This is a genomic window from Saccharopolyspora hirsuta (assembly GCF_008630535.1).
GTDB classification, from domain to species: Bacteria; Actinomycetota; Actinomycetes; order Mycobacteriales; family Pseudonocardiaceae; genus Saccharopolyspora; species Saccharopolyspora hirsuta.
On the sequence record NZ_VWPH01000010.1, the window covers coordinates 227,626 to 285,296 of the forward strand.

38 protein-coding genes (2 of these 38 only partly in view) are annotated in these 57,671 nt (G+C 72.4%); 21 read left to right on the plus strand and 17 right to left on the minus strand.

Features of this window, described 5'->3' with window-relative positions; translation table 11 throughout:
* The 4 genes from F1721_RS22575 to F1721_RS22590 form a co-directional block, all read right to left on the minus strand.
* Positions 1-7,877: the 5' portion of a non-ribosomal peptide synthetase gene (locus F1721_RS22575; protein ID WP_150068741.1), read on the minus strand. The gene continues 3,832 nt to the left of window position 1, outside the view; 7,877 of the gene's 11,709 nt are visible here — the first part of the coding sequence; its start codon is at positions 7,875-7,877; the stop codon falls past the left edge of the window.
* A 56-nt stretch (positions 7,878-7,933) separates the two neighbouring features.
* Positions 7,934-8,212 carry an acyl carrier protein gene (locus F1721_RS22580; protein WP_150068742.1) on the minus strand — a complete coding sequence of 93 codons (279 nt, stop codon included), beginning with the start codon at positions 8,210-8,212 and terminating at the stop codon, positions 7,934-7,936.
* Positions 8,209-9,960 (minus strand): fatty acyl-AMP ligase, encoded by a 1,752-nt coding sequence (locus F1721_RS22585; protein ID WP_150068743.1) that lies wholly within the window; start codon positions 9,958-9,960, stop codon positions 8,209-8,211. The genes F1721_RS22580 and F1721_RS22585 overlap by 4 nt, the downstream gene beginning before the upstream one ends.
* Before the next feature lie 293 nt (positions 9,961-10,253).
* Positions 10,254-11,444 (minus strand): sensor histidine kinase, encoded by a 1,191-nt coding sequence (locus F1721_RS22590; RefSeq protein WP_170301573.1) that lies wholly within the window; start codon positions 11,442-11,444, stop codon positions 10,254-10,256.
* 133 nt (positions 11,445-11,577) lie between these two features.
* Between F1721_RS22590 and F1721_RS22595 the strand changes: the two genes are divergently transcribed.
* From F1721_RS22595 to F1721_RS35150, 13 genes are all read left to right on the plus strand, one after another.
* Positions 11,578-12,321, plus strand: coding sequence for an ABC transporter ATP-binding protein (locus F1721_RS22595; RefSeq protein WP_150068745.1), 744 nt, complete (start codon positions 11,578-11,580; stop codon positions 12,319-12,321).
* Positions 12,321-14,816 carry an ABC transporter permease gene (locus F1721_RS22600; RefSeq protein WP_150068746.1) on the plus strand — a complete coding sequence of 832 codons (2,496 nt, stop codon included), beginning with the start codon at positions 12,321-12,323 and terminating at the stop codon, positions 14,814-14,816. Before F1721_RS22595 ends, F1721_RS22600 begins: the two co-directional genes overlap by 1 nt.
* 242 nt (positions 14,817-15,058) lie before the next feature.
* On the plus strand, positions 15,059-16,318 hold the full coding sequence (locus F1721_RS22605; RefSeq protein ID WP_150068747.1) for a cytochrome P450: 1,260 nt from the start codon (positions 15,059-15,061) through the stop codon (positions 16,316-16,318).
* Entirely contained in the window at positions 16,315-19,056 is a 2,742-nt protein-coding gene (locus tag F1721_RS22610; protein WP_150068748.1) for a ferritin-like domain-containing protein, read from the plus strand. Before F1721_RS22605 ends, F1721_RS22610 begins: the two co-directional genes overlap by 4 nt.
* Position 19,057: 1 nt before the next feature.
* Positions 19,058-21,460 (plus strand): non-ribosomal peptide synthetase, encoded by a 2,403-nt coding sequence (locus tag F1721_RS22615; RefSeq protein ID WP_150068749.1) that lies wholly within the window; start codon positions 19,058-19,060, stop codon positions 21,458-21,460.
* Entirely contained in the window at positions 21,457-22,428 is a 972-nt protein-coding gene (locus F1721_RS22620; RefSeq protein ID WP_246155247.1) for a TauD/TfdA family dioxygenase, read from the plus strand. Before F1721_RS22615 ends, F1721_RS22620 begins: the two co-directional genes overlap by 4 nt.
* Positions 22,429-22,457: 29 nt before the next feature.
* Complete coding sequence (sbnB, locus tag F1721_RS22625; protein ID WP_150068750.1) at positions 22,458-23,492, plus strand: 2,3-diaminopropionate biosynthesis protein SbnB; 1,035 nt, start codon at positions 22,458-22,460, stop codon at positions 23,490-23,492.
* Positions 23,493-23,515: 23 nt separating this feature from the next.
* The gene (gene sbnA, locus F1721_RS22630) at positions 23,516-24,478 is read left to right on the plus strand and encodes a 2,3-diaminopropionate biosynthesis protein SbnA (RefSeq protein WP_150068751.1); all 963 of its coding nucleotides are present in this window, start codon (positions 23,516-23,518) and stop codon (positions 24,476-24,478) included.
* A gap of 174 nt (positions 24,479-24,652) precedes the next feature.
* On the plus strand, positions 24,653-26,788 hold the full coding sequence (locus F1721_RS22635) for an aminotransferase class I/II-fold pyridoxal phosphate-dependent enzyme (protein ID WP_150068752.1): 2,136 nt from the start codon (positions 24,653-24,655) through the stop codon (positions 26,786-26,788).
* Between the two features lie 160 nt (positions 26,789-26,948).
* Positions 26,949-29,615 (plus strand): sugar-binding protein, encoded by a 2,667-nt coding sequence (locus F1721_RS22640; protein WP_150068753.1) that lies wholly within the window; start codon positions 26,949-26,951, stop codon positions 29,613-29,615.
* Between the two features lie 247 nt (positions 29,616-29,862).
* A complete protein-coding gene (locus tag F1721_RS22645) occupies positions 29,863-31,041 on the plus strand; it encodes a Cmx/CmrA family chloramphenicol efflux MFS transporter (RefSeq protein ID WP_150068754.1) in 1,179 nt (392 codons plus the stop codon).
* Between the two features lie 177 nt (positions 31,042-31,218).
* Positions 31,219-31,668: a GMC family oxidoreductase N-terminal domain-containing protein gene (locus F1721_RS35145; RefSeq protein WP_246155248.1), complete on the plus strand. Its 450-nt coding sequence runs from the start codon at positions 31,219-31,221 to the stop codon at positions 31,666-31,668.
* Complete coding sequence (locus F1721_RS35150) at positions 31,665-31,940, plus strand: GMC family oxidoreductase (RefSeq protein WP_246155249.1); 276 nt, start codon at positions 31,665-31,667, stop codon at positions 31,938-31,940. The genes F1721_RS35145 and F1721_RS35150 overlap by 4 nt, the downstream gene beginning before the upstream one ends.
* 2 nt (positions 31,941-31,942) lie before the next feature.
* Here the strand turns inward: F1721_RS35150 and F1721_RS22655 are convergent, their stop codons facing one another.
* The 3 genes from F1721_RS22655 to F1721_RS22665 are packed head-to-tail and all read right to left on the minus strand — an operon-like array spanning position 31,943 to position 36,015.
* Complete coding sequence (locus tag F1721_RS22655; RefSeq protein ID WP_150068755.1) at positions 31,943-33,277, minus strand: MFS transporter; 1,335 nt, start codon at positions 33,275-33,277, stop codon at positions 31,943-31,945.
* A 17-nt stretch (positions 33,278-33,294) separates the two neighbouring features.
* Positions 33,295-34,470, minus strand: a complete 1,176-nt coding sequence (locus F1721_RS22660) for an acyl-CoA dehydrogenase family protein (protein ID WP_150068756.1) — start codon at positions 34,468-34,470, stop codon at positions 33,295-33,297.
* A 12-nt stretch (positions 34,471-34,482) separates the two neighbouring features.
* Entirely contained in the window at positions 34,483-36,015 is a 1,533-nt protein-coding gene (locus F1721_RS22665; protein ID WP_150068757.1) for an acyl-CoA synthetase, read from the minus strand.
* A gap of 118 nt (positions 36,016-36,133) precedes the next feature.
* Here F1721_RS22665 and F1721_RS22670 point away from each other — a divergent pair, with 118 nt between their 5' ends.
* Positions 36,134-36,766, plus strand: coding sequence for a TetR/AcrR family transcriptional regulator (locus F1721_RS22670; RefSeq protein ID WP_150068758.1), 633 nt, complete (start codon positions 36,134-36,136; stop codon positions 36,764-36,766).
* A 143-nt stretch (positions 36,767-36,909) separates the two neighbouring features.
* Here F1721_RS22670 and F1721_RS35400 read toward each other — a convergent pair whose 3' ends face one another.
* Positions 36,910-37,260 (minus strand): response regulator transcription factor, encoded by a 351-nt coding sequence (locus F1721_RS35400; protein WP_281288806.1) that lies wholly within the window; start codon positions 37,258-37,260, stop codon positions 36,910-36,912.
* A 304-nt stretch (positions 37,261-37,564) separates the two neighbouring features.
* On the opposite strand from F1721_RS35400, the gene gad reads away from it, so the two are divergent.
* Together gad and F1721_RS22685 are read left to right on the plus strand one after the other, a co-directional pair.
* Positions 37,565-38,851 (plus strand): glutamate decarboxylase, encoded by a 1,287-nt coding sequence (gene gad, locus F1721_RS22680; RefSeq protein ID WP_150068759.1) that lies wholly within the window; start codon positions 37,565-37,567, stop codon positions 38,849-38,851.
* A gap of 9 nt (positions 38,852-38,860) precedes the next feature.
* Positions 38,861-39,793 (plus strand): nitrilase-related carbon-nitrogen hydrolase, encoded by a 933-nt coding sequence (locus tag F1721_RS22685; RefSeq protein ID WP_150068760.1) that lies wholly within the window; start codon positions 38,861-38,863, stop codon positions 39,791-39,793.
* 1 nt (position 39,794) lies between these two features.
* Here F1721_RS22685 and F1721_RS22690 read toward each other — a convergent pair whose 3' ends face one another.
* The gene (locus tag F1721_RS22690) at positions 39,795-40,565 is read right to left on the minus strand and encodes a LamB/YcsF family protein (protein WP_150068761.1); all 771 of its coding nucleotides are present in this window, start codon (positions 40,563-40,565) and stop codon (positions 39,795-39,797) included.
* 185 nt (positions 40,566-40,750) lie between these two features.
* On the opposite strand from F1721_RS22690, the gene F1721_RS22695 reads away from it, so the two are divergent.
* Genes F1721_RS22695 through F1721_RS22710 form a run of 4 tightly spaced genes read left to right on the plus strand, consistent with a single transcriptional unit; the run spans position 40,751 to position 44,232 of the window.
* Complete coding sequence (locus F1721_RS22695; protein ID WP_150068762.1) at positions 40,751-41,653, plus strand: 5-oxoprolinase subunit B family protein; 903 nt, start codon at positions 40,751-40,753, stop codon at positions 41,651-41,653.
* Positions 41,650-42,636, plus strand: coding sequence for a 5-oxoprolinase subunit C family protein (locus tag F1721_RS22700; RefSeq protein WP_150068763.1), 987 nt, complete (start codon positions 41,650-41,652; stop codon positions 42,634-42,636). The genes F1721_RS22695 and F1721_RS22700 overlap by 4 nt, the downstream gene beginning before the upstream one ends.
* Before the next feature lie 13 nt (positions 42,637-42,649).
* Positions 42,650-42,889 carry an acetyl-CoA carboxylase gene (locus tag F1721_RS22705; protein ID WP_150068764.1) on the plus strand — a complete coding sequence of 80 codons (240 nt, stop codon included), beginning with the start codon at positions 42,650-42,652 and terminating at the stop codon, positions 42,887-42,889.
* Positions 42,886-44,232: an acetyl-CoA carboxylase biotin carboxylase subunit gene (locus F1721_RS22710; protein ID WP_150068765.1), complete on the plus strand. Its 1,347-nt coding sequence runs from the start codon at positions 42,886-42,888 to the stop codon at positions 44,230-44,232. Before F1721_RS22705 ends, F1721_RS22710 begins: the two co-directional genes overlap by 4 nt.
* Before the next feature lie 73 nt (positions 44,233-44,305).
* Here F1721_RS22710 and F1721_RS22715 read toward each other — a convergent pair whose 3' ends face one another.
* The 4 genes from F1721_RS22715 to F1721_RS22730 all read right to left on the minus strand — a co-directional run bounded on the left by F1721_RS22715 (position 44,306) and on the right by F1721_RS22730 (position 49,231).
* Positions 44,306-45,589 carry a sigma-70 family RNA polymerase sigma factor gene (locus F1721_RS22715; protein ID WP_150068766.1) on the minus strand — a complete coding sequence of 428 codons (1,284 nt, stop codon included), beginning with the start codon at positions 45,587-45,589 and terminating at the stop codon, positions 44,306-44,308.
* 184 nt (positions 45,590-45,773) lie between these two features.
* The gene (locus tag F1721_RS22720) at positions 45,774-47,168 is read right to left on the minus strand and encodes a uracil-xanthine permease family protein (protein ID WP_150068767.1); all 1,395 of its coding nucleotides are present in this window, start codon (positions 47,166-47,168) and stop codon (positions 45,774-45,776) included.
* A 431-nt stretch (positions 47,169-47,599) separates the two neighbouring features.
* Complete coding sequence (locus F1721_RS22725; RefSeq protein ID WP_150068768.1) at positions 47,600-48,367, minus strand: sulfite exporter TauE/SafE family protein; 768 nt, start codon at positions 48,365-48,367, stop codon at positions 47,600-47,602.
* Between the two features lie 66 nt (positions 48,368-48,433).
* Positions 48,434-49,231, minus strand: a complete 798-nt coding sequence (locus F1721_RS22730; protein ID WP_211840571.1) for a GntR family transcriptional regulator — start codon at positions 49,229-49,231, stop codon at positions 48,434-48,436.
* A 218-nt stretch (positions 49,232-49,449) separates the two neighbouring features.
* Between F1721_RS22730 and F1721_RS22735 the strand changes: the two genes are divergently transcribed.
* Positions 49,450-50,613: a L,D-transpeptidase gene (locus F1721_RS22735; protein ID WP_150068769.1), complete on the plus strand. Its 1,164-nt coding sequence runs from the start codon at positions 49,450-49,452 to the stop codon at positions 50,611-50,613.
* Between the two features lie 6 nt (positions 50,614-50,619).
* On the opposite strand, the gene F1721_RS22740 is transcribed toward F1721_RS22735, so the two are convergent.
* The 4 genes from F1721_RS22740 to F1721_RS22755 form a co-directional block, all read right to left on the minus strand.
* Positions 50,620-54,156: an AAA family ATPase gene (locus tag F1721_RS22740; protein WP_150068770.1), complete on the minus strand. Its 3,537-nt coding sequence runs from the start codon at positions 54,154-54,156 to the stop codon at positions 50,620-50,622.
* Between the two features lie 64 nt (positions 54,157-54,220).
* A complete protein-coding gene (locus tag F1721_RS22745) occupies positions 54,221-55,207 on the minus strand; it encodes a quinone oxidoreductase family protein (protein WP_150068771.1) in 987 nt (328 codons plus the stop codon).
* A gap of 141 nt (positions 55,208-55,348) precedes the next feature.
* Complete coding sequence (gene katG, locus F1721_RS22750) at positions 55,349-57,574, minus strand: catalase/peroxidase HPI (RefSeq protein WP_150068772.1); 2,226 nt, start codon at positions 57,572-57,574, stop codon at positions 55,349-55,351.
* Positions 57,575-57,593: 19 nt separating this feature from the next.
* Positions 57,594-57,671, minus strand: the 3' portion of a protein-coding gene (locus tag F1721_RS22755) for a Fur family transcriptional regulator (RefSeq protein WP_150068828.1). It continues 333 nt past the right edge of the window; the window shows 78 of its 411 coding nt (coding positions 334-411); the start codon falls outside the window, past its right edge — the gene reads right to left on this strand; the stop codon is at positions 57,594-57,596.

Sequence of the window (57,671 nt, forward strand, 5' to 3'; positions counted from 1 at the left end):
GGCTCGACACCGATGTGCAGCGTGCCGGCAACCCCGACCGGTTGCGGTCGCAGCTGGTCGTCGAGCACCAGCAGGCGCGTGCCGCGCGCGGGCCGGATCGCGCCGGACCGGGTGCGGAAGTAGGCCCGCGGCGCCGCTTCGGGCCCGTCGAGCGACTCGGCGGGGGGCTGCTCACCGGTGGTGTCGTTGAACTCCTCCAGCACCCGCCGACGCTCGCCGGGCAGGAGGACGTCGACCTCGGAGACCGCGCGCTCGGGTTCGGCGGTCACCGCGGCCAGCACCGCCAGCATCCGCGCGACCAGCCCGTCGGCGGTCTCGTCGTCGAACAGGTCGGCGCTGAACTGGAGCATGCCCCGCAACCCGGCCGGTGCGCCGTCGGGGGCCCGCTGCTCGCCGAACCCGAACATCAAGTCGAACTTGGCCACGCCGGTGTCGACCACCACCGGGTCCACGGTCAGGCCCCGCAGCTGCTCGACGGCCCCCAGGGCGCCTTCCCGGGCGGTGTTGTCGAAGGTGAGCATCACCTGGAACAACGGATGCCGGGACAACGACCGCTGCGGGTTCAACACCTCCACCAACCGCTCGAACGGCACATCCTGATGCCCAAAAGCACCCAGATCCACCTCACGAACCCGCCCCACCAACTCCACGAAGGACGGATCACCCGACACATCCCCCCGCAACACCACCGTATTCACGAAGAACCCGACCAAACCCTCCAACACCTCATCCGACCGACCCGCCACCGGCGACCCGACCGGAACATCCACACCCCCACCCAACCGCGACAACAACACCACCAACGCCGCCTGCACCACCATGAACAAGCTCGCGTCGTTGGCGCGGGCGAGCTCCACCAGGCGGGCGTGCACGTCGGCGGGCACCTCGAAGTCCAGGCGCCGCCCGGTGTAGGAGGCCTCAGCGGGCCGCTGCCGGTCGACCGGCAGCGGCAGCTCCTCGGGCAACCCGGCCAACGCGGTGCGCCAGTACTCCAGCTGACCCGCCACCACACTCCCCGGATCCTCCTCCGAACCCAGGAAATCCCGCTGCCACAACGCGAAATCCGCGTACTGCACGGCGATCTCCGACCACCCCGGGGCACCGCCCGACAGCCGCGCCTCGTAGGCCACGGCCAGATCGCGGGTGAGCACGGGCAGCGACCAGCCGTCGGCAGCGATGTGGTGCAGCACGATCAGCAGCACGTGCTCGTCCGACTCCCCGGCAGCACCACCGACGGCGAAGAGCGCGGCGCGCAACGGCGGATCGGTGGCCAGGTCGAACCCGCGCCGCGCGGCCTCGACGACGCTGGCCCGCACCCGGTCCGCCGACACCGCCACGACCTCCAGGTCCACCTCGGCGGGCGGGCGCACGACCTGGTACGGCCCTGCTTCGTCCTCCAAGTACGCGGTGCGCAGCGTTTCGTGCCTGCCGACCACATCGGACAGCGCCGCCCGCAGCGCCGCGATGTCCAGCCCGCCCCGCAACCGCAGCGCCAGCGGCACGTTGTAGCTGGCGCTCGGGCCCTCCAGCTTGTTCAGGAACCACATCCGCTGCTGGGCGAACGACAGCGGCAGCCGCTCGGGGCGCTCCGCCGCCCGGACGGGGGTGCGGTCCCGGCCGCTGAACTCGTCCAGGACCGCCGACAACCCGGCCACGGTCGGCGTGGTGAACAGCTGCCGGATGGTGATCTCGGCGCCGAACACCGAGCGGATCCGGGAGGCCAGCAGCGTGCCGAGCAGCGAGTGCCCGCCCAGGTGGAAGAAGTTGTCGTCGATGCTGACCACCGTCGTGCCCAGCACGTCGGCGAACAGCTCGCACAGGATCTCCTCCTGGGGACCGCGCGGTGCCCGCCCGGTCCCGGCCCGCGCCCCGTCGGGCTCGGGCAGCGCCTGCCGGTCCACCTTGCCGTTGAAGTTCACCGGCAGTTCGTCCAGCTGCACGAACGCCGTCGGCACCAGGTGCTCCGGCAGCCGCGCCGCGAGGTGCGCGCGCATCGTCTCCGCCGAGATCGCGCCGGTGGTGACCACGTAGGCGACCAACCGCCGGTCGCCGGGCCGGTCCTCGCGGACCACGACCGCGCACTGCTGGACCTCCGGGTGCTCGGACAGCGCGAACTCGATCTCCCCCGGCTCCACCCGGAAGCCGCGGATCTTGACCTGGTCGTCCGCGCGACCGGCGAACTCCAGCTCGCCGCGCCGGTTCCAGCGCACCAGGTCGCCGGTCCGGTACATGCGCTCGCCGTCACCGCTGAACGGGTTCGCGACGAACCGCTGCGCGGTGAGGTCCGGGCGCCCGAGGTAGCCGCGGGCCACTCCGCTCCCGGCCACGTGCAGCTCGCCGAGCACCCCGGCCGGGACCGGGCGCAGCAGCTCGTCCAGCACGTAGACCCGCGTGTTCACCGATGGCGTGCCGATCGGCACCGCGGCACCGATCCCGCTGCGGTGCGCCCAGCTGGTCGCGTCCACAGTGGTCTCGGTGGGGCCGTAGGCGTTGAACAGGGTGCACCGCTCGCCCCACTGCTCGACCAGGTCCGCGGGCGCCGCGTCACCGGCCACCACCACGGTCAGCCCCTCGGGCGACCGGGTGGGCGGGAGCACCGCGAGCGCGGCCGGTGGCAGCGTGATGTGGGTGATGCGGCGGTTCAGCAACGTCCGCGCCAGCGGTTCACCGGGCTCGCGCTCGTCGGCGTCGGGCAGCACCAGGCAGCCGCCCGCGAGCAGCGCCATGCAGATCTCCGAGATGGAGGCGTCGAAGCTGGGCGAGGCGAACTGCAGCACCCGGCTGTCCGGGCCGACCCCGAACCGCGGGATCTGCGTCGCCGCCAGGTCGCCGATGCCCGCGTGCGGCACGACCACGCCCTTCGGGCGGCCGGTGGAACCCGAGGTGTAGATCACGTACGCCGGGTGCTGGGCCCGCAGCGCCGCAGTGCGCTCGGCATCGGTGATCTCGCTGTCCGGGAACCCGTCCAGGTCGAGCCGGTCCAGTTCCACCGGCACGCCGGTGGGCAGGGCGGTGCCCGAGCTGGCTAGCACCACCGCAGGCCGGGCGTCGGTCAGCAGGTGCTCGACCCGCTCCGCCGGGTAGTCCGGGTCCACCGGGAGGTAGGCGGCTCCGGACTTGAGCACCGCCAGCAGCGACACGATCAGCTCGGGCGAGCGGGGCAGCGCCACCGCGACGATCGACTCCGGCCCTGCGCCTCGGCCGATCAGGTAGCGCGCCAGCCGGTTCGCCCGCGCGTCCAGCTCGGCGTAGCTGAGCACGCGCCCGCCCTGCTCGACGGCTGCTGCTGCGGGAGTGCTGCGCACCTGCCGCGCGAACAGCGCCGGGAGGAGTTCCGCCGCGTCGCGGGAGGTGTCGTTCCAGTCCACCAGCATCCGCTGCCGCTCGGCGGGTTCCAGGACGTCGACGGTGCTGACCGGCCGCCCCGGGTCGGCGACCGCCGACTCCAGCGTCCGCACCAGGCGGGCGGCGATCCGCAGTGCGGTGTCCGGGTCGAACAGGTCGGCGCTGTAGCGGATTCCGCCGGTGAGCCCGGCGGCGTCGCCACTCGCGGTGAGGTTCTCGCCGAGGTCCACGGACAGGTCGAACTCCGCGCCGCCCGCGTCCGCTTCGAGCAGCTCCACCTGCAGGCCCGGCATCTCGTTGATCGCCTCGATGCCGTCCTGCCGGAAGGTGTTCTGCCAGCTCAGCATGACCTGGAACAGCGGGTGCCGGGACAGCGAGCGGTCGGGTTGGAGCTCCTCGACCAACCGCTCGAACGGCACGTCCTGGTGCGCGTAGGCCGCCACGTTGGTGTCCCGCACGCGGGCGAGCAGTTCGACGAAGGTCGGGTCTCCCGCGGTGTCGGTGCGCAGCACGAGCGTGTTGACGAACACCCCGACCAGATCGGCGACCTCGGCCTCCTGGCGGCCCGCCACCGGGATCCCGATCGGCACGTCCGTTCCGGCACCCATCCGCGTGAGCAGGACCGCCATCGCCGCCTGCACCACCATGAACACGCTGGTCCGGGTGGATCGGGCCAGCTCGCGCAGCTGCTCGTGCAGGGCGGCCGGCACCTCGAACTCCAGGCGCTGGCCGCGGTGCGAGGCGACGGCCGGGCGCGGCCGGTCCGTCGGCAGCGCGAGCTCGTCGGGGATGCCCTCCAGCGCGCTGCGCCAGTACGCCAGGCCGCGGCCCAGCGGGCTGGCCGGATCGGTCTCCGAACCGAGTGCGCTGCGCTGCCACAACGCGTAGTCGGCGTACTGCAGCGGCAGTTCCGGCCAGTCCGGGGCCCGGCCGAAGCACCGGGCGCGGTACGCGGCGGCCACGTCGGCGGCCAGCTGCTGCATCGACCAGCCGTCCCCGGCCACGTGGTGCACCAACAGCAGCAGGACAGCTTCGTCCGGGGCGTCGTCGACGGTGAACAACCAGGTCCGCAACGGCGGGTCGGTGGCCAGGTCGAACTCGCACCGCGATGCCGCGACCAGCGCGGAGTCCAGCTCCGCGCGCACGGTCCGCACCTGGTCGAGGTCGGGGCGGGCCTGCTCCGGGGAGAGCACGACCTGGTGCAGGCCGATCTCGTCCTCGGCGAACACCGTGCGCAGCGTCTCGTGCCGGCGCACCACGTCGCACAGCGCCCCGCGCAGCGCGTCGCGGTCGAGCTGGCCGCGCAGGCGCAGCGGAACGGCGATGTTGTAGGTGGAGCTCGCGCTGTCGAGCCGGTTGAGGAACCACCAGCGGTGCTGGGCGTGCGAAGCGGGAATCCGCGCAGGCCGGTCCTGCGGGACCAGTGCGGGCGGCGCCGCAGCGGTGTCGGCCGCACCGGCGAGGAACTCCGAGATCCCGGCCACCGTGGGGGTGTCGAACACCTGCCGGACGGACATCTCGACCCCGGTCCGGGACCGGATCTCGGCGGCCACCCGGGTGGCCAGCAGCGAATGCCCGCCCAGCGCGAAGAAGTCGTCGTCGATGCCGACCCGCGGCACGCCGAGCGCCTCGGCGAACAGCGCGCACAGCGCCGCTTCCCGCGGATCGCGCGGCGCGCGGCCACCGACCCGGTAGACAGGTGCCGGGAGCGCCCCGCGGTCCACCTTGCCGTTGCGGGTCAGCGGCAGCGAGTCGAGCACCACCACCGCGGCGGGAACCATGTAGGGGGCGAGCTCGCGCTGCGCGTGCTCGCGCAGCGCGTCCTCGTCGAACGCCTCGTCATCGGTGGCGACGTAGGCCACCAGCCGCCGGTCGCCGGGCTGGTCCTCCCGCACCACCACCGCGGTGTGCGCCACCCCGGGATGCTCGGCCAGCACCGACTCGATCTCGCCGAGCTCGATGCGGTGGCCGCGCACCTTCACCTGCGAGTCGGTGCGCCCGGCGAACTCCAGCTGCCCGTCGGCGTTCCACCGGGCCAGGTCGCCGGTGCGGTACATCCGGGAGCCCGGTTCGCCGAACGGGTCGGCCACGAACCGCTCCGCGGTCAGGTCGGGTCGGCCCAGGTAGCCGCGCGCCAGTCCGGGCCCGGCGATGTGCAGCTCCCCCACCGCGCCCGGCGGCAGCGGCTGGAGCGCCGCGTCCAGCACGTACATCCGGGTGTTGCGGAACGGGCGCCCGATGGGCACCGGGCCGGACGGGGTCGGCTCGCCGGGCTCGAGGCGGAACTCCGCGCAGTTCACCGTCGCCTCGGTCGGCCCGTAGGCGTTGCGCACCGGCACGTCGGGGAACCGGGCCCGCCACTTCTCGAGCATCCCGCCGTAGAGGGCTTCGCCGCCCAGGATCAGGCACCCGCTGGGGGACGCCTCATCCGGCAGCGCCTCCAGCATCTCCAGGTGGCTGGGCGTGGCCTTGACCAGCGTCGAGCGCCCGAAGCGCCGCACCGCCTCCTCGGTCATCCCTCCGATGCGCACCCGACCGCCGCTGACCAGCGGGGTGAACAGCGCGGTGACCGTCAGGTCGAACGACAGCGGTGAGTGCACCAGGGCGGAGCCGGTGGCCGCCGGGTACGCCCGCGCCGCGTGCTCCAGGTAGTCGTCGAGGCTGCGGTGCTCGACGACCACGCCCTTCGGCCGCCCGGTCGACCCTGAGGTGTAGATGACGTACGCCGGGTGCTGCCGGGTCAGGGGCGCCAGGCGGTCGGCGTCGAGCAGGTCGGCGGCGGAGTGCTGCGCCAGCGGTGCGTTGTCGATGGCCACCGCCGCGATCCCGTCCAGCGGCAGCGCACCCAGCAGCTCGCCGGTGCTGATCACCAGGTGCGGCCTGCTGTCGGCGAGCAGGTGGCGGATCCGGTCGGCGGGGTGCTCGGGGTCCACCGGGACGTACCCGGCGCCCGACTTCAGCACCGCGAGCAGGGCGACCACGGCGTCGGTGGACTGCGGGAGCGCCACCGCCACGAGCGTCCCGGGACCGGCACCGCGCTCGACCAGGTGCCGGGCCAGCCGGTTGGCGGTCGCGTTGAGCTCGGCGTAGGACAGCGTTCCGGTCTCGGACTCCACGGCGGTGCGGTCCGGGCTGCGGTGGGCCTGCTCCTCGAAGCGCACCGGCAGCACCGGCTGCGCCGCCGCGCCCGTCTCGTGGCAGTCCTCCAGGATCTCGCGGCGCCGCGCCGGGCCCAGCAGCCCGCACCGGCCGACCGGCGCGTCCCCCGCGTCCAGCAGCCGCCCCAGGAAGTCCAGGAACCGGTCGCGGTGCGCCAGCACCTCGTCGTGGTCGTACAGCGCCGGGTTGGCGACGAAGTCGACCCTGATCCCGCTGGCCCCGTCCGGGGTGCCGTAGACGTGCACCGCGAGGTCGCGCACCCGGCCGGTGGACAGCTGGCGCGCCACCGACGGCCGCTCCCCGAACCGGACCGCCTGGTCGAAGGTGACCAGGTTGAGCACCGGCCCGGCCAGCAGGTCGGCGCCGGAACGGCCGAGCTCGGCGTGCAGGTCCTCGCCCCGGTAGCGCTGGTGCCGGACCGCGCTGATCAGTTCCCGCCCGGCCCGCTCGGCCAGGTCGGGCAGCCCCCGCCACGGCCGGACGGGCATCCGCAGGGGCAGCTCGTTGGTCATCATGGCCGGGGTGGCCAGCGCGGTGGCCGTGGTGCGCCCGGCCATCGGGATGCCGAGCACCAGGTCGTCGACCGAGGCGATCCGGTGCAGGTAGGTGGCCAGCGCCGCGGTGAACACCGACGGCCAGCGCGTGCGGGCGGAGCGGGTCAGCGCCAGCAACGAGTCGACGTGCTGCTCCGGGAGCCACTCGGTGCTGAGCAGCTCGGCGGGCTGCGCCTGCGCGGAGCTTCCGGCCAGCAGCAGCGGGCCCGGTGCGTCGGCGAACCGGTCGAGCCAGTACCGGCGGTCGCGCTCGTGCGCCGCCGAACCGCTGTAGGCGGCGTCCTCGGCGAGCAGGTCGGGCAGCGAGCCGAACGGCGACGGGCCGGGATCACCGCCAGCCACCAGGGCGCGGTAGATCTCCGCGACGCGGCGGGTGTGCAGGGCTTGCCCCCACCCGTCCAGGACGATGTGGTGGTAGCGGAAGTAGAACAGGTGCCGCGCCGGTGCCAGCCGCAGCAGGGCGTGGCCGAACAGCCGACCGCCCAGCAGATCCGCCGGGGCGGCCAGGTCGGCGCGCATCCAGCGCTGCGCCGCGGCCTCCGGGTCGGGTTCGGCGTCGAGCTCGACCAGCGGAAGCGGCGCGTCCACCTCGTCGTGCAGCAGCTGCCGCGGGCCGCCGGGTCCGTCCACGAAGGACACCCGCAGGGCTTGGGTCTCCGCCACCGCGCGCCGCACCGCCCGCGCCAGCAGCGCCGCGTCCAGCGCGCCGTCGATCTCGAAGCAGACACCGCAGTGGTAGAGCGGGCTGCCGGGTTGCAGCTCCTGCGCGACCCACACCCCCCGCTGGGCGGCCGACAGGGCGAACTCGACTCCGGACATCGTCAACCTGCGCTCCCTTGCCCCATTCCCGCTCGGACGACCGATCCGGCGCCCGTTCACCGATCCGGTGTGCTCGCTCCGCGGCCCAGGAACTCCGCCAGCGCCGCGACCGTGGGGTGCTCCCACACCAGGTCCGCGCCGAACTCCTGCTGGCTGCGCTGCTCGATGTCGGCGACCAGGGCCACAGCGCGCACCGAGTCCAGCCCGTAGTCGGCCAGCAGCACGTCCGGCTCGATGCGGGCGGCGTCCACCTCCAGGTGCCGGGCCAGGCGTTCGGTCAACCAGGTGCGCCACTCCGCCACCGGCACGCCGGTCGGACAGTCGTTCGCGGTCATCGCGACATCCCCTCCTGCTCGACGGCCGCCACCGGCACCCGCCGGTCGACGTCGGCGAACTGCGCGACCAGGTCCCCGGCGAGGAACAGCGACCGCATCTCGGCGCGCTGGACCTTCCCGCTCGTGGTGCGCCGCACCCCGCCGCGCGCCAGCAGCACGATGCCGCCGACGGACACACCGAACTCGTCGGCGACCTCGTGCTTCATCCGCCGCGCCAGGTCCCGCAGCACGTCCTCGGGCAGGTTCGGCCGGACCTCGTGGGTCAGCACCACGGCGTGCTCGCCGCCACCGCCGGTGAGGGGCACGGCGAACGCGGCTCCGACGCTGCCGAGCTCGGGGTGCCGCAGCCGCATCTCCTGCTCCAGGTCCTGCGGGTAGAGGTTGCGGCCGCGAATGATCAGCACCTCGCGCCGGCGGCCGGTGAGGTAGAGCTCGCCGTCGTGGACGGTGCCGAGGTCGCCGGTGCGCAGGAACTCCCCGTCACCGGGCCCGGCGCGGAAGGTGGCCTCCGTCTGGTCCGGCCGCTGCCAGTACCCGCGCGCGACGCTGTTGCCGCGCAACCAGATCTCGCCGATGCGCCCTCCGGGCAGCTCCGCACCCGTGACCGGGTCGGCGATCCGCACCTCGTAGTCGGCCGCCGGGCCGTGCGCGACGAGCCGCCGACCGCCCTCGGTGACGGGCACGAACTCGTGCTGCTCCAATCGGTCCGGGTCGACGCGCACCGCCACCGGCCCGCGGTCGGCCACCCCCGAGACGTACACGGTGGCCTCGGCGAGCCCGTAGCACGGGCTGAACGCTTCGGCCCGGAAGCCGTGCGCCGCGAACCGCTCGGCGAATTCCTCCATCGTGGACACCTGCACCGGCTCGGAACCGTTGACCGCGTAGCGCCAGCGCGACAGGTCCAACCCCGCCAGCTCCTCGTCCACCGCGCGCCGGGTGCACAGCTCGTAGCCGAAGTTCGGGGCCGGGGACCACGCGATGTCGTAGCGGTCGATCATCCACAGCCACTGGTGCGGGCGCTTGATGAACTCGGTGGGGGTCATCAGCGCGCAGCTGCCGCCGAGGAACAGCGCGGGCAGCGTCTGCGCCAACAGCCCCATGTCGTGGAACTGCGGGGCCCAGCCGCCGAAGCGGGTGCCCTCCGCGATGCCGAGACCACCGGCCAGCGCCGCGGCGTTGGCCAGCAGGTTGCCGTGGGTCACCATGACGCCCTTGGGGTCGCCGGTGGAGCCGGAGGTGTACTGCAGCATCGCCAGGTCGTCGCGGCCGATCGCGGGCGCCGACCAGGCGTCGCCGGGCAGGTCGGCACCGTCGGTGGCCAGCACCTCGACCCCGTCGAGGCGCAGTTCGCCGACGAGCTCCTCGACCTCGGCCCCGTGGCCCGGATCGGTGAGGACCGCCGAGATCCCGGCGTCCTCGGCGATGCCGCGCACCCGCCTGCGCTCGTGCCGGAAACGTCCCGGCAACGGCGCGGGCACTGCGACCATCCCGGCGTACAGGCAGCCCAGGAAGCTCGTGGTGAAGTCCACCGGCGGCTGCAGCAGCAGGATCCGCGAACCCGATCGGCAGCGACCGCTCAGCAGGTCGGCGATCGCGCGGGCCCGCCGGTCCAGCTCGGCGTAGGAAAGCCGCTCGTCCTGCCTGTCCCTGGCGTCGCGGACCCGGATGATCGCGTCCTGCTCCGGTCGCTGCGAAGCCCTGGCCCGGATCAGCTCCACCGCGTGCACGGCCTGCGTCAGGTCCGTCATCGGTGCTCTCGACTCCCTCCCGGAAGAACTCCTCGGCAAGCCGCCTTCGAACCGCGTGCGGCAGGTGGGGGGTGCTCGGGTGCGTCCGGCGGACGTCGAGCGCCCGGCCCACCCGCGGGGAAGTGCGGCCGCGTGACGCGGCCTCCTCGTGAGGTCGAAAGCTAGCCAGCGGCCGCGAAGGGGGTCAACCTCCGTAAGCCAGCGCGAAAAAACGCCCGGAACGAACCTCCGGGCGTTTTCAGCGTGGGGTTAAGGCCTCTTCGGACAGCACCGCCGTCCGACCACTGTGGACATCAGTCGGCCGCGTCCAGCGGTATCCGCGCGGACACCGTGAAACCGCCGTCGAAACCGGGCGCTGCGTGGAACCGCCCGCCGAGCAGTTCCACGCGCTCCCGCAAGCCGACCAGGCCGAGGCCGCTTCCCGGGATGGGCGCGGTGCGCTCGCGCGGGGCGGCGTTGTGCACCTCGACCAGCAGCTCCCCGTCGCGGCGCCGGAGCAGGACCTCGGTGCGGGCCGAACCGGCGTGCTTGTGCGCGTTGGTCAGCGCCTCCTGCACGACCCGGTACGCGGTGTGCTGGACCATGACCGGGAGGTCGGACAGCTCCCCCTCGTGCCGGATGCCGATGTCGAGCCCGGCCGAGCGCGACCGCCGCACCATGGCCTGCACCGCCTCCAGGTTGGGCTGGGCCACCGGTTCGGCGGGCGGTTGCGAGGCGCGCAGGACCCCGAGCACCTCGCGGAGCTGGGCCAGCGCCTCCCGGCCGGTGCTGCGGATCAGCGCCGCTTCCCGGACGACTTCGCCGTCCTGGGCGTTGACCTCGATGGCTCCGGCGTGCAGCACCATGAGCGTCACCCGGTGCGCGACCACGTCGTGCATCTCGCGGGCGATGCGGGAGCGCTCCTGCAACCGCGCCTGCTCCTGCTTGGCGGCCTGGGAGAGCTCCAGCTGCTCGGCCCGCTCGCGCAGCCCGCGCACCACCTGGCGTCGGGCGGCGCTCCAGAGGCCGACCATCAGCGGCAGCCCGACGAACAGCGCCGCCGCTCCGAGCGAGCTCTCCAACGACCAGTTGGCCCGGGGAAGGTCGGCGGCGATGGCCACGACCCCGGGCAGCGCGGCGGAGAGCGAGGCCACCACCACGTAGGCCAGCAACCGGCTGGTGCGCTGGAAGACCGCAGCCGCGGTGTAGGACGCGACGCACAGCGCGGGCCAGGCCGACACCGCCAACCAGCTGACCAGCGCGATCGCGAACAGCGGCCAGGTCCGCCGCGGCCGCATCCGCACCGCCAGCGCGGAGGCCACCCCGATCACCGCGCACACTGCGAGCTTCGGCGCGCCCATCGGCTCCCACCCCGGGAACGCGATGGACGGCCCCAGCGGCAGGAAGCTGCCCGCGAACACGGCCAGCTGCAGCGCCACCGGCCGCGCCTCGTGCACCAGCCGCCGCAACCGACCGCCGGCCACGTCCTCCCCGTTGCTCACCACGGGCGAAGAGCCTACCGATCGGGGGCGATCCGGCACCCGGCGCGATCGGCCGGGGGCGGCTGCAACTTTGGTGACACCGATCCGATTCCTTCGGCCGACGTGCGGCCGCGCGCGCGACCGGAAGATCTCCGGTATGACAACCTCCGCCGCTGCGGTCAGCGCCGCTGGCCTGAACAAGGTGTTCGGTTCGGGCGATGCCCGCATCACCGCGCTCGACGACGTCGACGTGAGCTTCGGACGCGAGCAGTTCACCGCCATCATGGGCCCGTCCGGCTCGGGCAAGTCCACCCTCATGCACTGCGTGGCGGGTCTGGACGCGCCGACCTCCGGGCAGGTCTGGATCGGCGACACCGAGCTCACCGGTCTCACCGACGCCCAGCTCACCGAGCTGCGCCGGGACCGCGTCGGATTCGTCTTCCAGGCCTTCAACCTGCTGCCCACCCTCACCGCCCGGGAGAACGTGCTGCTGCCGCTGGACCTGGCCGGCCGCCGCCCCGACCAGCAGCACGTGGACACCATCGTCGACGCGGTCGGGCTGCGCGACCGCCTCGAGCACCGCCCCAGCCAGCTCTCCGGCGGCCAGCAGCAGCGGGTCGCGCTGGCCCGCGCGCTGGTGACCAGCCCGGACGTGGTCTTCGCCGACGAGCCCACCGGCGCGCTGGACTCCAAGTCCTCCGCCGACATTCTGGAGTTCCTGAGGCGCTGCGTGGACGAGCTGGGCCAGACCGTGGTCATGGTGACCCACGAGCCGACCGCCGCCGCCCACGCCGACCGCGTGCTGTTCCTCTCCGACGGCAAGATCGTCGACGAGCTCTACGGCCCGTCCGCCGACGGCGTTCTGGACCGGATGAAGTCGCTGGAGAAGGGGGCCGTCTGATGCTGCGCGCGATGCTGCGCGACCTGTTCGGGCACCGGGCCCGGGTCGCCATGACGCTGGTGGCGATCGCCTCCGGTGTCGCCTTCGTGGTCGCCAGCTGGGTGGTGTCGGACTCGCTGGCCAAGACGCTGTCCAGCGGCGACGCCCGCGGCGACGTCGGGGTGGTGGCGCGCGGCAGCGGCGACGAGCCCGAGTTCACCCCCGCCGACCGGGACCGGCTCGGCGAGCTGCCCGGCGTGGTGTCCTCGACCGCCGTCGTCTCCGGGCGGGCGGGCCTGGTCTCCGCCGACGGCAAGCTGGTCCCGATCGGGCACGACCGCGCCGCGACGAACTGGGACGACACCGGCCGGTTCGTGCTGCGCGAAGGCCGCGCGCCGCAGAACGCCGGGGAGGTCGCCGTGGGCCGGGATCAGCTGCGCACCGCGCAGGTCCAGCTCGGCCAGCAGGCACGGGTGCTGCTGCCGGACGGCCGCGAGGATCACCCGGTGGTGGTCGGCACCTTCGACTACCGCCCGCTCGGGCAGCGCGAGGAGGGCCCTGCGGAGAACGTCCCGGCGGTCGCCTACGACCAGGCCACCGCGGTCCAGCTGTTCGGCGACCGGTTCACCCGGATCGAGCTCGGCACCGCCCCCGGCACCGATCCGGCGGCCGCCAAGACCGCTGCCGGGCAGCTGCTCGGCGACCGCGCCGAGGTGCTCACCGGCGCCGACGTGGTCGCCGAGTCCCAGCGGGCGGCGAACACCACGGCGCAGAACACGCTGGCCCAGCTGCTGCCGTTCGCCGCGGTCGCGCTGCTGGTGGCCAGCTTCGTCATCGCCAACACCTTCGGTCTGCTGGTCACCCAGCGGACCCGCCAGTTCGCGCTGCTGCGCGCGGTTGGGGCGCACCGCGGCCAGGTCCGCCGCAGCGTGGTCGTGGAGGCCACCGCGCTGGCACTGGCCGGTGGCACGCTCGGCGCGCTGCTGGGCGTCGGGCTCGGGCTGGTCGCCTTCCGCGCGTTGCAGCCCGACGACGCGGTGCAGTACAGCGTGCCGCCGATCGGGATCGTCGCCGGCTACGCGGCGGCGATCGTGGTGACCGTGCTGGCCGCGTCCGGTGCGGCGCGCCGGGCAGCGTCCGTTCCCCCGCTGGCCGCGCTGCGCATGGACGCGGTGCTGCCACCGGCCGCGCTGCGCCGCCGGACGACGGCTGGCCTGGGCTGCCTGTTCATCGGGGCGGGCGCGATCATCGCCACCTCGGACACCGCGCTGAGCACGGCCGAGCGGGTCATCGGCATGGCCGGTGCGGTCCTGTGCGCCCTGGCGGTGATCCTGCTCGCGCCGAAGCTGGCGCTGCTGGTGCTGCGCCCGGTGGCGGCCTGGACCGACCGCCGCGCGAGCCAGCCCGTCCGGCTCGGGGTGCGCAACGCGGCGCGCGACCCGCGGCGCAGTTCGGCCACCGCCACCACGCTGATGGTCAGCCTGGGTCTGGTGTGCGCGTTCGCGACGCTGAGCGCCAGCCTGACCAGCCTGGCGACCTCGTCGATCAAGGTGAACATCCCGGCCACCACCGCGATCCTGCAGCCCGCCGCGGGCGGCGCGGCCACACTGGCGCCAGGGGTGCTCGACGAGGTGCGGTCGCTGCCCGGGATCACCGACGTGATGGCCTCCCGGGACTCCTTCGCCGAGATCCGCCACGCGGGCGGCGCCAGCAAGCGGATCGTCTCGGCGATCGACCCGGAGGGCGTCGGCACCGTGCTGACGCCGAAGATCACCGCGGGCACCGCCGAGCTGTCCAGCGGCGCGATCGTGGCGCAGAACGAGGCGAACCTGCTCAAGATCGGCCCCGGGGACGACATCGAGGTGGTGCTCGACGACGGCACCGCGGTGCCCACCCGGGTGGCCGGGGTCTACGAGGCGACCGAGGCGCAGGCCAGCATCTTCTTGGACGAGGCGCTGGTCTCCCCCCGCCTGCGCGACCACATCAACTCGATCTACGCGGGCGGCCCGGACCCGGCCGCCGCCGAGGCCGCTCTGCGCACCGCGTTCGAGAACCGGCCCGACATCGCCATCACGGACCGGGACGGGCTCGTCGAGCAGCGCGTCGAGACCTTCCGCTACGCCCTGCTGGTCATGTACGCGATGTTCGCGGTGGCCGTCGTCATCGCGGTGTTCGGCGTGGTCAACACGCTGGGGCTGTCGGTGATCGAGCGGACCCGGGAGATCGGCATGCTCCGCGCGGTCGGCGCCAGCCGCCAGCTGGTCCGCCGGATGCTGCGGGCCGAGGGCGTCGTGATCTCCCTCTACGGCGGCGTTCTCGGCCTGGTGGTGGGCATCGGCGTGGGCACCGTCATGCAGCACACCATGCTCGGCCAAGAGCTGTGGCGGGTCAGCATCCCGATCCCGGCTGTGCTGCTGGCGCTCGTCGGCACCGTCGTGGTCGGCGTGGTCGCGGCCATCTGGCCCGCCAAGCGGGCGGCCGGGACGCCCATCCTGGACGCGATCGACGCGCAGTGAACCACCCGCGGGCGGAGCCGCGCACCGGAACCACCGGCGGCGGCTCCGCCCGTTTCTTCCACAGTAGACATATTTGCAAATGGCTAAAGCTCGCAGGAACCCGCTGATCTGCGCGAGGATCCGCTTGATTATGCCCGCGGGCTGATCCAGACTGCGGAACCAGCCAGTCCGCGGAATCCGATCGCGACGGCCGGACCCGCGCGGTATTTCCGATCCGCTTGCCGCAGGAAGGACAGCGCCGCATGCCAGCTGCGAGCACGCCGAGTCTGCTGGACCTCCACCACCCGGATTGGACCCGCGACCCCTACCCGCTCTACCACCGGATGCGGCAGCACGCACCGGTGCTCTGGGACGAGCTGATGCGCAGCTGGATCGTGCTGGGCCACCAGGAGATCGCCCGGCTCAGCAAGGACGAACGGCTCTCCGGTGCGCGCATCCGCGACTTCCACGCCCAGCTGCCACCGGCCGCCCGCGGCGACCTGGAACCGCTCGCGCGGGCGCTGTCGGACATGATGCTGTTCAACGAACCACCCCGGCACACCAGGCTGCGGCGGCTGATCCGCCCCGGCCTGACCCCGCGGTTCATCCGCGAGATGCGCCCGCTGATCGAATCCACAGTGGACTCCCTGCTGAGCGGGGTCGCCGACCGGGGCGAGATGGACGTCATCCGCGACTTCTCCGAACCCCTGTCCCGCGACGTGATCGCCCGGCTGGCCGGGGTGCCCGACCACGCCGCCGGGCTGCTGGAGAACTGGCAAGGTCTGCTGCACGAGTTCTTCTCCCAGTCCAGCGCGCAGGTCCCGCGGGTCAACGCGCTGCGCGCCGCCTTCGACGAGGTCGCAGAACAGCGCGAGCGCGGCCAGGCCGAGGACGTGTTCAGCCGGATCATCGCCGAGCAGCTCGCGGCCGAGGAGTTCACCGAGGACGAGGTCTTCGCGAACTTCCTGCTGCTCATCGACGCCGGGCAGGCGACGACCACGCACCTGATCGGCAACGCAGTCTTGGCGCTGCTGCGCAACCCGGACCAGCTGGCCCTGCTGCGCGAGGCCCCGGAGCTGACCCGCGACGCCACTCACGAGCTGATGCGCTACGACAGCTCGGTCCAGTTCACCTCCCGGGTCGCGCTGGCCGACCTGGAGATCGCCGGTCAGCACATCCGGCAGGGGCAGACGGTGATCCTGGTGCTGGGCGCGGGCAACCGCGATCCCCGCCGCTACCCCGATCCCGACCGGCTCGACGTCCGGCGCAAGGCCACCGACCACCTGTCCTTCGGCCACGGCATCCACTACTGCCTGGGGGCATCGCTGGCCCTGGCCGAGATCGAGATCGCCGTGCGGGAACTGCTCCGGCGCACCGAGGACCTACACCTGGCCGAACCCGAACCGTCCTGGATGGACAGCATCAACTTCCGCTTCGCCAAGGCGCTCCCGGTCCGGTTCCGCCCGGCGGGCCGCGGCCCGGCCACCGAGGCGGCGCAGTCGGCCACCGGAGGGCAGCGGTGAGCTACCTCGGGCATCCCAGGCTGAACTTCGCGGGCACCTTCCAGTCCGATGTGGCCACGGTGAACAACGCGGCACCCTACTTCGACAACAACGCGTTCGAGCCCCGCTACCGCTGGCGGATGAACCTGCCCGACATCAACGGGTTGTGGAACCCGGTCGGCACCAACGCCTTCCGGCTCACCGACGTGGCCATCACCAGCGGCTGCTACCCGGACGGACGGACCGAGACCTACCGCGGGGTCGACCCGGTGCTGGAGGGCCGCCTCGCCGACGACGACCTGCGTGCGCACGGCCGGTTCGTCGACCTGGACCCGCAGAACCAGCTCGTCTCGGAGCTGTGCGGGGTGCGGGTGCGCCTGCTGGACGCCACCGGCGCGCAGCTGCTCAAGGCGACGTTCCGAACCGCGGCGATGGACGACATGTGGATGCGCGCCGACCTGCCCTCCGGGCGCAAGGACCCGGCCGCCTGCTACCAGTCCGTGCTCACCGACCTGGAGTGGGCCGACCCGCTGCCCTCACCGCTGCTGCGGGCCCTGCGGGAGACCACCCGGGACGGGCGGCTGTCCATCAAGTTCAACGTCGACGGCGTCGAGGACGGCGTGGAGCAGTGGCCGGACAACATCACCTTCGGGCGCATCGTGGGCTCCATCGGCCCGCACCTCACCGGCGAACCCGAGCACGCCGCGGGCGGTCGGCGCCGCCTGCTGCGCGTCGGGGAGGGACCGCTGAACCACGCCCCCTGCCGGGTCGAGGAGTCCGGGATGGTCTTCGTCGACCTGGGCAACAGCATCCCGGCGACGCGGCGCGGCGGCCCGCTGGCCGACGTCGGTCCGCTGCGCCTGGCGGTGCTGCGAACCGACGCCACCCCGGAACCGCTGGCCCCGCTGGACGGCATCGACCCGCAGTTCTACGAGCGCTCCGCCGGGATCGCCACCGCCCGCCTCGGGCCGCAACAGCGGGCCGCTGCGGCGCAGCGACCGCTGGCGGTGATCGACGCGGCCGACCCGCCCGCGGTACTGCTCGCCGAGGCCCCCGACGGTCTGGCGGTGCACGCCGAGCGCTTCGTGTTCCGGCTCTACCCAGAACCGCCCGAGGACTCCGCGTCCGCGGTGCTCGTGGCCACCCGGTTCGGGCGGCCCGCCGCGCAGCTCCCGCTCTTCGTCGGCAACGACGAGCAGACCCCCGCGTTGAGCTTCCCGCGCGAGGTCACCACCGGTGCCGACGGGCGGGCCGAGGTGGTGCTGCACGCCACCGACCCCGGGCACCCCCGCCCGTTCATCGACGGAGTGGTGGCGCGGGTGCCCTTCGGGATCGCCGCGCGGCCGGACGCCCCGGCCGGGAACCTGTCGGTGCGGGTCTTCGACCGCCACCCGGTGCCCGAGCGGCCGACCTGGTTCCGCGACGTGCAGCCGATCTTCCAGCAGTACGCCAACCTCTTCCCCGTCATGCACGACGTCTTCGACCTGGGCAACTACAACCACGTGGTGCGGCACCGCACCTACATCCGGCGAACCATGCTGGCCCCGCTGGACTCGCCCAACCACATGCCCGTGACCAGGGACCTCTCAACAGGGAAACGAGACATGATCGTGAAATGGCTGGAGTCCGGACCGCAGCCGCCGGTGCTGGAGATCAACACGCCCGAGGAGCTCCGCACCGTGCTCCAGCACGCGGTCTGGTTGGAGCAGGCGACCATCCCGCCGTACCTGACCGCGCTGCTGTCCATCAGACCGGGCTTCAACGTCCGGATCGCCGAGCTGATCCGCGGCGTGGTGCTGGAGGAGATGCAGCACATGGCGCAGGTCTGCAACATCCTCAACGCGATCGGCGGGAAACCGCAGATCGGGCGCCCGGGGCTGGTGCCGACCTATCCCGGTCGGCTGCCCGGCCCGGTGCTGCCGGACCTGGTGGTGCGGCTGCGCAAGCTGTCCCTGGAGCACGTGCGGGACGTGTTCATGGCCATCGAGCAACCCGAGCACCCGGTGGTCGACGGTCGCGAGTTCCGCGGCCGCGTGCTGGATCCCAGCACCGTCCGGCTGGACCGCGCCGGCAACGTCCTGTCCGCCGACGACGCCGCGATCCGCCGGCTGGAGGAGTGGTTCACCAAGGCCGAGTACACGCCGCAGACCATCGGCTGGTTCTACAACCAGATCGCGCGGGCCATCTGCCGCCTCGACGACGGCGGGCGGCTGTTCAGCGGTGACCCGGCGCTGCAGGTGAGCTGGCCGGACGCGCCGGGGACGCTGTTCCGGGTCACCGACAAGCGCTCGGCGCTGCTGGCCCTGCACCAGATCATCGAGGAGGGCGAGGGCAGCCCGCACGACCTGGACGACGACGGGATCGCCGACCCCGACGAGCTCGGCCACTACTACCGGTTCCAGGAGATCGTCAACGGGCGGCAGCTGATCCGCAACGACCGCGGCGAGTGGGTCTTCGAGGGCCCGGAGATCCGCTTCCAGGCGGAGGGCGTGTTCCCGATGGTGGACGACCCGGACACCTACCGGCTGCCGGCCAATTCCGCCGCGCGCCGGGACTCCCAGCTGTGCGACGAGTCCTACACGAACATGATGACCGGGCTCAGCCGGGTGTTCAACGGGCACCCGGACGAGCTGGACGACGCGGTCGGCCTGATGTACCAGCTCCAGGTGCAGGCCCGGAAGCTGCTCACCACCCCGTCGGGCCCCGGGGAGCAGACCGTGCTGGGCCCGGCGTTCCAGTCCCCCGGCGTGGAGTTCTGACGTGCCGCCCCGGGAGTTCTGGGCGGCGGTCGTGGAACGGCGCGGCACCCCGCTGCCCCGCTGGGCGGACCGGGGACCGGCCACCGGCGACACCGCCGTGCACGAGGTCCAGCTCGCACCTGGTGCCGCGCGCGGTGCGGCGCGGGCGCTGGGGGTGCCGGTCGAAGTCGCACTGCTCACCGCGCACGTCAAGGTCATCGCCGCCGTCACCGGCGAACCGCAGGTGCTGACCGGCTACCGACCGGCGCAGGTCGTGCTGCCGTGCTCCGTCGCGCTGTCCGACGAGGACTCCTGGCGCGCGCTGGCGTCCGCGGTGCACGACGCGGAAGCCGACCTGCGGGCGAACGAGCCCTGCCCGTCGGACTTGCTCGACAGCGGGTCGCCGATCGACGCAGTCCTGGACCTCTCCGACGGCCCCGACGCCCTGCCGCACCCGCTGCGGGTGCGGGCCGACGCCGCTGGCGACCGGCTGCGCTTGTCCTTCCGGACCGGGGAGTTCAGCGCCGACCAGGTCGAACGGCTCGGCGAGTACTACCGCGCCGCGCTCGACCTGATGACCCGGCAGCCCGGCGAACGCCACACCAGCGCCTCCCTGCTCCCGCTCGCCGAACTGGAGCTGCAGCTCGACGGGCTGGCCGGACCGGACCGGGACCTGCCCGACCGGCGCCTGCACGAGCTCTTCGAAGAACGCGTCCGCGCCCACCCCGACCGGATCGCGGCCGTGCACCGCGGCACCGAGTGGAGCTACCGGCAGCTCGACGAGCGCGCCAACGGCATCGCGCGGGAACTGCTCGACCGGGGGCTGCGCCCGGAGGACGTGGTGGCCGTGGTGTCCGACCGCACGCTGGACTGGATGGCGGCCGTGCTCGGGATCTTCAAGGCGGGCGGCTGCTACCTGCCGGTGGACCCGGAGTTCCCGGCCGCCCGGGTCGACCGGATGCTGCGGCGCAGCGAGTGCCGCATCGCGCTGACCGGCGAGGCCGCGCACGCCGACTTGGGCGACGAGGTCGTCGCCGTGCCGCTGGCCGGGATCGGCGACTCCGCCGAGCAAACCGGGCAGCGGGTGGCCGCCGACCAGCTCGCCTACATCTACTTCACCTCCGGCTCCACCGGGGAGCCGAAGGGTGCCATGTGCGAGCACCTGGGCATGCTCAACCACGTCCTGGCCAAGATCGAGGACTTCGGCCTGCGGGAGGGCGCGGTCATCGCCCAGACCGCGCCGCAGTGCTTCGACATCTCGCTGTGGCAACTGGTGGCTGCGCTGCTGATCGGTGGCCGCACCGTGCTCGTCGAGCAGGCGACCATCGTCGACGGCGCCCGCTTCGCCGACCACCTCGTCGACCACGGCGTGGAAGTGGTGCAGCTGGTCCCGTCCTACTTGGACGTGGTGCTCGACGAGCTCCGCCAGCGCGCCGACCGCCTGGCCCTGCGGTGCGCGTCGGTGACCGGCGAAGCGGTGAAGAAGGAGCTCACCGAGCGCTGGTTCGGGGCGCTGCCCCAGGTGCGGCTGGTCAACGCCTACGGCCTCACCGAGACCTCCGACGACACCAACCACGAGGTGATGACCGAGCCCCCGGCCCACGACCGGGTGCCGCTGGGCCCACCTGTGCGCAACACCCGCGTCTACGTCGTGGACGAGCAGCTGCGGCCGGTGCCGCTGGGCGCCCCTGGCGAGATCGTGTTCTCCGGGATCTGCGTCGGGCGCGGCTACATCAACGACGAGGAGCGCACCCGCGCGGTGTTCCTGCCCGACCCGCACCGGCCGGGCAACCGCCTGTACCGCTCCGGTGACCTGGGGCGCTGGCTGCCCGGAGGCAAGCTGGAGTTCCTCGGCCGCCGGGACGCCCAGGTCAAGATCCGCGGCTTCCGCATCGAGATCGGCGAGATCGAGAACGAGCTGCTGCGCGTCCCCCGGGTCGGCGACAGCGCCGTGGTCGTGAGCACCGACCCGGGCGGCGGCAAGCACCTCGTGGCGTTCCACACCGGACCGGCCAGGCCCGCAGAGCAGCTCGCGGCCCCCCTGGCGCAGGCGCTGCCCGACTACATGGTCCCCGAGCGCTTCCACCACCTCGACGCGCTCCCGGTCAACGACAACGGCAAGATCGACCGGAAGGCGCTGACCGAGCTGGCCGACCGCGCCTCGGCCGACGCGCCGCACGCCCCGCCCGAGACCCCCACCGAGCAGCGGCTGGCGCTGCTGTGGTCCGAGGTGCTGGGGGTACCGGCCGACCAGATCGGCCGCGAGGACGACTTCTTCGCCCGCGGCGGCACCTCGCTGTCCGCGATCCAGCTCCTGACCCGGCTGGAGCAGCGCATCGCGCTGCGCGACTTCGCCGACGCACCCGTGCTGGCATCGCTGGCTGCCCTGCTGGACGAGCGGCCGACCGGAAAGGCATCCCCGTGAAGATCTTCGAGGAGGCCGGGCGGACCCCGGTCGTGCAGGCCCCGGACGCACCGGCCGGACCGGGGTGGGTCGCCGAGCACCGCGCCGCGCTGCACGAGCTGGTGGACGATCTCGGCGCGTTCGTGATCCGCGGCACCGGAGTGTCCACTGTCGACCACGCGGTGTCGGTGAGCCGGGCGCTGGCCGCCCCGCTGCTGCCCGAGAAGGAGGGGTTCGCCCGGCGGCGCACCTGCGCCGACGGCGTCTACTCCTCCTCGGAGTGGCCCGCCAACCAACCGATGTGCATGCACCAGGAGCTCAGCTACGCGCTCCGCTGCCCGGGCCTGCTCGTCGTGACCTGCCTGCGCGCCCCGGAGTCCGGGGGTGGGACGGGGGTGGCCGACGCCGGTGCCGTGTTCGAGGCCCTGCCCGCCGATCTCGTCGACCGGTTCGAGCGGGAGGGCTGGCAGCTGGTCCGCAACTACGGCGGCGCGATCGGCATGCCGTGGCAGGAGGCCTTCGGCACCGAGGACCGCTCGGAGGTCGAGCGCTACTGCCGGGACAACGCCATCGACTTCGAGTGGGACGGCGACTCCGGGCTGCGCACCACCCAGCGCCGCCGCGCGGTCATCGCGCATCCGCGCAGCGCCCGCCGCCTGTGGTTCAACCAGATCGCCTTCCTCAGCGAGTGGACCATGCAACCCGAGGTCCGCGAATACCTGGTCGCCGAGCTCGGCCCCGACGGCCTGCCGTTCACCAGCCGCTACGGGTCCGGCGAACCGATCGAGCCCGACGTGGTGGACCTGATCAACGAGGTTTACGAGAAGCACACCCGCTGCACGCCGTGGCAGGACGGCGACGTCCTGGTCGTCGACAACCTGGCCTGCGCGCACAGCCGCGAGCCCTACCGCGGCGACCGCGAAGTGCTGGTCGCGATGGGCTCGCCCCAGCAGCTTCCCGCCCACTCCCCGACCACCGCGTCCGCTTGAGGCGCTCGACCGCACACGGAGCTCCGGCCATGTCAGCACACGTCCAGGTCCCGCCCTTCGTCGTGATCCCGGGTGGCCAGGTGCAGCAGGTGCTGCACGAACGGCAGCAGGAGGTCGTGGACATCGTCGCGGACACCTACCGGCAGCACGGCGCCGGTGGCACCGTCAACCCGCCGTCGTACTTCCTGCGCTTCCCCGACCGGCCCAACTCCCGGATCATCGCGCTGCCCGCCGCGCTCGGCGGCGACGCCGCGGTGGACGGGATCAAGTGGATCTCCAGCTTCCCGGACAACGTCGCGGCGGGCATCCCGCGCGCCTCGGCGGTGCTGGTGCTCAACGACCACGACACCGGCTACCCGTTCGCCTGCCTGGAGAGCTCGGTCATCAGCGCCACCCGCACCGCGGCGTCGGCCGCGCTGGCCGCCGACCACCTCAGCCGCGGTCGGCCCGCGCCGCGCCGGGTCGGGTTCGTCGGCACCGGGCTGATCGCCCGCTACATCCACACCTACCTGTCCGCGACCGGGTGGTCGTTCGAGGAGATCGGCATCCACGACCTGTCCGAGGAGCACGCCGCGGGCTTCGGCGAGTACGCGGCCGAGGCCGAACCCGGCGCGAAGATCACCGTCCACACCGATGCCGACGGCCTCATCCGCACCAGCGACCTCGTGGTGTTCGCCACGGTGGCCGCCAAGCCTCACGTGCACGACCCCGCGGCGTTCGCGCACCACCCCCTGGTGCTCAACGTCTCGCTGCGCGACCTGTCCCCGGACGTGGTGCTCAGCGCGGCGAACTTCGTCGACGACGTGGAGCACTGCCTGAAGGCCGACACCTCGCCGCACCTCGCCGAGCAGCGCACCGGGCACCGCGATTTCCTGGACGGCACCCTCGACGACGTCCTCGCCGGGCGGGTACGACCGCCCACCGACCGCACGGTGATCTTCTCCCCCTTCGGGCTCGGCGTGCTCGACCTGGCCGTGGGCCGCTACGTCTACGAGGAGGTCGTCGCGCGCGGCGAACAGCTCGTCGTGCCGGACTTCTTCGCGGAACTACGCCGGTACGGCTGACCGCTGGGAACGGAGACAGCTCGGTGCCCATCATCTCGCGACCCGACGAGTTCAACGCCGAAGACCTCTACGTCGACCTCCGCGCGGAGTTCGGCATCCCGCTGTACCTCAAGTGCGAGGGGTTCAACTTCGCGGGCTCCATCAAGCTCAAGGCGGCCCGAGCGATGGTGGCCGCGGCGCGCCGGTCCGGACGGCTGCGGCCGGACTCGATCCTGGTCGAGTCCTCCTCCGGCAACCTCGGGGTGGCGCTGAGCGTGATCGCCGCCAGCCAGGGCTTCCGGTTCGTCTGCGTCACCGACACCCGGTGCAACCTGGCCACCCGGCAGCTCATGGAGGCGCTCGGCACGCACGTGCACACCATCACCGAACCGCTGCCGGAGGGCGGGTTCCTGGGGGCGCGGCTGGCGCACGTCCGCCAGCTGTGCGAGGGCGATTCCCGCTACGTCTGGCTCAACCAGCACGCCAACGAGGACAACTGGGCCGCGCACTACCGGGTCACCGCGCCCGCGATCGCCCGCGCCTTCCCCGCACTGGACGTGCTGTTCACCGGTGCCGGCACCACCGGAACCCTGATGGGGTGCGCGCGGTACTTCAAGCAGTTCCGCCCAGCCACGCGGATCGTCGCGGTCGACTCGGTCGGATCGGTCACCTTCGGCGGGCCGGAGCGCCCGCGGATGATCCCCGGTCTGGGCGCCGGAATCCGACCGCCGCTGCTGGATGAGTCCTATGTGGATGACGTGGTGCACGTGGATGAGACGGATACCGCGGACACCTGCCACCGGCTGGCCGGCGGCGGGTTCCTCTTCGGCGGTTCCACCGGAACGGTCGTCAGCGGCGCCGCCCGCTGGCTCGCCGAGCACGCCGCGGGCCGGGAGACGACCGCGGTGGCGATCGCACCCGACCTCGGTGAGCGCTACCTCGACACGCTCTACCAGAACACCTGGGTCGAGCAACTGCACCACAACGCCCAGCGCGCGACGACGTGAGCAGCGCGACGCGAATTCACCTGGAACTTAAGGATCTTCTGCACCACGAGCGCGAGCTGCTAGCTTCGCGTCAGCTCGACCAGCGCCCTCGTTCTCCACCCGCGGCCGACGGAGTTGAACTCCCGCGCCGATCAGCGCGCCGCACCAGGGCCACGACATGCCGAAGGGATCGAGATGAGCCGCACCCCGAACCTGTCCGATCGCACCGGCCGACCGCGACGACCGGAGTCCATCCGGTTGCACTGCAACGAGAACCCTTACGGCCCGCCCCCTGGCGCGGTGGCCGCCGCCGAGCAGGAGCTGCGGTCGGCAGGTCAGTCCTACCCGGACAGCGACTGCACCCAGCTGCGCCAGCGCATCGCCGAGTTCCACGACGTGCGCCCGGACATGGTCGCGGTCGGCAACGGCGCGGACGAACTGGTGCTGCTCACCGCGATGGCCTTCCTGAAGCCGGGAACCCCGGTGGTGCTCACCGATTCCACCTTCCCCGGCTACGCCTCGGCCGCCCGCTCGGTCGGCGCGGACATCCGGTCGATCCCGCTGGCCGACCACGCGATCCCGGCGACGGCGCTGAGCTCGGCGCTGACCGACGAGGTCGCGCTGACCTACGTCTGCAACCCGCACAACCCGACCGGGAGCGTCCTCCGGCCGTCCGAAGTGCTGCAGATACTCGACCGCGCCGAGGACCGCAACGTGATCCCGGTCTTCGACGAGGCCTACATGGAATTCGCCGGACCGGACCACGAGTGCGCGCTGGACGCGGTGCGGGCCGGGCGCAGGCTGCTCGTCCTGCGCACCTTCTCCAAGGCGTGGGGACTGGCCGGGCTGCGCGTCGGCTACCTCATCGGCCACCACAGCCTCGTCGCCGAGGTGCTGCGCGCCCGGCAACCGCTGCCGTTCAGCGTGAACCGGCTGGCGCTGCGCGCCGCGGAAGCCGCTCTCGATCACCCCGAGCACATCGACGATGTCCGGGCGCGGACCGCGGCCGCACGCGACCTGCTGTGCGAGCGCCTCGCCGCGCTCGGCGTGGCCACCACCCGGTCGGCCACCAACTTCGTGCTGGCCCGGCCACCGGGCAACAGCAACGAGATCGCCACCCGGCTGGTCCACGAGCACGACGTCCACGTGCGCGACCTGTCCATGTTCGGCCTGCCGGGCCACCTGCGGATCACCGTGGGCACCCCGGAGCAGGTCGCGGCGCTGGGCGACGCGCTCGAATCGATCCTGCCGGACAGCGCCGCCCGCAGCGATCTCAGCAGCGGGCTGGGCGCGCCGGACGGGCGGATCGAGGTCGCCACCAGGAAGCCGCTGGACCACATCAACCTGTTCAACGGCTACGTCGGTGCCACCGTCGTCTTCGCGCTCAACGAGCTGGGTGCGTGGCCACCGCTGCTGTCCGGGGTGCAGCGGGTCGACGCCCTCGCCGAGAAGCTCGGTGTCGAGCGCGGCAAGCTGCTCGTGCTGCTCCGGGTGGCGGCGCTGCTGGGCCACGTCGAGCTGCACTCGGCGACAGCACCGGCCGACCCGGGCACCGGCAGCACCGTCGCGCTGTCGCCGGCCGGCCGCGAACTCGTCCGCCACCGGGGCTTCTTCACCTGGGGCATCGGCGGCTACCACCAGCTCCTGCACGGCCTGGCCGACATCGCCCTGGGCAAGGCGGCGTTCGGCGAGGACATCCCCCGCGACGGCGCGAAGGTCGCCACCGGAGCGGGGATGGTCGGCAGCGAGCTGATGGCGCCCGTGGAGCGGGAGGTCTTCGCCGACATCGACTTCGACAGCGTGGCCGACCTGGGCTGCGGCGACGCCACCCGGCTGATCCGGATGTGCAGCGGCTCCGAAACGCGCCGCGGCGTCGGCATCGACATCGACGACGGCGCCTGCGAGGAGGCGGTCAAAGCCGTCGCCGACTCCGGCCTCAGCCACCGCGTCGACATCGTCCGCGGCGACGTCCTGCAGCACATGGGCGGGCGCACCTTCCCGGGCGTGGAGCTGGTGACCAGCTTCCTCATGATGCACGACCTGTTCGAGGCCAGCGGGGACCCGGCCGGGACCATGCGCACGCTGCGCGAGCTGTTCCCGGACGCGAAGTGGTTCCTGATCGGCGACACGGTGGGCCAGCGCTGGGACGACCCGGCGGCCGAACTGCCCATCTTCTCGATGGAGTTCGAGCTGGTGCACGCGTTCATGGACACCCCGATCGCCACCGCGCAGGCCTACGAAACCGCCTTCGCCGCAGCGGATCTGCGCATCCACCGCCGCGAGCCGTTCGGCGCGCCGTCGACCTGGCTGTGGCTGCTGGCCGCCGACTGACTCCGCACTTAATTTCACCCTGCCCTGAACTGATCGACGCGAGTGAACATGTCGTCCCGGACGGTGGGAACTCCCCTGCCGGGCCCGTTCTCGAGTGCGCGGTGCACGCGACCGTGCCAGGCTCGGCGCTGCATGATCGTCTCGCCCGGGGAGTGGATCGGTGCCCGCGGTTCGTCTTGGTTCGGTTGTCGCGCTCGTGGCGGTGTTGTGCGGGGTCCCGGCACCGGTTGGCGCCGCACCGCCGGAATCCGCCCAGGACCTGGATGTTCTGTTCGTCGGGGCGCACCCCGACGACGAGGCCTCGCTGCTGTCGACCTTCGGCCGCTGGGGGCACGACCACCAGGTCCGCACCGGCGTCGTGACGATCACCCGCGGCGAGGGCGGCGGCAACGCCGTCGGGCCCGAGGAAGGACCGGCGCTGGGGTTGCTGCGCGAGGCCGAAGAACGCCGCGCCGTCGGTGGCCTCGGCATCACCGACGTGCACAACCTCGACGAGCCCGACCTGTACTACACGGTGAGCGCACCGCTGACCGAGCAGGCCTGGGGCCACGACGACGTGCTGTCCAAGCTCGTCCGGGTGGTGCGGCGGACCCGGCCCGAGGTCGTGGTCACCATGGATCCCGCCCCCACCCCGGGCAACCACGGCAACCACCAGTACGCGGCCCGGCTCGCGCTCGAGGCCTACCGCCTGGCCGCCGATCCCGCGGCATTCCCCGAGCAGCTCGGGGAGGAAGGCCTCGCGCCCTGGTCGGTGCGGCGGGTGCTGTCCAACGCAGCCGGGGCCGAGGAGGAGGTCCGCGGGCCGGACTGCGAGCAGCGCATCACCCCGCCGGAGTCGCCGGGACCGGAGTACTACGTGCACGGCATCAGCGGGGACGTCAACTGGGAGCAGCGGGAGCGCGTGGCCGAGCGCGAGTACGCGAGCCAGGGCTGGGCGTCCCGGCCGGACGTCCCGAACGATCCCGCGCAGGTCGGTTGCGACCACCTCACCGAGATCGCCAACCGGGCACCGCACGTGCCGGGAGCGCAAGGCGCGGACGCCCCGCTCCTCGGCGCGCTGCTGCCCGTTCCCGGTGGCCTGCCGGTCGGCACCGGGCTCGTCGCTACCGCGGCCCAGCCGCGGATCACCCCCGGCCAGCGCACGGAGGTCCACGTCGAGGTCACCGCGCCGCCGAACACGGCGCTGCAGGCGGGCCGGATCGCCCTGGACCTGCCGCCGGGATGGGAGGTCCAGGGCGACGGAGCGTTCGGGCCGCTGGAGCCTGGTGCGACCGCGCGGACCGGCTTGTCGGTGGTGACCCCCGGTGATCAGAGGCCCGCGCGGGTTCCGGTGCCGGTGCGGGTCGAGTCCTCGCAGGGCCGCGCGGACACCGAGCTCAGCTTGGACGTCGTGCCGCCTGTCGTGGCCGAGCAGGAACCGCTTCCGGGCGTCGCGGAGTTCCAGCGATGGGCAGACCGGACGCGGTTTCCCCTGCTGCAGAACAAAGTTCCGCCGGTGCGCACCGTCCCGGCGCTGGGCGCGCAGGACGTGCGCGTGGTCGTGCACAACTACAGCGCACGATCCCGGTCCGGTGTGGTGGAGTTCGCGCCACCGCAGGGATTCGAGGTGCCGAACGCCGAGCAGCGCTTCACCGGCCTCTCCCCCGGCGCAGAGGAGACCCTCACCTTCGGAGTCCGCAGCACCGACCCGGAGATGCCGACCGGAACGCAGGGCGGCGATCACGCCTACTCGCTGACCACCCGCACCGACGACGGCGCGACCGGCACGCGGCCCGCAGCCTTGGAGCTGGTGCCGACCACCACCATCCCGCAGGCCGCAGTGCCACCGGTGGTGGACGGCAACGCCGACCCGCAGGAGTACCCCGGCGCGCCGTTGGACGTCTCGTCGCTCTGGGAGGGCGAGCAGTGCGCCGCCCCGGACTGCGCTGCCACCGCGAGGTTCTCCTGGCACGGCGACACGCTGCACGCCCTGGTCGACGTGGTGGACGACCAGCAGGGCGCGCTCCTGGCTCCCGACGACTGCAAGCGCCACTGGCGCACCGACGCAGTCGAGATCACCCTCGATCCGAAGGCGGACGCGGAGAACACGTCGAGCACGTTCAAGCTCGCGGCGCTGCCGAGCACCCGCGACTCCGGGCCGCCCTGCTACGCCAGGGACGCCGACAACCACCAGGGGCCCGGCGAGGACACCGCGCCCGGTGTCGAGCTCGCGGCCACCCGGCGCGACGGCGGTTACACCGTAGAGCTGGCCATCCCGCTGCGGGACCTGCCCGGCTCGGTCGACCCGCGGCGGTTGGGGCTCAACGTCCTGGTCTACGACTCCGACAGCCAGGACCTGACCGGCCAGTCGCGGATCGGCTGGTCCACCTGGGCCGGTGTGCAGGGCGATCCGTACCGCTGGGGCCGGGCGATCCTCCAGGATCGACCCGCGGACCCGCCGACACCCGCCCCGGCTCCGGTGCTCCCGCTGGACGCGTTGTCCTCTGTGGACTCACCGGGGAGCATCGCGCAATCGGTCCGGCTGGGGACGTCGCTCGGCGGCGCTCCCCCGGCCGGTGATTCGGCCGCCCGGATCGCCAGCGCCCGCGCGCATCCGGGCGAGGTGCGCACAAGCCTCGACGTGAACGGCCCGGGGCGGGTCCACCTGTTCGTGCTGGACGCGGGCGGGGCGGTCCTGGCGGAACGGCAGCTCGACGTCGACGGCCACGGCGAGCGGACCGTGCCGGTCCAGGTCCCCGGCGGCACCCCGTCGAAGGTCCTGGTCGGCTTCGCCGCGCCGGACGGCGCTACCGCGGCCTCCGCCGCCGAGGTTCGCCAGCCGGTCTAGCGGCGAGAAAACCCGGTGCGTCCGGGTGAGGCGGTGCTGTATCGTGTGCGCCGTGAACTCTCCCGAGGCGTCAAGACGCTAGCCGCTCAGCACTCGCGCTGAGCGGCGGAGCCCTGTTGCCGCGCAACGCTCATGCGCGTTGATCGTCGCGAGCTGCTCCGCCTCTGCTTCGTCTTGTCGTTTCCTCGCACGTCCGCGGCCGGTTCGCGCTGGACGGGCGTGCCTCGTCGTTCGGGAGAACGTTCAAGTGCCTTTCGTCGTCTTCGTGCTCGCTGCCGCGGTGTTCGCGCAGGGCACGTCCGAATTCATGCTGTCCGGGATGCTGGCGGGCATCGCGGCGGACAGCGGTGTGTCGCTCGGCGAGGCCGGGCTGCTGACGTCGGTGTTCGCGGTCGGGATGGTGATCGGCGCGCCCGCCATGGCGATGGCCGCCAGCGCCGTTCCCCGCCGGGTCTCGCTGCTGGGGTTCCTCGCCCTGTTCGCCCTGTGCCACCTCGTCGGGGCGACGACCGCGAACTTCGCCGTGCTGCTGGGCACCCGCCTGGTCGCGGCGGTCGCGAACGCGGGTTTCCTGGCCGTGGTGCTCGCGAGCCTGCCGGTGCTGGTCCGCCCCTCGCTGGTGGGGCGGGCGACCTCGGTCATCCTGTCCGGCGTCACGATCGCCTGCATCGCCGGGGTGCCCGCAGGAACTGCCTTGGGCCAGCTGTGGGGCTGGCAGTCGGCGTTCTGGGCGATCGCCGCGCTGAGCGCGGCGGCGCTGGTCGTGCTGTGGCCGACGACCTCGGCCTTCTCGCGCTCCGACGCTCCGGTCGCGACGGCTCCGGTGTGGACCGAGTGGCGCACGCTCGCCCGACCCCGGCTCCTCGTCGTGATCGGCATCGGGGTCCTGGTCAACGCAGCCACCTTCGCCGCGTTCACCTACCTGGGCAGCATCACCACCGCGGTGACCGGTCCCGGTAGTTCGTGGGTCCCGGTGTCGCTGGCGCTGTTCGGAATCGGCTCGTTCCTCGGGGTGACCGCCGCGGGCCGCTACAGCGACCGGTACGCACAGCGGATCATCACCGGCGGCGCCGCCGTGGTGACCGCGTTGTGGCTGCTCGCCGCCTTTTCCGCGCACGTCCTGCCCGGGGTGCTCGCGCTGGCGCTGGTGACCGGGGCGGGATCGTTCGGCGTGGGCTCGACGGTGATCGCCTCGATCGTGTCCTCGGCGTCGGAAACGGCCCCGCGCATCGCAGGTGCGGTGGCCACCACCGCGTTCAACCTCGGAGCCATCGCGGGCCCCGCCGCAGCGGGCATCGTCGTCGGCGATGCCACCCAGGCCCACCGGGCCTTCTGGGTCAGCGCGGTTTTCGCCGCAGCCGCAACGTTCGTGGTCTTCGCAGCGCGGCGCAGCGTGGCCCGAGCCAAGGACGCGGCTGAGGCCTAGCGACAGCGAGCACGGGCCAGGCGTTCGAATCGTCTGCAACGCCTGGCCCGGTACCCCCCCCATGACGAAAATCCACCAGGGAGTTGACGATGTCGAACGGATGGGACCTGATCGTGGTGGGCGCCGGATCCGGCCGGTGCGGTGCTGGCCGCCCGCTGCGCTGCACGCGGTGAACGCGTGCTGCTGCTCGAAGCCGGGCCCGACCACCGATCCGCCGAGCTGCCGGAGGTGTGGCGCTCCCCGAACCCGCTCCGCGCCCTGCTCGATCCCGGCGCGAGCGGGGATCTGCTGCAGCGAGGCCTGCGCACCCGCCGAACCGAGCGGCAGGAGGCAGCACCGTGCATGCAGGGCCGCGGTGTCGGCGGCAGCTCCTCGATCAACGGGCACATCGCCATCCGGCCTCCGGTCGAGGACTGGGTGCGGATGGGGTGCGAAGGCTGGACGCACGCCGAGGTTCTGCCCCACTTCGTCAGGTCCGAGGACGACGCCGACTTCGCGGATCAGCCGTACCACGGGCGCGGCGGACCGATCCCGGCCCGGCGGGACCCGCAGGAGTCGTGGGGTCCCGCGGACCGCGCGCTGCACGCCGCAGCCTCGGCGGCGGGGTCGCCTGGTCGCCCGGCGTGAACGCGCCAGGTGCCACCGGTATCCAGTTCCCGGCGGCGGTCGAGCACGACACCGCGCTGGACGAGCTCCTGCTCCGCACGGTCACCGACGGCCAGCACGCGACCAGCACCTGCCGGATGGGGAGCCCGACCTCGGCGACCACCGTCGTCGACCCCCGCTGCCGCGTGCTGCACGTGGTGGACGCGTCCATCTTCCCCACCTGCCCCCGCGCGAACCCGAACCTGGTCACGATCGCGGCAGCGGAGCTGATGGTCGACCGGCTGATGCGCTGAGGTCACGAACCGGTCGGGCTCGGGTGCGGCTCCTGCTGGTCGGCGCGGCGCCCGTGCGCGGCGATGCGCCGGGCGTCGCGTTCCGGGCGGACGAAGGCGAAGGCCAGCAGGCCGCCGACGAGCATCAGGGTTCCCGGGATGGCGAACGCGAGCGCGAACCCCGTCGCCGGATCGGCCGCCGATTCGACGATCCGGCCCGTCACGTAGGGCGCGGCGAGACCGGCGAGCGTGACCAGCCCGACGGTCATCGACATCACCGCACCGCGCTGGGCCGGTGGGGTGATCTCGGCGTTGATGGTCTGACCGATGGCGAACTTGACGGCACCGATGCTGAAGGCGACGGTGATGAGCGCGATCTTGAGGGCGGGGTGCGACACGACCGGGACGAGGAGCATGGCCGCGCCCGCCAGGAAGACCGCGCAGCCGCCGAGGATTCCGCGCGACACCCGGCTGGACACCCCGCGGTGCATCAGCCACTGCGTCAGCGCGCCCTGCCCGAAGGTCGCGACGGTCTTCAGCACCCAGGGGGCGGTCACGATGGTGCCCGCGGCGACCGCGCTGTAGCCCAGCGAGGTCTCCAGGTAGGACGGCACCCAGGCGAGCAGCAGCGCCGAGGTCCAGTAGGCGCCGAAAGCACCGACGAACCCGGCCAGCCAGGTCCCGCTGAGCAGGATGCGCCGGTAGGGAACGCGGAAGTCCGCCGCTGGCTCCGGTTCTGCGCTGGTCCGGGCGCTCGCGCGGTCGGCGGTGCCCTCGCGGCCGACCACCGCCCAGATCACGCACCACAGGACACCGACGACGAACAGCGACAGGAAGGCCCAGCGCCAGCCGAAGTTGATGATGACCAGGGTCAGCAGCGGCGCGGCCACCACCCCGCCCAGCCCGCCGCCGCCGGAGATCAGCGCGCTCGGGATGCTGCGCTTCTCGTTGGGGAACCACTTGAACGCCGCGTGCATGGCCACCGGCTGCGCAGGACCTTCCGCCGCGCCCAGGACGATCCGGCTGGCCAGCAGCGCGGCGAACCCGGCCCCGGCGACCACCGGCAGCTGGGTGAGGCCCCACACCAGGGCCATGCCGAACAGCAGCCACCTGGTCGGGAAGCGGTCGGCGAGGAACCCGACCGCCACGGCCGAGACGTTGAACAGGAAGAAGAACGAGCTGGCCAGCAGTCCGTACTCCGAGTGGGACAGGCCGAGCTCGCGCATGATGGGGTTGGCGGCCAGCCCCAGCACCGCCTTGTCCGCGTAGTTGATCAGCATGAACACCAGCAGCATCGCCATGACGACCCAGGCCCGGGAGCCGGGCTTCGCCGCGATGTCGGGATTCGGGGACTCCATCGTCGCTCCAGGGGTGATCAGGCGGTGAGCAAGTCCTTCGCGATGCCGTTCTTCTGGATCTCCGAGGAACCGGTGAGGATGCGGAACATGCGCAGGCGGCGGAACAACCACTCGACCTCGCTGCCGCGCACCAGTCCCGCCTTGCCGTGGATCTGCACGGCCTCGTCGGCGATGCGGAAGGCGTTCTCGGCCACGAAGAGCTTGCACATGAACGCCTCGGTGCGCGGCTTGGCACCCGCGTCGAGCGCGGCCAGCGCGTCGTAGGTCATGCTCCGCGCGGCGTAGTAGGTGGTGGCCAGGTCCGCGATCTTGTGCTGGACGGACTGCAGCGCCGCCAGCGGCGCGCCGAAGGCCTGGCGGTTCTTGGCGAAGTCGACGGTCAGCTGCAGCGCGCGCCGCGCGTTGCCGAGCACCGTCGGGCAGTGCAGCAGCCGGTTGGCCGTGACCCGGCCCAGCCCGACCCGCAGCCCGTCACCGACGCGGCCGAGCAGCTGCTCCGGGCCGACGTAGCAGTCCTCCAGGACGATGTCGCTCTCGATGTGCTGGCCGGACATCGGGGTCTGGCCGTCGAGCACCGCGCACCCCGGCGAGTCCAGGTCGACCAGGAACGCGGAGTAGGACTCCTCGGTCCCGGCCATCCGGGCGACCAGAACCGAGAAGTCGGCGAACGGCCCGGCGGAGGAGAACACCTTGTGCCCGCTGATCCGCCAGCCGTCGCCGTCCGGGGTCGCGGTGGTCCGCATCGCGCGCACGTCCGAGCCCGCGTCGGCCTCGGTCAGCGAGAAGCAGCAGGCCCGTTCGCCCCGGATCACCGGCAGCAGGTACTTCTCCAGCTGGACCTCGGTGGCGAACTCGAAGATCGAACCGGCGCGCAGCGGCCCGCCCATGTCGCCGAGCACGGAGTGCGACAGGACGCGCCCCGAAGCACCGACCTCCTCCTTGAGCGCGGCCAGCTCGGTGAAGGACAGCCCCTGGCCGCCGAAGCGCTCGGGCAGGTGGATGCCGTAGAAGCCGAGCTCGCGGCTGCGCTTCCACACCGGTTCCAGCACCTCGCGGCCCAGCCGCGTTTCCGGGGTCAGCTGGCGGTCGGCCTCGTACTCGGCGAGCTCGCCGCTCAGGAAGTCGCGCAACCGCCCGACGAGATCGGCCAGGCGCGGGTTGTCGTCGTAGGTGGGGGTGAGCGTGAACGTCATGATCGTCCCTCCTCAGTGGACCTTGCGGTCGCTGCCGACCCAGTAGCGGTCGCGCACCGCGCGGCGGTCGATCTTCCCGTTGCGGTTCACCGGGAGTTCGGCGGCGAAGTCCACCGTCTTGGGCACCTTGTGGCGGGCCAGCTTCCCGGCGCAGAACTCGACGAGCGCCGCAGCAGACGTCGTTTCGCGGGTCACCACGACGGCCTTCACCGCTTCGCCCCACGTCTCGTCCGGCACGCCGACGACGCAGGCCTCCGAAACCGCCGGGTGCTCGTAGAGCGCCGCTTCGACTTCGCTGCAGTAGACGTTGAAACCGCCTGAGATGATCATGTCCTTCTTGCGGTCCACGATGAACAGGTAGCCGTCGACGCGCAGGTAGCCGATGTCGCCCGTGTGCACCCAACCGTTGCGGAACGTCTCGGCGCTCAGCTCGGGTTCCCGCCAGTACTCCCGGACGCAGTCCGGCCCGCGCACCACCACCTCGCCGAGCTCCCCGGCCGGAACCGGGTCGCCGTCGCCGTCCACCACGCGCACCTCGGTGTCGTAGACGGGCCGACCGCAGGAGGACAGCAGTTCCGGATCCTCCTCGATGCCGCGGACGACGTCCTCCGCGGTGAGCACGGTGACGCCGCTGGTGGTCTCGGCCTGCCCGTAGCCCTGCATGACGACCGGCCCGAACGCGGCGACGGCCTCGCGCAGCCGCTGCGGCGAAACCGGCGCGCCGCCGACCCGCAGGCAGGTCATCGAGGACACGTCCGCGGTCTTCAGCTCAGGGTGCGCGAGGACCTGGTTCAGCATCGTCGGCACGAGGAAGGTGGAGGTGATCCGCTCGGACTCGACGGTGCGCAGGAATTCCCCGGCGTCCCAGCGCGGGAGCACCACCACGCTGGTGCCGCGGGAGAACGCCGCCAGGAGCCCCATCCCGGTGGCGTGCGTGATCGGTCCGGCGGCGAGGTAGCGCTCGGCGTCTCCGGGCCGGTGCTCCGGGGTCATCAGCCGCTTGCGCATGTTCGCCAACCGGTTGCCGGTCGTCTGCACCGCGGCCTTCAGCGATCCGGTCGAGCCGGACGTGAAGTTGAGGACCGCCGGGTCGTCCTCGGCGACCTCCACCGCGACCGGGTCCTCCGCACCCGCAGCCAGCAGGTCGGCGTAGTCGCCGTCGTAGTCGACCACCTCGCACGCCGTTCCGGCGCGGTCCACGACCTCGCGCGCCATCTCCACGTGCGCCGCGTCGGTGAACAGGACCCGGACCGAAGCATCGGCCAGGACGTGCTCGACCTCCCCCGCGGCGAGCCGGGCGTTGATCGGCACCCGCAGGAACCCGCCCTTGCAGAGGGCCATTTCGGTCTCGACCAGCTCGGCGCAGTTCCCGGCGAAGGTCGCCACCGCCTGCCCCGGGCGGATTCCCCGCGCCAGCAGCGCCGAAGCCAGCCGGTTGGCGCGCGCCTCCAGCTCCCGGTAGGTCCACCGCCGATCGCCGCACGCCAACGCCTCGCGGTCCGGCCAGAAGGTGCTGCTGCGGGTGAGATAGCTGCCCAGGTTCACGTCGACTCCCAAGTTTCACGTCACGTCGACCAGTAGTAGACACGATGTCTACTAACGCACGACCTGTCAATGGTCGAGTACACTGAGCGGCCGGAACGAGGAGCACGAAAGGCCTGCCATGTCGACCGAGGACCGGCGCAGCCGCCGCACCCGCCGCCTCCTGCGGGACGCCCTGGTGTCCCTGGCGCTGGAACGCGGCTACTCCAACGTGACGGTGGAGGACATCACCGAACGCGCCGATCTCGGCCGGGCGACCTTCTACAAGCACTACGCGGACAAGGACGCGCTGCTCAGCCGCGTCGTCTCCGACCTGCTGGAAGAACTGCACGCGAGACTGCTGCCGCTGGTGCCGACCTCATCGGTGGGCTTCACCGGGAAGCCGGTGCTGGAGCTGTTCCGGCACGCGCTCGAGGAGCGCGACGTCTACCGGGTCATCCTGCGCGGCGAAGGCGACGGGCGGGCGCTCCAGGAGTTCACCGACGCGCGCACCGCCGCAGCCGCGCACGTGTTCCGAGCGCGCGCCGAGCACCACGGCGTGTCCCCGAGGATCGACCTGGACGTGCTGGCGCGCGCCTGGGTGGGCGAGCAGATCGCGGTGATGCGCTGGTGGCTGGAGACCTCCCCGCCGCAGCTCTCGCCGGAGGAGGTCACCGGCATGCTCCTCGACCTGTCGCTGCGCGGCCGCTACTGGGCCAACGGTTTCGACGGCGCGCCGCCCGACCGCGCCGAGGAGATCCCGGCGGAGGACTAGGCCGCAACCGTGCAGCACTCGGGGTTTCGTCCGCGACCTGGCCGGTGAACAGCTACCGGACGTGGGCGCCCGCGGCGGGGCCCGCTGACCGTCCACAGTGTCCCGACCGAGGACTTCCGCGCTGCGGAGCGCGGAACGGCCGCTCAACGTCGGCTTTCCAGCGCCTTCACCGCCGCCGAGGTGCGATCGGCGACATCGAGCTTCCTGAAGATGTTGCGCATGTGGTTCTTCACGGTTCGCTCTGAAATGCCGAGCGACTTGGCGATCTCCCGGTTCGAACCGCCGCGCACGAGGTAACCGAGCACCTCGTGCTCGCGGTTCGTCAACTCGGGAAGCGCTTCACCGTCGGGCACCTCGCTCGATTTCCCCGCGGCACCGGAGTGGTGGAGCTGGACGCGCAGCACCACCAAGTGCCCCACCTGTTCCAGGACGTGGCGCAGCGCGCGGGAGTGCTCGACGGCCTCCACCAGCAGCGCGGTGATCGCCCGGTCCAACGCCTGATCGTACGAAAGGGCCATCGAGTCACTCCACCTGTGCGAGTGGTCGCTGGTGCACGAGCACGCAGCGAAGCGAATCCATTCCGATGACCACATTTTCGTCCGCGCGGATCAGAACGTTTCCCGGCCCGGGCACCGTTCCCCCGAATGCCGATGAGATTGACGCGAACAGCCCAGCGCGCGCCCGAACCCGGTACCCCGGCCCAGAAGTCGTGGGCCGAATTGTTCATGGTCTCGATCTCCGGGCAACCGTAGGTTCGCGTTCGTCGGCCCAGCAACCATCGAACAGGGGGAGCTACGAATGCCAGTTCCGTCAGGCGCGAAAGAGGGACCATCCCGTCCCCGACCGTCCGGTTCCCCAGGCAGAATCCCGCGGCACGGCATGGATCCCGCCGCCGCGGCCGCGGCCGTGCGGCACCGGTTGCGCGACGACGCCGAACCCGCGCGCAACCTCGCGACCTTCCTGACCACGTCCTTCGAACCGGAAGCCGAACGGCTGCACAACGCCTACCTGAACCGGAACCTCGCCGATCGCGAGCAGTACCCGGCCGTCGACGAACTGGTTCAGGAATGCGTCCGCATCCTCGGAGAACTCTGGCGCGGCGACCACACCCGCGTCGTGGGTTCGGCCACCACCGGCTCGAGCGAGGCAGCACTGCTGGCCGGGCTTTCCCTCCTGCACCGCTGGGAGGAGCGCGCCGGGTCCGGGGTTCGACGTCCCAACCTGGTGATGGGTGCGGGTGTGCACGCCTGCTGGCGGAACTTCTGCCGGCACTGGGGGGTCGAACCGCGGGTGGCGCCCGCTCGGCCTGGTTGCATCGGGCTCGACGGCGCTGCCGCGGCCGAGCTGAGCGACGAATCCACCATCGGTGTCGTGGCCGTCCTGGGCGGCACCCTGGACGGGCGCTACGAACCGGTGCTGGAGATCGCCACCGAACTGGACCGCGCGGCCGCGCAGTCCGGGATCGACGTGCCCGTGCACGTCGACGCGGCCGGGGGCGGCTTCATCGCGCCCTTCCTCGATCCGGAGCTGGAGTGGGGCTTCGACCTTCCCCGGGTGGTGTCGATCAACGCGTCGGGGCACAAGTACGGCCAGGTTCCGCCGGGACTGGGGTGGGTGCTGTGGCGCGACCGGGACCACCGGAGCAGGCGGCTCGGCTTCCCGGTCAACTACCTGGGCAGCAACCACACATACCACGAGTTCAGCTTCTCCCGCTCCGCCGCGCCGGTGGTCCTGCAGTACTACAACTTCCTCCGCTACGGGTTCGCCGGTTATCGGCGCATCCACGCGCGTTCCCGATACCTGGCGCAAGACCTGGCCGAGCGGCTCCGCGCGACGGGGCGGTTCCGCTTCCTGGGCGACGGCCGCGACCTGCCCGTGGTCGCGGTGACCGCCGAACCCGATCTCAAGCTCTCCCAGCTGGCCCGGCAGCTCGGCGAGTGCGGCTGGGCCGTGCCCGTGTACCAGTTGCCGCCGGACCTCGACGAGCTGACCGCGATGCGCGTCGTGGTGCGCAGCGATCTGCACCCCGCGGACGTGTCCTCGTTCGCAGCAGCCGTCGACCAGTTCACCCGTTCGACCAAGTGAGGAGCAACCATGCGTCCGATCCGCGTTCTCGGCAGGCTCGCGCACGACGAACCGCCCCGGCCAGGTTCAGGGCTGCGGCTGGCGATCTTCCAGGCGGAGAACCCCGCGGGCTCGCCGCAGGCAGTCGTGGACAACCTGGCCAGGATGGAGCAGGCCGTCGCACTGGCCGCGCGCTACCGCTGCCAGCTGTGCGCCTTCCCCGAGTGCTACAACACCGGGTACTCGCTCGGCCCGGACGAGTGCGCACAGCTGGCCGAGCCCAGCGACGGCCAGTCGGTGCGCGCGGCGGTGAAGCTCTCGCAGCAGCACGACATCAGCATCGTGCTGCCCTACGTGGAGCGGGCCGTCGACGGTGCCCTGCACGACTCGGTGGCACTGGTCCACGATGGACAGCTGGTCGCGAACTACCGCAAGACGCACCTGTACGGGGCCGCCGAGCGCGCCAACTTCACCCCCGGCGACGAGCTGCCACCGGTGGTGGAGATCAACCGGTTCCCGGTGGGGGTGCTCAACTGCTACGAGTGCGAGTTCCCACCGCTGTACCAGGACTTGGCGCGGCGCGGTGCCCGGCTGATCGTCGGACCCACCGCGGCCGACCGGCACTTCGTGCTGCACGACGGGTCGCCGACGCGAGTGCCGTACCCGGACGCGACCGAGCACATCATCCCGGCGATGGCCGCGGTGTGGCGGGTTTTCGTGGCCTACGCCAACCGGCGGGGGTGGGAGGTCTCCGAACGCGGGCAGTGGGAGTACCGGGGCAATTCCGGGGTCTGGGGCCCGGACGGGCTCCCGGTGGTGTGCGCCGGGCCCGACGAGCAGACCGCGGATTCGCTGCTGATCGCCGATTGCGTGCCGGACGCGGTCCCGCCGTTCAGCCCGGAGGGCGACCACCTGAGCAACTCCCGGCTCCCGGTCGCCGACCGGCTGCTGCCCGCGCGCTGACTCACCGGCGACTGCGCGCCACCTCGGACATCGGTGCCAGCACCACGCCCTCGGCGGCGAACCGGTCGCGGATCGCCTGCGCGACGGCGACCGCGTTCGGCCGGTCTCCGTGCACGCAGATGGTGTCCGCGTCGACCTCGACCCGGCGGCCCGAGGTCGAGGTGACCGAGCCGTTGAGCACGGCGATGGCCTGCTCGGCGCACAGCTGCGGTGGTTTGGCCTGCGGGTCCGGTTCGATGATGATGTGGCCGGTGTCGTCGTAGTCGAGGTCGGCGAACGCTTCGCGCACCACCGGGAAGCCGCGATCGGCCAGCGCGTCCGCGACCGGACCGGCCAGCAGCACGACCCGCACGTCCGGTGCCGCGGTGGCGAACGCCTCGACGATCGCTTCCGCGACACCGGCATCGCGCGCGGCGAGCCCGTACAGCGCCCCGTGCGGTTTCACGTGGGCGACCGCAACTCCGTGCAGATCAGCGATCGCCCGCAGGGCGCCGAACTGGTAGAGGCACGCCTCGGCGGCGTCCTGCGGGCTCATCGCCATCGCTCGTCTGCCGAACCCGGTCAGATCGGGGAACCCGGGGTGGGCGCCCACCGACGTCCCGCCGTCGCGCGCCAGCTGCACGGAACGGCGCATGGTCGCCGGGTCTCCCCCGTGCCAGCCGCACGCCACGTTGACCGAGGAGACCAGCGGGATGAGCCCGGCGTCGTCCCCGAGCCTCCACCGGCCGAAGCTCTCGCCCGCGTCGGCGTTGAGATCGATGAGCGTGCGCACTTTCCATGCACCTCCCGGAAAGGCCCCGAATCGCCGATCGTAGTCGGCAGCCCCGATGAGCGCAGCGCTGTCGGCGGCGCGACCCGACCCCCACTCGAACGTGGGTTTTGCGGCCACGGCGGCGATGCACGCCGGGAGTCCGCGGCGCATCCTTTCCTTGCTGCCGGTAGGTGAGGAGGGGCACCGTGACCGCGACGAGGGTTGAACTACCACCCGCCCGGTACGAGTTCGGCGGTGACGAATTCGTCTTCGTCGAGCTCGACCGCGAGATGAGCCTAGAGGCGAACTTCAAGGCGATGGCGATCACCGGTGCGCTCGAGCAGCTCGACCTCGACGGGATCATCGACATCTGCCCGTCCAACGCCTCCTACCTGATCCGGTTGGACCCCGACCGGCTGCACCCCGCCGAGCTGGTGGAGCGGCTGGCGGAGCTGGAGCACTCCGCCGGGGAACTCCCGGACGACTACACCGTGCGCACCCGCGTGGTCGACGTCCCGATCCTGTTCGACGACCCGTGGACCCGCGAGACGCTCCTGCGGTTCCGCGACCGCCACCAGGACCCCGCGGTCACGGACCTCGAGTACGCCGCCCGGATCAACGGGCACCCCGACGTCGGCTCGCTGATCGACGCGATCACCTCGGCACCGTTCATCGTCACCATGCTCGGGTTCGTCCCCGGGCTGCCGTTCTGCTACCAGATGGTCCCCCGGGACCGCCAGATCGAGGTGCCCAAGTACGTGCGCCCGCGCACGGACACCCCCGAGCGCGCGTTCGGCTTCGGCGGTGCGTTCGCCGTCGTCTACCCGGTGCGCGGGGCCGGTGGGTACCAGCTGTTCGGCATCGCCCCCGCCCCGGTGTTCGACCTCGCCCAGCGGTTGCCGGACTTCGCCGACCGCATCGCGTTCCCGAAGGCCAGCGACATCCTCCGGTACCGGGCGATCGGCCTCGACGAGTACGAAGCCGTCCGGGCCGAGGTCGACGCCGGCACGTTCCGCTACCGCGCGCGCGACGTCACGCTGCGCCCGGCGGAGTTCCTCGCCGATCCCGACGGCGTCAACGAACGGCTGATGGAGGTGCTGTACCGATGAACGAGCTGATCGTGCGCTCGGGCGGCCTGTCCACGACCGTGCAGGACGCCGGGCGGCACGGGCAGTACGCGATCGGCATGCCGCCGTCCGGCGCCCTGGACCTGTACTCCTACGAGATCGCCAACGTGCTGGTCGGCAACCCCCGCGGTGCTGCCGTGCTGGAGGCCACCTACCTGGGCCCGGAGCTGGAGTTCACCGACGCGCGCCACGTCGCGGTGACCGGGGCGGACTGCGAGGTCGTGATCAACGGGCAGCCCGCGCCGACCTGGCAGCCCCTCCGGGTGGAGGCCGGTGACGTGCTGGCGGTGCCCCGGGTCCGGCGCGGCGCCCGCCCCTACCTCGCGGTCGCCGGTGGGATCGACGTGCCGCCCTACCTGGGATCCCGGTCCACCTACATGCTCACCGGCATCGGCGGCTTCCACGGCCGCGCGCTGAACTCGGGTGACCGGCTGCCGCTGGGCGCCGCCGCCCCGGCAGCCGTCCCGAGCGCGGAGCTGCCCGGCGAGCTCCGCCCGGACTTCCCCGAGGTCACCGAGTTGCGGTTCATCGTGGGGCTGTGCGCCTACCGCCTGACGACGGACGCCCTGCGGTCCTTCCTGGACACCGAGTGGCGGGTCACCAAGGACGCGGACCGGGTCGGCTACCGGCTGCGCGGCGGGTCGCTGGAGTTCGTGGAGCGGGAGCAGCCCTTCGGCGCGGGCAGCGACCCGGCCAACGTGGTGGACCTCGGCTACCCGGTGGGTTCGGTGCAGGTACCCGGCGGTGACGAGCCGATCGTCCTGCTCAACGACGCCGTCACCGGAGGCGGTTACGCGACGATCGGCACGGTCATCTCCGCGGACCGGGACCTCGTCGCGCAGACGCGCACCGGAAGCAGGGTGCGCTTCACCGCCGTGGATCTCGACGCCGCGATGGCGGCGCGGCAGGAACGACGTGCGCGGCTGGCCAAGGCCCGTGTCGCGCTCGACGCCGACCCGAGCTGAACCTGGAGGAACGATGTCCGCTGTCGACGCCCAGATCCCGGGCGTGTTCTACCGCCGCCCGTCCCCGGACGCGGATCCCTACATCGAGCCCGGAAGCGCGGTCGAACCGGGGCAGACGCTCGGTCTCATCGAGGTGATGAAGACCTACAACGAGATCAAGGCGGAGACCGCCGGGGTGATCACCAAGGTCCTGCTCGACGACGGCGACGAGGTCGACGTCGGGCAGCCCCTCTTCGAGCTGGACGAGGCATGACCGCGCTGCGCCGCGTGCTGGTGGCCAACCGCGGCGAGATCGCGGTGCGGATCGTCCGCGCCTGCCGCGTCGCGGGCGTCGCCGCGGTCGCGGTCTACTCCGACGCCGACGAGCACACCCGCTGGGTGCGGATGGCCGACGAGGCGCTGCACATCGGCCGCTCCCCCGCGCAGAAGTCCTACCTCGACGTGGAAGGGCTGCTCAAGGCCGCCAAAGCGGCCGAAGTGGACGCCGTGCACCCCGGTTACGGGTTCCTCGCGGAGAACTCCGAGTTCGCGCGGTCGGTGCGCGACGCTGGTCTGGTGTTCATCGGGCCACCACCGGAAGCCATCGACCTGATGGGGAACAAGGCGACCGCCCGCCGCACGGCGCAGTCGGCGGGGGTGCCGGTGGTGCCGGGCAGCGGCCCGTGCAGCGACCGCGCCCAGGCGGAGCGGGCGGCGGCCGAGCTCGGCTACCCCTTGCTGGTCAAAGCCGCTGCCGGGGGTGGTGGCCGGGGAATCCGGCCGGTGCGCGACGCGCGGGAGCTGGGCGATGTGCTGCCCGCGGCGCAGGCCGAGGCGCAGGCCGCCTTCGGCGACCCGACCATCTATCTGGAACGCGCCATTCCGCGGGCTCGGCACGTCGAGGTCCAGGTGCTCGCCGATGAGCACGGCAACGTCCGGCACCTGTTCGAGCGGGACTGCTCGGTGCAGCGGCGCCGCCAGAAGCTCATCGAGGAGGCACCGGCGCCGCAGCTGTCCGGGCGGGCGCGCCGAGCCATCGCCGACGCGGCGGTCCGCCTGGCCGAGCACGTCGGCTACCGCAACGCCGGAACGGTCGAGTTCCTGGTGGACGCCGACGAGAACTTCTACTTCATCGAGATGAACACCCGGATCCAGGTCGAGCACCCGATCACCGAGGCGATCACGGGCGTCGACCTGGTCGCCGAACAGCTGCGCATCAGCCGTGGTGCGCCGCTGTCGTTCGACCAGGAGTCCGTCGAGGTGCGCGGTGCCGCCGTGGAGCTGCGGATCAACGCCGAGGATCCGCGACGCGGCTTCGCCCCGACGCCCGGCCAGGTCACCGCGTTCGAGCTGCCCGGCGGCCCGGGGGTCCGGTTCGACACCTGGATCGACCCCGGCGACCGGGTCAGCCCCTTCTACGACTCGCTCATCGGGAAGCTGGTGTGCTGGGGCGCCGACCGGGAGCAGGCCCACGCCAGAGCCCGGCAAGCGCTCCGGGAGTTCCGCGCCGAAGGCATCGCCACGACCGCCGACCTGCACGGGCGCCTGCTCGCCGAGCCGGACCTGCGCCGCGGCCCCGTGCACACGACGTGGCTCGAGCACCTGCTCTCGGAATGACCCGCCCTCCGCACGTCCGGCTCGGCCGGTGGCGGTGCGCGGCGACCGGCCACGAGGCTCAAGGCACCGGCGGTCAGCGCGGTCGTCCCGCGCCCACCTCCACGTCCAGCCGGATCTGGTCGCGGTCGACGTCGAGCGCCGCGTGCACGCGGTTGAGCACCGGCAGGTTCAGCTCCGCGCGCGCGTCGGCGACGTGCTGGGTGCCCGGCGGGATCAGCGGGAGCGGGGGCAGCGGGCCGTCCTCGTCCACCGGTGGTTCCGGAACCGGGTCCGGTCCGGGTTCCGGGGGCGCGGGCGGCGCCGGTGGCGGGGCCACCGGCGGGACGACCGCCGGTGGTGGGGTGCGGGCGGCCGGGACCTGCTGCTGCTCCGGGGTTTCCGGGCTGACCGGCGCGGCCGCCAGCGGCGGCGGGTCGGTCTCGTTCGCGGCCAGCGCGATGCCCAGCGCGGCCAGCGCCGCCAGCACCGCGCCACCGGCCGCCAGGCTCTTGCGCGGGTTCGACCGCACCGCCCCGATCACCCCGGCGCCGACCAGGCCGCCGCCCGAGGCAGCGAGGTAGCCGCTGGCCGTCGCGGTCCCGCCCAGCACGATCGGCGCGACGAACACCTTGAGCGAGCCGTTGATCTCCATCAGCTCAGCGGCCACCGCCGAGCACCGGTCGCAGTCGTCCAGGTGGGCGTTGACCTGCGCCGTCTCGCGCTTGGACAGGCCTTCCCTGGTCCACGCGCCCAGCCGGTCGATCGCCGAGCGGCAGGCGTCGGGCTCGGCGGCCATCTTCATCAGGTGGACCTGCAGGTACTGCTGCTTCAGGCCCTCGCGGGCCCGGTAGGCCAGGGCGGACACGCCGTTGGCCGTCATGCCCAGCATCGGCGCGACCTTCGACGGGGACTCGCCCTCGATCTCCACGTGCCAGAGCACCATCTGCCACCGCTCCGGCAGCCGGTTGAACGCCTCCGCGATCAGCGACCGCTCCTCGTTCTCCACCGCCGGGTCCCGGAACGGCTGGCTGATGTCGATGTTGGGCACCGTCTCCACGTCGTCGACGGTCTGCGTCCGCTTCGCCTTGTTCGCCCGGTCGTAGGCGCCGTGCCGCACCGCGGTGAGCAGGTAGGCGCGGAAGGCGTCCGTCGGGCCCCGGCCGTCCCGCAGCAGCCCGAGCACCTTCGCGAACGCCTCGGACACCACGTCGTCGGCCTCGGCCTGCGACTTGGTGACCTGCCGGGCCATCGCGTGCGCGGCACCCACGTGCCGCTCGTACAGGAGCCCGAAAGCCTCGCCGTCCCCGCCGCGCACGGCGTCGATCAGCTCGGCGTCGCTCGCCCCCCGGACCTGGTCTTCCTGCGGTACCGCCGCCACCACTCATCACCTCAACGCCACGTCTCCCAGCGGGAGAAGCGTATCCGGTGGCTGTTGCACCGAACAGGCGTTCTCGATCACGACAACGGCTCAATACCGGCTCGTCCCGGTGGACCAGTCCCTGCGATGTCGTGAGCGCGAAGCCGTGTTCCAGCACGGCTTCGCACTCACGACCCGGGGCGGGCTAGCTGCCACCGCCAGCAGGCTCGGGGGCGGCGGCGCGCTGGACCGGCTTCGCCGACGTGGCCCTCAGCGGGCTGTTGAAGATCATGTTGAGCACCACCGCCACGATCGCGCCCGCGACGATCCCGGTGCCGAAGACGGTCTGGAACCACTGCGGGAACTGCTGGTAGATCGTCGGGGCGGCCAGCGGGATCAGCCCCACCGCCAGCGAGACCGACACGACGAACATGTTGTGCCCCTGCTCCAGGTGGGCCCGCGAGAGGGTGCGGATACCGCTGGTGGCGATGCTTCCGAACAGCATCAGCCCGGCCCCGCCCAGCACCGGGTACGGCACCAGGGAGACGACCCCGCCCAGCACCGGGAACAGCCCGAGCAGGGCCATCACGCCACCGGCGACGGCGACGACGAACCGGCTGCGCACCCCGGTCAGCGACACCACGCCGACGTTCTGGGCGAAGGCGCTGGTGGGCAGGCCGCCGAACAGCGAGCCGACCGTGGTGGCGATGCCGTCCACCCGCAGGCCGCGGGTGACCAGCTTCTGCTCCACGTCGCGGTCGCAGATCTCGCCGATCGCCAGCATCCCGGCCGAGCTCTCCGTCATCGCCACCAGGATCACGATGCACACCGCGAGGATGGCGGCCGGGTGGAACTCGGGGGCGCCGAACTGCAGCGGCATCGGCAGCGCGAACAACGACGTCTGCTCGAAGGTGGTGGTGTCCAGCATGCCGAACGGGGCCGCGGCCAGCGTGCCGGCGACCAGCCCCAGGATCAGCGCGATCTGCTTGAGGAACCCGCGCAGGACGCGCTGCAGCACGATGATCACGACGAGGGTGAACAGCGCGAGGCCGAGGTTGGCCGCCGAGCCGAAGTCGGGGGCGCCTTCGCCGCCCTGCACCCAGGCGACGGGCACGGTCATCAGGGACACGCCGATCAGGGTGATGACCACACCGGTGACCAGGTGCGGGAAGAAGCGCATCAACCGCCCGAAGAACGGTCCGACCGCCAGGCAGAACAGCCCGCCGACGAGGACCGCGCCGAGCACGGTCTGGATCCGGTGGCCCTCCGGCGCGGAGTGCGCCACCGTGAGCAGCGAGGCGAGCCCCGCCGAGGAACTGGCGTTGACGAAGGGCAGCCGGTTTCCCGCGAAGCGGCCCGCGCCCAGCGTCTGCAGCAGGGTCGCCAAGCCCGCCACCAGCAGGCTCACCGAGATCAGCACAATCTGGTCGCGCTGGTCCAGCCCGCAGGCGGGGCCGATGATCAGGGGCGGCGCCACCACACCGGCGTACATCGCCCCGACGTGCTGGAAGGCCGCTGGGATCAACTGCTTGGCCGGCAACTTCTCGTCGACCGGATGGCAGGCCGCCGGGGTCGGATTCCCCTGCGAATTCATTGCCATGCCCAGTTCCCCTTTTTGAAAGAACGGATGCCCCGGTCCGCCGCGGACGGGGGCCGTGCTGTTAGCGTCGGCCGCAGGGCTGGCGGCACCGAATGGTCCGCCACCTCTCCCGCCGTCGCGTTGTCGTCCGACGCGGCGGGACGGCCGTTCTCCGGCGTGAACCGGCCGGTGGGCCGGCTCCGATGCCTCCTCCCCGGTGAAGAGCTCGGTGCCGCAGGCGCTTTTTCGCCGTTGGGCACGAGCAAGCTACGTCCGGAATCCAACTCGCGTCAACATTTTGTTGAACTTCCGTTTCGCGGAATTGATCGGCGCGCCGCGGCTTTCCGGCGGGAGAAGAAAACGACAGCTTCTTCCCGGAAACTCCTTGAACGGACGGCGGAACGCTGCTACTCGGAACCGCATTTCTCGATTCAGCCGCATTCCGCGGCCGATCACGCTCCGTGCAGCGCGAGGTAAGGGGCCAGCGCGACCAGGGTGACGACCAGCGCGTACTTCAGGCCGCGAGCGGGCAGGGCGCGGGCGATCTTCCAGCCCAGCAGCACGCCAGCCAGCTCGGGGACGCCGACCAGGGCGGCCAGCGGCCAGTTGATCGAACCAGCGGCCAGGTAACCGATCGTGCCCGCACCGGCGATGACGATCGACTGGGCCTGGGCGGAGGCCAGGGATTCCAGCACCGGCACGCCCAGGACCACCAGCAGCGGCACGGTGAGCATCGGCCCGCCGATGCCCACGACGCCCGCGGCGACCGCCACCGCGAACCCGAGCCCGGCCACCAGCAGCGCGGGCGGGTGCGCGCGGGCGTCCCCGGGGCGGCGCCATTCGCGGTAGCAGACCAGCGCCGCCACCAGGGCGACGAACGCCCCGAGGACCAGGCCGAAGACCTGCTCGGAAACCCCGGTGTTGATCAGGACGCCGAGCGGGGTGCCGACCAGCGCCGTGCCCGCGAGGATCAACGCCGTGCGCCGGGTTTCCGGTTCGCGCAGGTGTCCCGATCGGGTGTAGGCGGCGGTGGCCAGCGCTCCGGTCGCCACGTGGGTGACGATGGCCGTGCCCGCCACCTCCGCCGGGGACAGGTCGGTCAGGGCGAACAGCCCGATCGTGGGCAGCACCCCGCCCGGCCCCACCGCGGTGATGCCGACCCCACCGGCGAATCCGATCAGTCCTAACAGGACAAGGGTCGGGATCGTCGCTCCGTCCATCATAGACCTTCTCAGCTCTCTGCACGAAACCCGTTGGCACTGTTGACGATCTGCGAATCATCTGGTTCAGAGCGGGTTTTCGACCGGCGGGAGACCTCGGTGGAGCGTGGCGGTCAGCGCCATGCGGTCGGCCCGGATCCGGATCGACTCGACGTCCACCGGGCGCCCGTCCGCCGTGCGGGTCAGGCGTTCCAGCGCGAAAACCGCCGCGTGGTCGGGGATTCCCAGCAGCGCAGCGGTGTCCGGGTCGGCGTTGACCGCGTGCACCGCCACCTCGGCGGTGCCCAGCCGCTGCCCGGTGGTCTCCTCGATCAGGCTGAACACGTCCCGCCCGGCGAGATCGCAGTCCAGCAGCCGGAGGCCGACGTCGGCGGTGAGGTAGGTGGTGTCCAGCGACAGCGGCAGCCCGTCCAGCCACCGCAGCCGTTCCAGGTGCACGCCGCCCGCGGCCGGGTCGACCCCGAGCCGCTCGGCGATCGGGACCGGCAGCTCCGCGACCGGCCGGGCGGTGCGGACCTCGTTGGTGATCGTGCCGTACCCGGTCATCACCTCGGCCAGCCCGGCCAGCCGGTCGAGCCCGTGGCCGTACTTCGGCAGCACGACCCGCGTCCCCACCCCGGGCTTGCGCGTCACGACACCTTCCCGCCGCAGCAGCGCCAGGGCCTCCCGCACCGCGTTGCGCGAGGCGCCGAACTGCTCGCCCAGGCGCCGCTCGTCCGGCAGCACGCCGTCGGCGAACCGGCCCGCCGTGATCTGGTAGCGCAGCACGTCGGCCACCTGCCGCGCCCGTTCGGCGCGCGGCCGCGAGGACGTCCACTCCGCCGGGACCCACCGACCTGCCGCACCGCCACCCGTCTCGTCCACGACTGTGGACGCTACCGGGCGAACATTGCGCCGGAGTTACGCCACCCACATTGACCTGGAAAAACGCTCAACCAGGCAGGACGTCCCGGCGAATCGGAGTTCCGCCGGGGTCACCTCCGCAGCAGCGGCCCGGCGGCATGATCGTGTTGATATGTCCCGGGCCCGCACCGAAAGTAGTGGGGACGTGGAGCCGCCAGCGTCGAGGGTCGGGGGTCGGCATGCGGGTAGTCAAAGCGTGGCCAGTCATCGTCGGGACCGCGTTCGCCTGCGCCCTGACCTCGTGCTCGGAACCGGAACCGAAGGTCTCCGCCGCCACGGTGACGACCTCGGTGCCCAACGGCGCCACGCAGGTCGGGCCCAGCGACCCGCTGGTCGTCACCGCCCACCGGGGCGTCCTCACCTCGGTCACCGTTACCACCGACGGGGGAATCGCGGTCCCGGGCGAGCTGACCGACGGCGGCCGCCGGTGGAGCAGCACCGCGCCGCTGGAGTTCAGCAAGACCTACCGGGTGCAGGCGCTGGCGCAGGACGCCGAGCGCATCCCCGCACCGCCGACCAACTCGACGTTCACCACGGCCACCCCGGTGGAGGAGGTCACCGTGGACCGGACCCGGCCCTCCGACGGCGACGAGGTCGGGATCGCCATGCCGGTGTCGATCTACTTCAGCAGGCCGGTGACCGACCGCGCCGCCGTGGAGCGCCGCCTGTCGGTCGAACCGTCGGTGCCCACCGAGGGCTCGTTCCACTGGATGAGCGACGAGCAGGTCAACTGGCGGCCCAAGGACTACTGGAAGCCCGGCACCACCGTCCGGGTGCGCGCGCGGCTGTACGGGGTGGACACCGGCGGCGGTGTCATGGGCACCGCCGACCACGAGACCAACTTCCGCATCGGGCGCGACCAGCGCGCCGTCGGCGACGTCAACACCCACACGCTGACCGTCTTCCAGGACGGCCAGGAGATCAAGCAGCTGCCCGCCTCCTACGGCCGGAGCATCTACCCCACCCAGTACGGGGTGCACGTGGCCTTCGAGAAGCACACCTCCACCCGGATGCGCTCGGACACCTGGGGCGGTCCGCAGAAGGGCGAACCCGGCTACTACGACGAGGTCCTGCCCTACGCGGTGCGCATCTCCAACAACGGCGAGTTCGTCCACGTCAACGGCGCGACCGTGTGGGCGCAGGGCGAGTCCAACGTCTCGCACGGCTGCGTCAACCTCTCCCCGGCCAATGGCAAGTGGTTCTTCGACTGGGTGCAGATCGGCGACCCGGTGGAGATCGTCGGCTCCGACCGGCCGCTGACCCCCGCGGACGGCGACATCCCGGACTGGACCATCCCGTACGAGGAGTACGTCCGCGGCAGCGCCCTGCACGAGGCGCGCTGACCCCGCTCAGAGGTACTGGCCGACCGGGCCGTCGCCGCTGGCCAGCTGGCTGACCCGCACGCCCGCCAGGTCGGCGGGGCGCAGCAGCCGGACCTCCGCGGCGTCGTGGTCCGCCGACGTGATCCGATCGCCCTGCAGGGCGATCGCCCGGTCCAGCAGGTTGCGCACCACTCGGCCGTTGCCGAAGGACTCGTCGCGCTTCGCCGCGCGCAGGATCTGCCGGACCTGCGCCCCGACTCCGTCGGCGAGGGTGAACCCGGCGCCGTCCGCCATCCGCTCGAAGATGGCGACCAGCTCGGCCTCGCTGTAGTCCGGGAAGTGCACCACCGACGGGAAGCGGGAGGCCAGCCCCGGGTTGGTGCGCAGGAACTCCACCATCCGGCTCTCGTAGCCCGCCGCGATCACCACCAGGTCGTCGCGGTGCTCCTCCATCAGCCGCAGCAGCTCGGCGATCGCCTCCGGCCCGTAGGACTGCCGCCCGTCCGGCGGGGTCAGCGCGTAGGCCTCGTCGATGAACAGCACCCCGCCCAGCGCGCGCTCCACCGCGGCGCGGACCTTCGGCGCGGTCTGCCCGATGTACTGGGCGATCAGGTCGGCGTGCGAGACCTCCACCAGGTGCCCGGAGGACAGCAGGCCGAGCTCGGCGTAGACCGCCGCGATGAGCCTGGCCACCGTGGTCTTGGCCGTGCCCGGGTTGCCGGTGAACACCAGGTGTCGCATCCGGGACCCCGGTTCCAGGCCCGCGGCTCGGCGCAGCCGGTCCGCTTCGGCCTCCGAGACCAGCAGGCGCACCTCGCGCTTCACCGTCTCCAGGCCCACCAGGTCGTCGATCGCCGCCATCGGGTCGGCCGGGAGGTCCGCGCGCACCGGTTCCACCGGGGTGTCCGGGACGTCGGCGACCTCGATCCGGTCCAGCGCGCCCGGCTCCTCGTCGGCGAGGATCCGCCTGGACTGCAGGGAGATCGTGCGCTCCAGCAGGTGCGCGGCGAGGCGGCCGTTGGTCATCGCCGCGCTGCGCCGGGCGGTGCGGACCAGCCGCCCGACCTTCTCCGGCACCCCGGCCGCGACGGTGAAGCCCGCTTCGGCGGCCTTGCGCTCGTACAGCTCCACGACCTGCGCATCGGTGAGGTCCGGGAAGCGCACCACCTTCGGGAAGCAGGCCGCCAGCTCCGGGGTCGCCTTCAGCAGGCCGTTCACCGCCGCGTCCGGGCCGCACAGGACCACCAGCAGGTCCTGCGGGCGCGCCTGCAGCCCGGCCAGCAGCGCGTCGATCACCCCTCGGTTGCGGGACTGGTCGACGTCGATGCCGGGCCGGGCGAGGGTTCCCGCGTCCTCGATGCACAGCACCCCGCCCGCGGCCTGGTCGATCGCGCGCTGCACCCCGATGGCCGCCTCCGCCACGTGTCGCCCGGCCAGGTCCGCGCAGTCGACCACCACCAGGTGCCCGGAGGACAGCAGGCCGAGGTCGGCGCACATCCGGCCCAGGATCCCGGCCGCGGTCGTCTTCCCGGTTCCCGGCGCACCGGTGAACACCAGGTGCCGGGGCCGGGCCGCACCCGGCATCCCGGCCTTGCGGCGCAGCTCCGCGGCGCGCCCCTCGGCCAGCACCAGGTCCAGTTCCCGGCGCACCGACTCCAGGCCGACGCAGTCGGCGAAATCCGCCCCGCGGGCCGGGGGTTTCGGCAGGTCCCGGCGCAGCACCTTGAGCTGGCCGCTGCTGCTGCGGGCCCGGGCGGCTTCGACGGCGCGCTCGGCCACCTGCTCGACCAGCCGGGCGCCGCGCAGGTTCTGCTGCCCGACGGCCGCCAACCGCGCACCCTCCCGGGCGGCGGCCTGCGCCACCGACGCACCGCGTCGGGCCACCGCGCGCTGGAACAGCTCGACCCGCGCCTCCTGCGTGAACGGGCGGGTCTCGGCCACCCGGAACTGCTGCAGCAGCGCCGGATTCACCGCGCCCACGCGGTCCGCTCCCCCGGCCCGGCACACCACGAGGACGTGCAGGTCCGGCAGCCGGTTCAGCAGCCGCCGCAGCTCCTCCAGCAACGCGGTCGCGGACCACTCCAGGCCTGCCAACTGGTCCAGCCCGTGCACCACCAGCACATCGCGCGGGCCGAGGCCGTAGGTCTTCTGCTGCAGGTGCACGACGGCGTTGCTGACGTCCAGGCTGGCGAACTCGGCCTCGGACACCCACATCTCCTGCCGGTGCCCACCGGCCTTGAGCAGCGCGCCGCGCAGCAGCCGCACCGCGGTGCCCCGGCCGGTGCTCTCCGGGCCGGACAGCAGCATCCGCACGGCCGCGGTCCGGCCCGCCCGGAAGTCGGCCAGCTCGGTGCGCACCGCCTCCGCCAGCTCCCGCTGGCCCACCAGCTCCGCAGCCGGGTCCTCGGAAGCCTCGTGCAGCTGCTGGCCGGAGGTCAGCTTGGCCACCAGGGGGTTGACCACCCGGCGCGGTCGGGTCAGCACCCGCAGCTGGTGCTGGAAACCGCGGAGCAGGGCGTCGCAGCTCGGCGTCACCACCCCGTTCGGCAGCCCCTGCACCACGCCGCTGATCCGCATCGCCATGTCGAGCCAGGCGCGGCAGACGTCCACCTCGCCGGCCAGCACCGCGCGCCCGAGCCAGGCCAGCACCTGGTTGTGCCAGCGGTCGGCGTTGAAGGTCTCCCGAAGTCCGGCGAACATGCTCTGCACGACCTCGAACATCGGCCGTCCCGTGGTGAGCGCCAGCTCCACCGGCACCTCCACCAGGTCCGCGTGCAGCATCAGGTGGGCCAGCGCGGCCTCGTGCTCCACGGCGGGGGCGATGTCGGGGACCGGACCTGCGCTCGACGTGCTCGGCACCCGCTCCAGCAGCCGCTGGTGCGCGGCCAGGAAACCCGAGCACGCCCAGTCCAGGTAGCCGACCGGCCCGGCGAGCTCGGGCAGCGCCGCCAGGACCGACTCGTCGGCCCGCTCCGCCCAGGTCTCCCGCAGCGTCGCGAGCGGCTCGACCAGGTCCTGCTTGGCCAGCGCCGGGTCGGCCGCGCGCAGGTCGTGCAGCGCGATCAGCGCCCGGCGGCGCGGTTCCAGGGGTTCGAGCCCGGCGAAGACGTCCAGGCAGCGGCGGGCCAGGTCGAAGGCCACCTCGCGCAGCTCCGGGTCGTCACCGGCACCGGTGAGCAGCCATTCCGCCGGCGGCCGGAACAGCGAGGTGTTCGCGCTCCAGGACCAGGCGCGGTTGGGCGGCCAGGGCTGGGCGACGAACCCGCTCAGCGCCTCGCACTGCACGTCGGCGGAGTTGCCGCCGCGCACCGCCACCGTGCCGAGCAGGAACTCCAGCAGGCACCACAGCTCGGCGCCGACGATCGTGGTCCCCTCGGCGTAGAAGTCCGGCAGCTCCACGGCCAGCCGCTCGGCCGCCGGGTCGCGGTTGAGCTCCTCCGCGCGCGCCCAGATCTCCTCGTACAGCCCGTCCGGAACCCGCCACGGGCCGTGCGAGTACACGTCCAGGACGGGTTCGTCGGACAGCAGGAGTCGCAGGTGCTCGGGCAACGTCGGTCGGTCCACGATCGGCCAGACTACTTCCGCCCCGAACCCGCCCGGGGCGGAACCCGAACTCGGCCGGGACCGGTCAGGGCACCGCCAGGACGATCTTGCCGAGGGCCTGGCCGGTGCGCAGCCGCTCGACCGCTGCCGCCGCCCGGTCCAGCGGGAAGACCTCGTCGACGACCGGTCGGATGCGGCCGTCGGCCACCGCCGGGATCACCTCCGGGACCAGCCCGGCGAGCACCGCGCCCAGCTCGGCCGGGCGGCCGAACCCGAACGACACGCCCCGCAGGTGCAGGTGCCGGGAGGACAGGTGGTCCAGGTTGATGGTGGACTCCGCCCGGTCCAGGCGGCCGATGTTGACCAGGTGCCCTTCGACGCGGGTGGCCGGGAGGCACGCGGCGAACAGCCGTCCGCCCACGTGGTCGAGCACGACGTCCACCCCCTGCCCGCCGGTGGCCTCGAGCACCTCCTCGGTCAGGCTGTCGCCCGGGCCGACGACGACCACGTCCGCTCCGGCGCTGACCAGCAGCGCCTCCTTCGACGCGGTCCGGGTGGTGCCGACGACGGTCGACGCCCCGAGCACCTTCGCGATCTGCACGCCGAGCAGGCCGATGGCCGAGGTGGCGCCGGTGATGAGCACCGACTGCCCGGCCCGGAACGCGCCCAGCTGCAGCGCGCCGTGCTCGGTGAGCAGACCGGTCGGCAGCGACGCGGCCTCCTCGGGGCCGATGGTGTCCGGGATCCGCAGGACGTGCCGGTGGTCGGCGCGCACGTACTGGGCGAAGCTGCGCGGCTGGGTGCCCATCACCCGCTCGCCCACCGACACGCCGCTGACGTCCGCGCCGATCGCGGCGATCTCACCGGCGAACTCGTAGCCCGCGCAGTACTCCTCCCCCGTGCCGCCAGCCGTCGGGTCGGCGGCGGCCAGCACCGAGGCGTCGGCGTTGTTCAGCGCCGCGGCGCGGACGCGCACCAGCACCTGCCCACGTCCGACCTCGGGCACCGGGACCTCCCGCGCCTCCCACTCGGGGCCGGTGCCGCCGAACAGCGCAGTCATCGTCGCGGGCATGTGAAAGCTCCTCCGTCGCGGGGAAAGGCTGCGCTGCCGAGTCCGTCCAAGGATGGCCGCCGTCCGACCCGGGCGCACGCCGCCCGCGAAAGACCGGGACCCCGCCCTCGCGGACGGGGTCCCGGTTCCGGCGGAGCGACCTCAGGCGAGGTCGAACCGGTCGAGGTTCATCACCTTGTCCCACGCCGCGACGAAGTCGCGCACGAACTTCTCCGCCGCGTCGTCGCTGGCGTAGACCTCCGCCAGCGCCCGCAGCTCGGAGTTCGAGCCGAAGACCAGGTCCACCCGGCTCCCGGTCCACTTGACCTCACCGGCGGCGTCGAGCGCCTCGAAGGTCTGCGCGTCCTCCGCGGTCGGCCGCCACGTGGTGTCCAGGTCGAGCAGGTTCACGAAGAAGTCGTTGCTCAGCGTCCCCGGGTTGGCGGTGAGCACGCCGAGCTGGGAACCGTCGTAGTTCGCGCCCAGCACGCGGAGCCCGCCGACCAGGACGGTCATCTCCGGCGCGCTCAGCGTGAGCAGGTTCGCCCGGTCCAGCAGCAGGTACTCGGCGGGCAGCCGGTTGCCCTTGCCCAGGTAGTTGCGGAACCCGTCCGCCGCAGGCTCGAGCGCGGCGAAGGACTCCGCGTCGGTCTGCTCCTCCAGCGCGTCGACGCGGCCCGGCGTGAACGGCACCTCGACGGCGTGGCCCGCGGCCGCGGCGGCCTGCTCGACCGCGGCGCACCCGCCGAGCACGATCAGGTCCGCCAGCGACACCTTCTTGTTGCCGGTCTGCGCGGCGTTGAACGACTCCTGGATCGACTCCAGGGTGCTCAGCACCGTCGCGAGCTGGTCGGGGTTGTTGACCTCCCAGCCCTTCTGCGGTTCCAGGCGGATGCGCGCGCCGTTGGCACCGCCGCGCTTGTCGCTGCCGCGGAACGTCGAAGCCGAGGCCCACGCCGCGGAGACCAGCTGCGCGACGTCCAGGCCCGAGCCGAGGATGCGGGTCTTCAGCTCGGCGATGTCCGCGGCGTCGACCAGCTCGTGGTCGACCTCCGGCAGCGGGTCCTGCCACAGCAGCGTCTCGGCGGGCACCTCCGGGCCGAGGTAGAGCGACTTCGGGCCGAGGTCGCGGTGGGTCAGCTTGAACCAGGCCCGGGCGAAGGCGTCGGCGAACTCGTCCGGGTTCTCCATGAACCGCCGCGCGATCGGCTCGTAGATCGGGTCGTAGCGCAGCGCGAGGTCGGTGGTCAGCATGTTCGGCGCGATCCGCTTGGACGCGTCGTGGGCGTGCGGGACGGTGCCCTCGCCTGCCCCGCCCTTGGGCTTCCACTGCTTGGCCCCGGCCGGGCTCTCGGTCAGCTCCCACTCGAAGCTGAAGAGGTTCCACAGGAAGTTGGTGGACCACTTCGTCGGCGTCGAGGTCCAGGTGACCTCCAGGCCGCTGGTGATGGTGTCCGCGCCCTTGCCGGTGCCGAACGAGTTCTTCCAGCCCAGGCCCTGCTCCTCCAGCGGGGCGCCCTCGGGGTCGGCCGCGAGGTGGCTGTCCGGGGCCGCGCCGTGGGTCTTGCCGAAGGTGTGCCCACCGGCGATCAGCGCCACGGTCTCCTCATCGTTCATCGCCATCCGGCCGAATGTCTCGCGGATGTCGCGGGCCGCGGCGATCGGGTCCGGGTTGCCGTTCGGCCCCTCCGGGTTGACGTAGATCAGGCCCATCTGGACCGCGGCCAGCGGCTCCTCCAGGTCGCGGTCACCGGTGTAGCGCTCGTCGCCGAGCCAGGTGGTCTCCGGGCCCCAGTAGACGTCCTCGTCGGGTTCCCACACGTCCTCGCGGCCACCGGCGAAGCCGAAGGTCTTGAAGCCCATCGACTCCAGCGCGACGTTGCCGGCCAGGATCAGCAGGTCCGCCCAGGAGATCTTCCTGCCGTACTTCTTCTTCACCGGCCACAGCAGGCGGCGGGCCTTGTCCAGGTTGACGTTGTCCGGCCAGCTGTTCAGCGGCGCGAAGCGCTGCTGACCGGCCCCGGCGCCGCCGCGGCCGTCGCTGATGCGGTAGGTGCCCGCGCTGTGCCAGGCCATCCGGATGATCAGCGGGCCGTAGTGGCCGAAGTCGGCGGGCCACCAGTCCTGCGAGGTCGTCAGCACCTCTTCGATGTCCCGCTTGACGGCGGGCAGGTCGAGGCTGCGGAACGCCTCGGCGTAGTCGAAGTCCTCGCCCATCGGGTTGGCCACCGGCGGGTTCTTCGCGAGGATCTTCAGGTTGAGCCGGTTCGGCCACCACTGGCGGTTCCCCCCGCCCTGGGTCGGGTGCGGTGCACGTCCGTGCGCCACCGGGCACTGCCCGGCACCCTGCTCCGCGGCCGCCTGGCCGACGTCGGTGCTGTCAGTCACGGGATTCCTCTCGAGCTCTTCAAGTGCTGCTTGCTGGATCGGGAGTGCAGTCCGGGCACAGACCCCAGTAGATGACCTCGGCCTCGTCGATCGTGAA

Coding starts and splice junctions, on each gene's coding strand:
- F1721_RS22580 (WP_150068742.1), bottom strand. CDS start 8,212: ATGACCGCGAACGACTGTCCGACCGGCGTGCCGGTGGCGGAGTGGCGC.
- F1721_RS22585 (WP_150068743.1), bottom strand. CDS start 9,960: ATGACGGACCTGACGCAGGCCGTGCACGCGGTGGAGCTGATCCGGGCC.
- F1721_RS22595 (WP_150068745.1), top strand. CDS start 11,578: ATGACAACCTCCGCCGCTGCGGTCAGCGCCGCTGGCCTGAACAAGGTG.
- F1721_RS22600 (WP_150068746.1), top strand. CDS start 12,321: ATGCTGCGCGCGATGCTGCGCGACCTGTTCGGGCACCGGGCCCGGGTC.
- F1721_RS22605 (WP_150068747.1), top strand. CDS start 15,059: ATGCCAGCTGCGAGCACGCCGAGTCTGCTGGACCTCCACCACCCGGAT.
- sbnB (WP_150068750.1), top strand. CDS start 22,458: ATGTCAGCACACGTCCAGGTCCCGCCCTTCGTCGTGATCCCGGGTGGC.
- F1721_RS22635 (WP_150068752.1), top strand. CDS start 24,653: ATGAGCCGCACCCCGAACCTGTCCGATCGCACCGGCCGACCGCGACGA.
- F1721_RS22655 (WP_150068755.1), bottom strand. CDS start 33,277: ATGGAGTCCCCGAATCCCGACATCGCGGCGAAGCCCGGCTCCCGGGCC.
- F1721_RS22660 (WP_150068756.1), bottom strand. CDS start 34,470: ATGACGTTCACGCTCACCCCCACCTACGACGACAACCCGCGCCTGGCC.
- F1721_RS22670 (WP_150068758.1), top strand. CDS start 36,134: ATGTCGACCGAGGACCGGCGCAGCCGCCGCACCCGCCGCCTCCTGCGG.
- gad (WP_150068759.1), top strand. CDS start 37,565: ATGCCAGTTCCGTCAGGCGCGAAAGAGGGACCATCCCGTCCCCGACCG.
- F1721_RS22685 (WP_150068760.1), top strand. CDS start 38,861: ATGCGTCCGATCCGCGTTCTCGGCAGGCTCGCGCACGACGAACCGCCC.
- F1721_RS22700 (WP_150068763.1), top strand. CDS start 41,650: ATGAACGAGCTGATCGTGCGCTCGGGCGGCCTGTCCACGACCGTGCAG.
- F1721_RS22705 (WP_150068764.1), top strand. CDS start 42,650: ATGTCCGCTGTCGACGCCCAGATCCCGGGCGTGTTCTACCGCCGCCCG.
- F1721_RS22710 (WP_150068765.1), top strand. CDS start 42,886: ATGACCGCGCTGCGCCGCGTGCTGGTGGCCAACCGCGGCGAGATCGCG.
- F1721_RS22720 (WP_150068767.1), bottom strand. CDS start 47,168: ATGGCAATGAATTCGCAGGGGAATCCGACCCCGGCGGCCTGCCATCCG.
- F1721_RS22725 (WP_150068768.1), bottom strand. CDS start 48,367: ATGGACGGAGCGACGATCCCGACCCTTGTCCTGTTAGGACTGATCGGA.
- F1721_RS22735 (WP_150068769.1), top strand. CDS start 49,450: ATGCGGGTAGTCAAAGCGTGGCCAGTCATCGTCGGGACCGCGTTCGCC.
- F1721_RS22745 (WP_150068771.1), bottom strand. CDS start 55,207: ATGCCCGCGACGATGACTGCGCTGTTCGGCGGCACCGGCCCCGAGTGG.